The organism is Corynebacterium sp. HMSC059E07, assembly GCF_001814395.1.
GTDB lineage: Bacteria > Actinomycetota > Actinomycetes > Mycobacteriales > Mycobacteriaceae > Corynebacterium > Corynebacterium hesseae.
Genome location: NZ_KV816325.1, coordinates 1 through 56,830 on the forward strand (window position 1 = coordinate 1; position 56,830 = coordinate 56,830).

Below are 56,830 nucleotides of genomic sequence, written 5' to 3' on the forward strand. Positions count from 1 at the left end.
AACACCGGGGTCAGCTTCATCCCACCCTGGGGCACACCAATCACCGCAATGCCGGAATACCAAGAAGCAGTAGCCAGACTCGCCGCCGAACAAGCAGGACAACCACCAGAGGAACCACCCGACAGCAGCTAACACCCACAGCCACCACACGCAGCAACGGCAGGAAGGAAACAGCTGACCACCAGTGACAACACTGCCACCCTCGGACCACGTCAAGGCACGCGGGCACATCGGTGATCCTTAAGTCAGCGCACTCGTCGGCCTAGGACAGGTTGAGACGAAAACCGGTGATCCCTGCCTGAACTTCCCCGGAATAGTGGGTGCACTGGTTCTAATTCAATACCGTGCACATAAAAGGCTTGTTATCGTACTAGTAGCTACAGTGACCGAAGTTTTCACGCATGAAAGGACTACTCGTGACTAACCAAGTAAGCGTGTGGAAGATTGCCACCTCAATCGCAGTCGCGGGCAGCATCCTCCTGCTTATTCTTTACGTGGGCCTAAGCCGCTATTACAACTCACAAGAGCTCGCCATGCTTGTGAACGGCGCCACCGCCAACGGCCAGGACTACTCGGTGACAATCCACAATCAGCTCACCGGCAGCTACTCCTTTAACGCCCAGTAGGCAGGCTGAAAGCGCCATATCAAACCGGGCGCTTTTAGCCTCCAACAGCGCAAGTTCGCCCTGATCAGCACCAATAGCTCCAGACAGTGATGGTGGCCCGACCGGTACCGGAGGTGCTCGATGCGTTAGTCGGCGTCCGTGGACAGCGCCGCCACGAATGCCTCCTGCGGCACGGAAACGGAACCGATGGACTTCATGCGCTTCTTACCGGCCTTCTGCTTCTCCAGCAGCTTGCGCTTACGCGAGATATCGCCGCCGTAGCACTTGGCCAGCACGTCCTTGCGCATCGCGCGGATGTTTTCACGCGCGATGATCTTCGAGCCGATGGCCGCCTGGACCGGCACCTCGAACTGCTGGCGCGGGATGATCTCCTTGAGCTTCTTCGTCATCTTATTGCCGTACCACTGCGCGGAATCACGGTGCACGATCGCGGAGAAGGCATCCACCGGATCACCGTTGAGCAGGATATCCACCTTCACCAAGTCCGCTAGCTGCTCCCCGGCCTCCTCGTAGTTGAGGGAAGCATAGCCCTTGGTGCGGGACTTCAGCATGTCGAAGAAGTCGAAGATGATTTCACCCAGCGGCATGGTGTAGCGCAGCTCCACGCGGTCCTCGGACAGGTAGTCCATGCCACCCATCTGGCCGCGCTTGGACTGGCACAGCTCCATCGTCGGGCCCACAAACTCCTCCGGCACGATGATGGTCATCTTCACAATCGGCTCGTGAACCTCACGCAGCTTGCCCGCCGGCCAGTCGGACGGGTTGTGCACATACGATTCCTCGCCGTCCTCAGCCACCACGCGGTAGGTCACCGACGGGGCGGTGGAAATCAGGTCCAAGCCAAACTCTCGCTCCAAACGGTCACGCGTGATTTCCATGTGCAGCAGGCCCAAGAATCCGCAGCGGAAGCCGAAGCCCAGGGCCACGGAGGTCTCGGGCTCGAAGGTGAGGGAGGCGTCGTTAAGCTGCAGCTTCTCCAGCGCATCGCGCAAGTCCGGGAAGTCCGCCTGGGAAATCGGGAACAAACCGGAATACACCATGGGGTTCGGGTCGGCGTAGCCCTTGAGCGGCTCGCTCGCGCCATTCGACGCCCACGTAATCGTGTCACCCACCTTGGTCTCACGCACATTCTTCACGCCGGTAATGAGGTAGCCCACCTCGCCCGGGCCCAGGCCCTCGCATTTCTGCATGGTCGGTGAAACAATGCCCACCTCCAGAAGCTCGTGGTTGGCACCCGTGGACATCATGGTGACCTTCTGGCGCGGGGTGAGCTTGCCGTCCATCATGCGGATATAGGTCACCACGCCGCGGTAGGTGTCGTAGACCGAGTCGAAGACCATGGCGCGGGCCGGGGCATCGGGCCCGAATTCGGAGGTGGGCGCCGGGACAAGCTCCGCAACCTTGTCCAGCAACTCCGCCACGCCCTCGCCGGTCTTGCCGGAGACGCGCAGCACCTCTTCCGGCTCGCAGCCGATGATGTGGGCGATCTCCAGGGAGTACTTCTCCGGGTCGGCCGCGGGCAGGTCAATCTTGTTAAGGACCGGGATGATCTCCAGGTCATTCTCCATAGCCAGGTAAAGGTTGGCCAGGGTTTGGGCCTCGATGCCTTGGGCGGCGTCGACAAGCAAGATGGCGCCCTCACACGCCTCCAGCGCGCGGGAGACCTCGTAAGTGAAGTCCACGTGGCCGGGAGTATCGATCATCTGCATGACGATCTCCTCCCCCTTCAGGGGACCGGACTGGGGAATCCAGGGCAGGCGCACGTTCTGCGCCTTAATGGTGATGCCGCGCTCGCGCTCGATATCCATGTTGTCGAGGTATTGGTCGCGCATGTCGCGCTCCTCCACCACCTGCGACAACTGCAGGATGCGATCAGCCAGCGTCGACTTGCCGTGGTCGATGTGGGCGATAATGCAAAAGTTTCGGATCTTGGACGGATCCGTAAACGTAGTAGCCGCGAAGTTTGTAGACATGCGTTTAGAATAGACGACATGTCTAGGTTGGCCCGCATTCTCGGCATCGGAGGCCCCGAGCCTGTCGACGCCGGCCTCGAGCGCATCACCGAACGCTTGGGGTTGAACCAAAACGATTCCGTGACGGAACCCCGCAAGGCCGCCGATATCCGCGTCGAGGCCGCCTCCGCCCACCCGCGCAGCGTCTTCTTCACCCCGGACATGGACGGGCAGGCTGACTCCGGGGAGGTCGTGTGGGTGTGGGCGCCTTCCGATGGCAAGCAATCCCCGCCGCGTGAGCGCGCAGTGCTGATTGTCTCCCGCACGCGCACCACGGTCCTGGGCCTGCTCATCTCCTCCAACCCGGGCCACGCGAACAAAGAAGAGTGGCTCGATATCGGCACCGGCGAGTGGGATGAAACCGGCCGGCAATGCTGGGTGCGGATGGATCGAGTGCTGGAGATTTCTGAGGAACAGTGCCGTCGGCAGGGAACGCTCTTCCCGGAGCGGCGCTTCGAGCGCATTGCCAACCGCCTGCGCTCCCGCTATCACTGGGCGTGATTTGGGGATTTAGCCTGAGCCCTGATAAATTTCTTGGGATGCCGGGGCACGCTGGCGGTCAGGACCTTGGGTCCGCCTTCCTCGGTAAAACATTCCTACGACGATAAGAGGTAGAACGATGGCAAACATCAAGTCCAAGCAGAAGCGCATCCTGACCAACGAGAAGTCGCGTCAGCGCAACAAGTCCGTACGCTCCGCCGTGCGTACCGAGATCCGCAAGTTCCGCGAGGCCGTCGCCGCTGGCGACAAGGCTGCCGCTGAGAAGCAGCTGCGCGTTGCTTCCCGCGCACTGGACAAGTCCGTGTCGAAGGGCGTCTTCCACCGCAACACCGCGGCTAACAAGAAGTCCGGCATGGCCACCGCCTTCAACAAGATGGCCTAAATGAAACCGCTCCTGAAGTGGGTAGGGGGAAAGCGCCAGCTGCTACCCGTTATCCACTCCATGCTGCCCGAGAGCTTCGACACTTATGTCGAGCCTTTCTTGGGCGGCGGAGCGGTTCTTTTTTCTTTGGCGCCCGAACGCGCCCGGGTCAATGACCTGAACACCGAGCTCATCACCGTCTACGAGGTGGTCCGCGATGACGTGGACGAGCTCATTGCCCTTTTAAAGGGCTATCCGAATGATTCGGATTTCTTCTACGAGATGCGCGCCCGCGACCGCGAGCCGGAGTTTGCGCACTTGAGTCCCGTGGAGCGGGCTGCACGCACGATTTATTTGAATAAGACCTGCTACAACGGTCTTTATCGGGTGAATAACTCGGGTCAGTTCAACGCCCCGTTTGGCCGCTATGCCAACCCGAAGATCTGTGATGAGCCGAATCTGCGCGCGGTTTCGGAGTACCTGTCCTCCCACGACGTGACGTTCTATAACGGCGATTATGCCGCGGTGGAGGCCAACGAGGGGGATTTTGTTTACTTCGATCCGCCATACGATCCGGTCAACCCCACGAGCAATTTCACCGGCTATCAGTCGGGGGGCTTCGGCCGCGAGGACCAGATTCGGCTGAAGGAAACCTGCGATGCCCTTACTGCGCGCGGGGTGAAGTTCCTGCTGTCGAATTCGGCGACGGACTTCATCAAGGAGCTGTACGCGGACTATCGCATCGAGATCGTGGGGGCTACGCGCGCGGTGAATTCCGTGGCGTCGAAGCGCGGCAAGGTCGATGAGGTGCTCGTGCGCAATTATGCTTAACGACGCCGCCTGGGACCGTGTCTATCCCCACCTCGCCGCCGACATCGCGGACCAGGGCTATGTGGTGTTGCCCGCCGCGAAGCTCAAGGAGCTTTCCGGGCGCGAGCCGCGGTTGATGGCCAAGCACGATTTTTCCGCCGCGCGCCCCGAGGTGCTTCGCCAGCACGGGTTGTCCATGCTGCCGATTCGCCGCGATGCCTACCTGATTGGCCGCTTTGACCTGTACCAGCCTTTCCCGGAGGAGGCCGGGCCGCTGAAGTCGATGCCGGTTCCGGGGCACATCCAGTCCATTGACTTCGAGAACTTGACCTCGGAGGCCGCAGCGTTGACCGCAGCGCACTTAAGCGGCATGCTTGATGATTTCTTGGGCGGTGAGTTGGTACCGACCGTCAGCGGGCGCATGTCGACGCTCACGCTGCCCATGCGGGTCGGCGGACGCGATATCGAGGTGGACCGCGCCCAGATGGAGATCGACGCCGGCTTCGAATCCGCCGAGCACCTCGTGCTCGTGGAGGCGAAGAACCACATCTCCCCCGACTTCAACATCCGTCAGCTCTACTTCCCTTTCCGCCGCTTCTCGCGGGCACTGGATAAAGAAGTGGTGCCGGTGTATCTGGTCTATTCCAATGGCATCTTTCACTTCTACCGCTATGTGTTTAGGCAGCCGGAGGACTTCCGCAGCATCGAGCTGGTGAGCGCGGCGCGCTACGTTTTGGGCGAGTCCGGTGTGACTGATGCGGCGGTGCGCGAGGTTCTGGAGCACACGAAGGTCGAGGGCACGCGCGTTCCCTTCCCCCAGGCGGATTCCTTTGCCCGCGTCATCAGCTTGCTGGAGAACCCCGTGCCGAAGGCGGAGATGCCCGAGGCCTTCGGCTTTACCCCGCGCCAGGCTGATTACTACACCAACGCCGCCCGCTACTTAGGTTTGACCAAGCTCAGCGGCACGCGCGACGAGCGCAACCTCGCCCTCGTTGAGGCGCTGGCCTCGCGGCCGGTGTTCCGGGAGATGGTGCGGTTTGTCGTCGATAAGCACTGCGCTCTGAGCAAGGCCGAGGCGGCCGGGTTCATGCGCGCGGCGAACCTGGGCCTGGGTGAGACGACCCTGCGCCGCCGCTCCGCCACGGTCGCGGCGTGGTCCCAGTGGCTCAAAGAGCTACTCGAGCAGGCCTAGGCGGCCTGGATGCCGGCCCACACCAGCGCGCAGCCGGCCACCACGAAGAAGGCACCGGAACCGATGTCGATCCACGGGCCGGCGGCCAGCAGGCGGCGGCGAATCGCGCGGGTCGAGATGACCGCCGAGAGGACAACGAAAAGCAGGTAGCTCGACAGCGACAGGCTCAACACCAAAGCCACCGAAAGCCACACCGGCGGGTGCGGCGGCAGCAGCGGGGCGATCATAGCGGCGAGAAAGAGCACGATCTTGGGGTTGGACAGGTTGGTGGCCAACCCCGTGCGGAAGACCTTGCCCACCGAGCCCAAGCGGGCGGCGGCCTCCTCCTCATCCACCGGCGGCTGCTTGCGCAGCTCCAGCCCGGAGCGAATGGAAAGCACGCCCATGAAGACGAGGAAGCAACCGCCAATCACCTGAATCAGGGAGAGAACTCCCGGGAAGGCGGTCAGCAAAGCGGCCGCGCCAAACACAGTCAGCGTGCACCAGAACAGCACGCCGACCTGAATGCCCGTCGACGCCGCGATGGCGTGGCGGCGCGAGCGCGTGGCATAGCGTGTCACCAGCACAATGTCGGGGCCGGGTGCCGCCGCGCCGACGAGGTTCATGAGGAGGATGGCCGCAAACGCGGACCAGCTCATGACAGGCGCTCGAGAAGATCCTCACGGCCGAACATGCGAGCCGAGTCGAGGGCATTTGGCTGGCCGGCAGTGGGGTCGGCGCCGGCGTCGAGAAGGGCGTCGATCACCGCGTCTTCCTTCTTGAAAATAGCCCCGGCCAACGGCGACTGGCCGCGATCGTTGAGGAGGTTGACGTCGGCCCCCGCTGCGGCGAGCTGGCGCACCAGCTCCGTATGGCCGTGGTAGGCGGCGAGCATGATGAAGGACTGCCCGTCCTGGTTCACCATGTCGACGTTGACGCCCTGCTTGATGTACTCGAGCAGCGTGGCATCGCCATTGCGGGCAAAGTCAAAAAGCTTGGTGGCAAAGTTCTGGATGTCATCCATGAGGGGTTAGTCTAGCGCGCCAGCTCCGCCACTCGTTTAACGGCCGCCTCGACGGCGAAATCCCCGTCCCCGCCCTGTCCCTTGACCGCGGCATCCAGCTCCGCCATGAGGATCACGGCCTTGGTGATATTCTCCCCCGACCACCGCCGCGCCACCGGCTGCGTCAGCTTAACCGCATAGGGCGCCATCCCGGCCTGAGAAGCCAGCGAGTATTGATCCCCGCGTGCGGAGTAGAGGCGCGCGATATTACCCACCTTGCTGGCCAGCGCCGAGGCGATGGCCACGGGGCTCGCCCCCAACTGCAGCGCGCGGCGGCACGTGGACACCGCCGCCTCCACGCGGCCTGCCACAGCGGCATCCGCGATATCCCAGTTGGCCACCTCGGCCACACCTACGTAGTACGCGTGCACCGCCTCGCGGGTCACCTTGCCGCCTGTGTCGAAGACGAGCTGCGAGATGGCGGAGGCGAGCTCGCGGAGGTCGGAGCCGACGCCGTCGAGAAGCGCCTGCACCACATCCGGTGTAGGCCGCACCCCATGCGAGGCGAACTCACGCGTAGCCCACTGCGCGAGCTCGTTCGGGTAGAGGGAAAAGACCTCATGCACCTCGGCCGTCTTGCGCAGCGCCGCGATGAGCTCCGGCGGCTTCTTCTTTTTCTTCAGCGTCTTCGCCGTCACCGAGTACATCAAAATGAGCGTGATACCGGGCATGGGATTAGCGCAGGCGTCGAGGAGGATCTTCGTAACCTCCTTACCGGCCCTCTCCACGTCGCTGATGACGATGACGCGGTCCTCCCCAAACAGGGAGGGGCTGGTGGCTTCCAGGATTTCGCCCTCGCTGACCTCGGAGGCCTTGAGCTTGGTTACCTCGCCCTGTTGGATGGACAGGCGGGCGCGCTCGGCCAGGAATTCATCATCACCGAGGATGAGGTGCACGGGGGCAGAAGACATGCCTGTCATCTTAGCAACGCCGCAATGACCCACCCGCCAAGTAGGAGCATCGCGACGGGCCCCGCCGCCACGGTGGTCACCGGCATGGAGGAGGCGACGAAGTGGATCCAATCCGCCAGCGGCTCAATAAGGATCACCAGGGGCCTGCCCCACCCCACCTGCGCCAGGACGGCGGCGATGAGCCCCACGACGGTGATAATAGGCACGACCGGGGCCACCAGCACGTTGGCAATGACTGACACCACCGAGACCCGCCCGCTCATCAGCGCAATGAGCGGCATGGTCACGATATCCGCAGCAATGGCCACCGCAAAGGCCCGGGCCACGATGCCCGTGCCCAGCACCCGCAATAGCAGCGGGCTGAGCGCCACGATGCCTGCGGTGGCCGCGACGGAGAGCGCGAAGCCGAAGCTGACCGCTAGGTCGCTGTCCGCCGCGAGCAGAAAGAGCACTCCAAGAGCCAGGGCATGGAGCGGCTCCATCTTCGAGGAGCTGAGCACCGCCGCCAGCCCCGCCAGCCCAGCGACGGTGGCGCGCTGGACGGAGGGCTCCCACCCCACCAGTGCCACGAACAACGCCAACGCGCTTGCCGACGCCCCCACTCTCACCCTCTGCCCCGGCACCACCAACGCCGCCGCGGTGCACACGATGGCAACGTTGGAGCCGGACACAGCACTCAAATGCGATAGACCCGTGTCGATGTAGAGCTGCTTATCCTCGGGGCTTTGCAGGCTGGTATCGCCCAAGACCATGCCGGGGATAAGGCCGTTGTCACACACGGCACGGAAGTTTTCCGCGACCGCCGCCGTCCAGCTATGAGAGTGTGCGGTGAGCTCGCCACTGAAGACGGTCTTGCCTACTCCTACCTGATCCGAGGGGCCGGGGTGACCGTGCACCGTCACCAGCGAGCCACCGAAGGCCTCCGGTTCCTCCTTGAGGAAGACGGGCAGCTGCGCCGGGTAGCCCGGCACGCGCAGGCGCACCATCCACCCGGATGCCGTCTCAACCGGGTCGGCGGCGAGCTTTCCCGTCACCTCCGAGCCGAAGTGGAACGCCGCGGCGCGCACCGAGCGCACATAAGCCAGGGTGGCGAAGATGACCCCGCTCGCCGCACATAGGATACCCTGCCCGCGCCACTGACCGCGCGCTAGAACGAAACACACCAGCCCGCCCAACAACCACGGATGCCCGAAAAGCACGGCGAGCGTGGCCAGCCACGCCACCACCGCGGCGGGCACGAGCCGCAGCTCTCTCACGGCCGGACCTTGTCCTTCAGCTTCGCGAACTTCGCCGGGCCAATGCCTGAAACGTCCATGAGCTGCTCCACGGTGGTGAAGCTGCCGACCTCCTCGCGGTGCGCGATGATCGCCGCCGCCGTGGCCGGGCCAATACCCGGAAGCTCCGTCAGCTCCTCCTCGCTGGCGGAGTTGAGGGAGATAGTGTCTTCGGCCGCAGCGCCTGGGGCAGCGGGTGGAGCGCCGACGGTGATCTGCTCGCCGTCGTTAAGCTTCTGCGCCAGGTTGAGGTTATCGGTGGGCACGCGCGGGCGCGCCACCTCGAGGGCGTCGTTGATGCGCGCACCAGGCGCCAAGGTCACCAGCCCCGGCTGCTCTACCTCACCCACGACCGCAACCACGATATCCGCCGCCGCCTCGCTGCTCGGCGCAGCAACCTCATAGGGGTTCTCCGCACTGCGGCTCGCCCCCAGCCAGGCCAGAAGTGCAACGCCGGCCACGCCTACAACAGCCAGCGCCAACCAGGGCGGGACGCGCACGCGCGGAAAGTCGACGTTGAGCAGTTCTTCTTCCCCGGTCGGGCGGGTGAGGTCGCGGAGGCGATCAGCAATGGCGTTCATGCCCGCGACGCTACGCAGCGTCCACACCCCCGTCGAGGGCTTAAGCCGCAGCCTGTGGATAACTTGTTGAAGACGTCAACAACGTCTTTAGCTCGGCTCCGCCGTCAGCTAAAGACCGCGGAGACGCCGATGGCTCCGGGGCCGACGTGGACTGCGAGGACGTCGGTAAGCGGCACCAGCATGAAAGAGGAATCCGGCAGGGCCAAACGCAGCAAGTCCTCCAGCCGGCGGGCCGAGACCTTGTCCTCGTTGTACTGCACCGCGATGAAGGCCGGCTTGCCCTCGGCGCGGGAGGCCACCAGGTCCACGAGCTTGGTAAAGGCCTTGGTTTGGGTGCGGGTCTTGCCCACCATCTCCAGCTTGCCGCTCTGAATGGCCATGATCGGCTTGGTGGCCAGCAGCGCAGTGGACAGCATCGCCGTGGCCGCAGACATGCGCCCGGAACGGCGAAGCTCCTCCGTTGAGTTGAGATAGACCCAGGTGTGCCCGCGCTCAAGGGTATTGATGGCGGCGGCATAGCACTCGTCGAGTGAGGCGCCTTCCTGGGCAAGCTTGGCCGCCGCCATGGCAGCCGCGCCCATGACCATGCCCGCGCTGCCGGAATCGATAACGCGCACGGTGCCTGGGAAGACGCCAGAAGCAGTCACCGCCGCGGACCACGTCGAGGACAGCTCCTTCGAGAGGTGGATTGCCAGCACGCCATCATCGCCGGAGCGCTCCATCTGACGACCGTATAAAGCGGCCAATTCGAGGGCAGTCAGACCCGAGGTGGACAGCTCCGCGCCGTCCTTGCCGTGGCTTTCCATAACGTGCAAGTCAACGACGCACATGTCGAGCTCCTCGACGATATCCGCCGGCAAACCCGCGGCGGAATCGGTGACGACGCGAATCACTAGACGTCCGCCCCTGCACCACCAACGACAGCACCGCCCATGTTCCAGCCGTCGAAGTACCACTGGGCGCGGCTGACGTTCTCCGGGGTAAATTTCAGCGGTGACAGCGGCCGGGCAGCATCGAACTCGGGCCGCGCGGTCAGCTGCGACCAGTGAGTATTCTTCAATCCGGAGAGGATTCCATACTGGTGGTGCTCAAGGCCTAAAAGGTGGCAGGTCAGCGCGGAGATAGCACCGCCGTGAGCGACGACAAGCACCGCTCCCTCATCCCACTGCGGATGCTTCTGCATGAGCTCATCGATGACCGGACGGGCGCGGTTGGCCACGTCCACACGGCTCTCGCCCTGCGGCGGCGCCCAGGTGGGGTCGTGGCGCCACAGCGCCCGCGCTCCGGGAAACTGCTCGTCCACTTCAGCCGATGTCATCCCCTGCCACTCACCCAGGTGGGTTTCGCGCAAGCGCTTATCGACGGACACCTCAAGCCCCAAACGCCGAGCGATGATCTCCGCGGTGTCGCGCGCACGGATGAGATCTGAGGAGACGATCGCGGTGATGTCTTTGCCCTCAAGCAGGTCAGCAGCCGCGCGCGCCTGCGAGTACCCTACCTCTGATAGCTCGGTGTCCAAGTGCCCCTGCATCCGGCCGGTGGCGTTATAGGTGGTCTGGCCGTGGCGGATGAGGAGGAGGCGGCGGGTCATAATTCGTCGTCTTCCGGCTCTGGCTGGGCCAGGGGAATCTCATCGATCGATTCAACATCGCGCGGGTTGACTTCATCAGACCACTCGCCGGGGCGCTCCGGGGTGTCCAGACCGGGGATGTCGAGAAGCGGGCAGTCGTGGTACAGGCGGTCCAGGCCGTAGAACTCGCGCTGATCGTTGCGCTGAACGTGGACCACGATGGGGCCGTAATCGAGCAGGACCCAACGGTTCTCGCGATTGCCTTCGCGGCGCTTGGGTTCAAAGCCCTTCTTGGTCAGCTCGTCTTCAACTTCCTCGACGATGGACCCCACCTGGCGCTCGGTATCGGCAGAGGCCAAGACGAAGACCTCGGTAATCGCCAGCACGTCGGAAACGTCAATAGCGGCGATGTTGGTGGCCAGCTTTTCATCCGCAGCCAAGGCGGCGGTTTCCGCCATCTGGCGTGCTTCATCAGTAATCGACATGACAATCCCTACACAAGTACGTTTTCTTAAGATCTCTAGTCTTACACGACAAGGCTCATTTTCCTAGTCGAATTCCCCCGCCCGACTACCGGAAAGGCACAGACGTTACAGGGGCTTTTCCGGGTGCGGACCATAGAGGTGGTTCTTGGCAATGTATTGCACCACCCCATCCGGCACGAGGTACCACACCGGCTGGCCCTGCTGCGCGCGGGCACGGCAATCGGTCGAGGAAATGGCCATGGCGGGGATTTCAATCAGCTCGATGTCATCCTGGGAATCCTGCGGCAGCATGTCCTTGCGCAGGTCATAGCCTGGACGGGTCACGCCAACGAAGTGAGCCATCTCCAGCATCTCCTCCCAGTTGCGCCAGCTCATGATGGAGGCCACCGAATCGGCGCCGGTGATGAAGTAAAGCTCGGCGTCTGGGAAGATTCCGCGCAGATCCCGCAGCGTATCGATGGTGTAGGTGGGGCCTTCGCGGTCGATGTCCACGCGGGAAACGGTAAAGCGCGGGTTCGACGCCGTGGCCACCATGGTCATCAGGTAGCGGTGCTCGGCGGCGGTGACCTGCTTGTCGGCCTTTTGCCAAGGCTGGCCAGTGGGGACGAAGACCACCGTGTCGAGGCGGAAACGGTGGGCTACCTCGCTGGCGGCGACGAGGTGACCGTTATGGATGGGGTCGAAGGTGCCACCCATGATGCCGATGCGTTGCGGACTAGTCATGGCTGGTGAGTATACCGGCCACCGTGTCAATGACCTGCACGTCCTGCCCAGTAGGCTCCGCCAAGAAATAGGAGGCGTGGCGCTCGGCCTTGGTGGCCAGTGCGCGGTTTGCGGCGTCGAGGGAGAAATCGCAGACGAAATCCCCGTCTAGGCAGTAGTCGACGTAGCGCTGCGCCGGCAGCCCGGCACGGTTCTTAACCCACGGCACCTGGTGCACGGGGTTGCCAAAAGTGATCACCCCGTGCAAGCGCCCGGTATCGGCCAGGTAGCCCTCCACACTCGTTGCCACGAGCGCTCCCTGGGAGTAGCCAGCTGCTACCCAGCGCGGGTGGCAGCCGGTGGTGGCTTCATAGTTGTCCACCACCTTCGGTGCATTGCGGGCGCCGGTGCGAAGACTGTCAGCAGCCCCTAGCGTTACCGAGTACGCCATCTCCCCGATGGAATGTTCCTGAAGGATCCCGAGCGCTCGCTGCACAAGCTGAAGCGGGCCCAAGTCTTCACCCTCCTGCGCCAAGGGCGGCAGGTTCATCGAGGCCGGGTACGCCTCCGGGTCAAGCGCCAGCACATAAACGCCATCCATTGTGCCGGGGTGGCGCTGCTCTACCTGATGGAACAGGGCGGCAAAGTTGCGTCCCTCAAAGCCGGTGGATTCCGGCGCACGTTCGGAGTAACGCTGCGGGCCTACGTATTCGCCCTGTTCCTCGTTCTGGTCTGAACCGCGCGCGGCGAGCACCACGGTGTCGGGGCACGTGCCGACACCACTCGCCGAGGCCACCGGCGCGCTGAGAAGGGACGCTGCCGTGCCAAGGGCGGCAGCTACACAGGAAACACGAAAAGAAAGAGACTTCATTCTTTCCTGTTTAGCGGAAACGGACGCCATCTACCATGCGGCCGATGGAATCGTAGACTTGGTTATCCCACTGGTGGTAGGTGAAGAAGTACTGGCCATGGGAGCCGCCAGTGGGCTTGGCGGCGTAGAGGGTCTGTGCGGAGAGGTCGCACACGGCGTCGAGCGGCAGGCAGTAGTCCACGCGGCTGACGTTGGCGCGCATCTGCGGGAAGTAGCCCATCGGGCCGCCCGCGCCCTGGGTTGCGCCGACGACGGCCGGGTCCCCTGCGCGGGTCAGCGGGTTACCAAAGGTCACGACGCCTGCGAGCTGACCGCGGTGGGCCAGTTCCACCTCGTGGTTGGCCAGGATCATGGCGCCCTGGGAGTAGCCGGACAGGATGTATTGCGGGTGGCAACCGGTGGCGGCTTCATAGCTGTTGATCGCGCTGGTCACTCCACGATTGCCGGTCTGCACGGAGTACATGAACTGGTTGATGGCGGAGACTGCGGTGTTGATGACCGGGTTGGCGTACTGCGTGGCCAGGCGCACGAGGTCAGCCGCGGTGTTCGGAACCGACTCGTTCGGAACAGAGTATTCCGGGTAGGTCGCCGGATAGTACTGCGGCTCCAGGCCCAGCACGTAGACGTCCTTCATCAGCGAATTTCCGCCGTGAGTGGCCTGGTAGCGTGCCTCGGCGCCCTGCAGCATGGCGCGGATGGATTCGCCCTCCCATCCATTGGATGCGCGGCCGCCCTGGTTCGAATACTGCGTGGGGTAGACCTGACCGTTTTGGCCAGAGCCGCGCGCGGCGACGACGACCACTGCGGGGCACTGTTCGTCAGCGTGCGCGGCGGGTGCAGAGATGGTTTGAGGGACAATGAAGGCGGACACGGCCATGACGGCGGCGGCCACGGAGGAAGCAATGCGGGACAGCATGGGAGAAGGCACCATTCAGTTCTTTGTTATTACCGCGCTTTAGAATACCCAGTGCTCCCCCAGCGCGCAGCACGAACCCCGCGCAAGGCAAAACAATCTACTCGAAAAGTTTTCGAGTAGATTGTTTTGCGCAGGTCAGCCTCGAAAAATTCTTTTCGAGTAGCTTTCGAGTACCTTTCGAGTAGCTTTTCTAGCTGTCCCTAGGGGCGGGTCTGGCCGGTGCCCTGCAGCACCCATTTGGTGGATGTTAGCTCCGGCAGCGCCATCGGGCCGCGCGCATGCAGCTTCTGGGTGGAGATGCCGATTTCGGCGCCCATGCCGTATACCTCACCATCGGTAAACGCGGTGGAGGCGTTGAGCATGACCGCTGCGGCATCTACCTCGTTGGCGAAGGTCAGCAGCACGTCAGCATCCTGGGCCGCAATGGCCTCAGTGTGGCCGGTGGTGTACTCGGCAATGTGCGCGATGGCGCCGTTGACGCCGTCGACCACCTTGGCGCAGATATCCATGGAGAGGAATTCTTCGCGCCACTCCTCGTCGGTGGCCTCCACGGCGTCCTCAACGCCGAAGGCCTCGAGCTCCTTCACGTCGCCGTGGATGGTGACCCCTGCCTCCTGAAGGGAGGTGATGATGCGGAGCTTCGAGGCGTCGTCAAGGGCAGCGTCGATCAGCACGCCTTCCGTGGCATTGCACACCGAGGTGCGGCGGGTCTTGCCGTTGATCACCATGTCGATGGCCTTGTCCAGGTCAGCGGAGGCATCGACATAGAAGTGGCAGTTGCCGGTACCGGTCTCGATGGCGGGGACGGTGGCGTTTTCCACGACGGCGTTGATAAGGCGCGCGCCGCCACGCGGGATGACCAGGTCCACCAGTCCGCGGGCGGTGATGAGGTCCTGCACGGAATCGTGGGTCTCACAAGGCAGAAGCTGCACGCCTTCGCGCGGCAGATCAAACTCCACGAGGGTGTCCTGGAGGAGCTCGACGAGCTTGGCGTTGGAGTTCTTCGCGGACTTGGAACCTCGCAGCAGCGGCACGTTGCCGGACTTGAGGGCCAAGCCGAAGGCATCGACGGTGACGTTCGGGCGGGCCTCGTAGACCATGCCCATCACGCCGAGCGGCACGCGGACCTGCTTCATCTGGATGCCGTTATCCATGGTGCGCCCCTGCAGGATCTCCCCTACCGGGTCCTGGAGGGAGGCTACTTGGCGAAGCCCGTCGGCGATGCCCTCGATGCGGGCGACATCAAGCGACAAGCGGTCGATGAGGGATTCGGACATGCCGTTGGCGCGGCCGGCCTCGATATCGAGCTGGTTCGCCGCGAGGATGTCCTCGGTGTGCGCAATCAGATTCTCAGCGGCGCGGTTGAGGATTTCATTCTTGCGCGGGGTGGGCAGCTGCGCGAACTGTGGCGCCACCGCCTTGGCAGCGCGGGCTTTGGACAGAACTTCTTCACGTTCGGTGTTGCTCATGCCATACCAGCGTACGGAAGGTCTGCCCGCTTGTCAGGGTTTTGTGCAGCTATGGGGCGCTGATCGGTCTTTGGCTAAGCCCCGAGTTCGCGGCGGCGCTCGGCCGCGGCACGCAGGCGCTCGGCGCGCTTTTTCTCTTCCCCTTCGGAAAGCTCATCAAAAAGCTCTTCATCCGAATCGCTGAAGTTCAGTATCGCGCGCACCCCCACCGAAGCAATACCACCGGCGACGAAAGCCAGCCAGAAGTAACTCCAGTCGAAGACGAAAAGGCCCAAGAAGAACACGATGGTCGCCACCGACCAGATAACAGCATCTGCTGTCTGCACCTTGCGGCCGCGGGCGAGCATGTACTCCAGCTCCGCTTCGTGGCGGGTGGCGGGCGCTGAAGCACGTGGGGCAGCAAGCTCCGGCAGATCCGCAAAGAGCTTTGCGACGTCCCCGCGGGTCCGCGCTACAGCAGCCTCGCCGGTGCGCTGCTCGAATTCATCAGGTGCCAACGCGCCGTTGACGAAGTGCTGGCTCAACTGCTCTAGGGCCTCAGAGCGCTCCGCATCGCCGACTCGGATATCGGGGTTCTCCATTAGTAGCCTGCCTTCGGGTCAACCAGAGTAGGCAGCTTGTCCCCCGCCGCGAAAGCCTCGGCCACCTTGATGGTGTGCGCGCCAATTTTTTCCCGCACGGAGCGCATCGTATTGGCAATGTGTGGGGTGATAACCACGCGCTTGTCGTGCCACAGCGGGTGCTCCTCTGGGAGCGGTTCAGGATCCGTGACATCGAGGGCCGCGCCGGCAATCTCCCCAGACTCCAAGGCAGCAACGAGGTCCTCGGTCTTAATGAGCGGGCCGCGGCCGACGTTGACGACAACAGCATGTTCTGGCATCTGCTTGAAGGCTTCCCTATCCACCATGTGGCGGGTCTCCGGGGTCAGCGGAGCGATAAGCACGAAGTAGTCCGCCTTCGGCCACACCTTCTCCACCTGGGAAATCGGGTAGGTCTCCTCCGCACCCTCGACCGGATTGCCGGAGCGATTCACCGCGATGATGCGCGGTCCGAAACCAGACAGCATGCTGATCAGACGCTTGCCAATGCCGCCGGCACCAATAATGGCGACCGTCTTATCGTCATAAAGATAGGAGGTATGGGCTTCCATCTCGGCATAGGAATCGAACGTGCCGTTAACGCGGCGGTGCGCGTGCAGCTGCGCCAACAGCAGCGCGATGGTGGATTCCGCCACCGTGTTGTCATACACACCAGCCGCGTTCGACCACGGCACGCTGCTCCTCTTCATCACTTCAAGCACGTGGTCCACGCCCGCCGAGGGAATCTGCACGAAGCCGATGTTCTCTGGGAGCGGATCCGGGAAATCGCTGCCGTCGCCGGTGTAGATGAGGAAGGAGGCCTCACTAAGTGGAGCGCGCTCGAACCCTGCGGCGTCGAGCACCTCAATGGTTTCCTCCCACGGGTGTGGTTCGATAGCGTACTTCATGCACATCCTCCTAGTTAGTATCCGGCGTCCGGGTCGACGCGGGTAGGCATGTCCTCGCCGCCCTCCCACGCAGCGGCGTTGGCATTGAAGATAGCACCCAGGTGGTACTGGGCCACGTGATCCGAAGCCGCCATGTGCGGCGTCAGCGTGGCGTTGGGCAAATCGTAGAGCGGGTGGCCATCCGGAAGCGGCTCCGGATCCATGACCTCCAAGCCCGCGCCGGCAATCTCGCCCGTGCGCAATGCGTCCACGAGGTCGTCCGTGACCACTGTGCTGCCGCGGCCGACGTTAATAAACACCGCCGAGCGCTTCATCGCGTGGAACACGGCGGCGGTGAAGAACGCTTCCGTCGCTTCCGTCGCCGGCAGGATGCTGACGACGAAATCCGCATCCGCCCAGGCCTCGTCCACGCGCTCGATGGGTAGCGTCACATCCGCGCCGTCAACCGGGCGGCCCGTGCGGTTGACCGCTGTGATGTGCGCACCGAAGGGCGCGAGGTAGGCCATAAGCTGCTTGCCGATTCCTCCCGCGCCTACGATGAGCACACGTGCTGGCCCCTGCTGGTCATAGAGCCAAGCCTGGGATTCATCGAGAGCGCGCGCCACCGACCAGGACTTCGCCAGGGCGAAAGCCTTGTGGTGGTGCGCCTGGGACAACATGAGCCCCAGCGCGGATTCCGCCACGGGCTTGGCAAAAGCTCCCGCAGAGTTACACCACGGGAGGCCATCCTTCCGGATGAGCCCGGCGTCGATGTGGCGGTTAACCCCGGTAAAGCAGTATTGCACCCACTGGATATTCTCCGGGATTTCCGGGGTCTGCGCCGGGTCCGAGGCGGTGTTCACAAAGACCTCGGCGTCCTCCAAGCTCTCGACACGCTCGTGCCCGGCGGCGTCGATATCTGCCACGGTTGCCGCCCACACGTCGGGGCCCATGAAATAACGCATTAAATACGGGAGGCGAAGTTGGACAGGTAGTCGGCATGGACAACCGGGCGGCGCATATCCTCCGGCAGCTCATCGGTGTGCTTGCCCAGCAGGTTGTGCAGCGTGGTGGAGTCATAGCCCACCTCGCCGCGGCCGATGACCTGGCCTTTGGGGCCCATGATGTCCACGATCTCGCCGGCGTTGAACTCGCCCTTAATGTCGGTAATGCCCACGGCCAGCAGGGAGTTTCCACCGCGGACTACGGCCTCCATGGCGCCCTCGTCCAAGCGCAGGGATCCGCCGGTATCCGCGCAGTAGAGAGCCCAGAACTTCCAAGCAGACAGGCGGCGCTCCTCGCGGGTGTGGAAGACGGTGCCTACGGAGGCGTCGTCAAGCGCCTGCCCAATATTATCCGCCGAGGTCAGCAGCACCGGAATGCCGCCGCGCGTGGCCAGGCGGGCAGCCGAGACCTTCGTGGCCATGCCGCCGGTGCCGACCTTGCCGCCATCGCCGGCCACGACCGCCTTGAGGTCCTTACCGGTGCGCACCTCCTCCACGAACTTGGCGTCCGGTTCGGCCGGGTTCTTGTCGTAGAGGCCGTCCACGTCAGAGAAAAGGAAGAGGGCATCCGCGCCGACCAGATTGGCCACGAGCGCAGAAAGGCGGTCGTTATCACCGAAGTGCATCTCGGAGGTGGCCACGGTGTCGTTCTCGTTGACGATGGGCACCGTGCGCATCTGGCGCAGACGGTCAATGGTGCGCTGGGCGTTGCGGGCGCGATCGCGCTTGCCGACGTCCGACGCGGTCAGCAGCACCTGGCCAATGGTGCGGTTATAGCGGGCAAAGGACACACCCCACTCGTAGGCGAGGTGCACCTGGCCCACCGCGGCGGCGGCCTGCTTGGTGGCCAGATCGGTGGGGCGGGTGGTCAGGCCCAGCGGGCCCATTCCGGCGGCCACGGCACCGGAGGAGACGATGATGATGTCGGAGACGTTCATGCGTGCGCAGACGGCGTCGACGATCTTGTCGATCTTCTCGGTGGAGGTCACGAAGTCATCGCGCGTTAGCGACGAGGATCCGATCTTGATGACGATGCGCTTGGCTTTAGAGATCTCCTCGCGCAGCGGCGAGGAGAAACCGCTGGATTTCTCCGATAACGTGGTGGTCTCCGGGTAGTCCACGTCCGGGGTCGGCCCCTCGAAGGGTTCGAGGGGGAGAGGATAGTCGAGCTGGTTGTCGTGTTCGGATGACATACCAGCTCAGTATACCGGGCTAACCCTGCCAGCGATCGCGGTTCGCGGACTCGCGAGTGACTTCCCCGTCCGTGCCAAAGTCGAACTCGTCCACGAGGCCGCGGCGCGCCTGGGAGGCGCGCTTGCGCTCGGCGGCGGAAACGCGGTCGGTGCCCATGAGGCGGCCGTCCTGTCCGCGGCCCGCATCAGTTGCGCGGCCACCGGCCATCGGCTCATACTCGAAGGTGATGTCCCCGATGGTGACCGGGCAGCCTTCCTCCGCGCCCTGGCGGTGCAGCTCTTCCTCGACTCCGGCCTTGGCCAGGCGGTCTGCGAGGTAGCCCACGGCCTCGTCGTTTTCGAAGTCAGTCTGGCGAATCCAGCGGTCGATCTTGTCGCCCTCGACGATGAATCCGCCCTCCACCTCGGGGTCGGGGCGGACGGTGAAGTCGGCGAAGGAGCCCTTCTTTTTCTTGCCCACGGACTTGGGCTGAATGATGGTGTGGTTCTTGTCCACCGCCGCCTTGGGCTGTGACTTGCGGTGTTCTTTCACCATCTCCATCAGCTTGTACTTGAGGGGCTCTAGCCCCTTGCGCGCCACCGCGGAAATGATGAAGACCGGCCAGCCGTATTTCTCCTCGAGGTCTCCCTTGACAAATTCCGCGAGCTCCTCTGCCTCGGGAACATCCGCTTTATTAAGGATGATGACGCGCGGGCGCCCGCGCAGGTCACCGAGCCCGGTGTCCTGCTCCAGGAGCTCCTGGTACTTGGCCAGCTCGGTCTCGAGCGCCTCGATGTCGGAGAGCGGATCGCGGCCCGGCTCGATGGAAGCGGTATCCACCACGTGGGCGAGAACCGCTGTGCGCTCAATGTGGCGTAGGAAGTCGAGGCCTAGGCCCTTGCCCTCGGCGGCTCCCGGGATGAGCCCCGGGACATCCGCCATGGTGAAGGACTCGTAGCCCATGTCCACCACGCCCAGGTTGGGCTGGAGGGTGGTGAAGGGATAGTCACCGATCTTCGGCTTGGCTGCCGAAAGCACAGAAATGAGGGAGGACTTGCCCGCGGAGGGGAAACCGACGAGGCCGACGTCCGCCATGGACTTCAGCTCCAAGATTAGATCGCGCGCCTCGCCCGGCTCTCCCTGCAGCGCAAAGCCCGGGGCCTTGCGGGCTGCCGAGGCTAGCGCTGCGTTTCCCAGTCCGCCGAAACCACCCTCCGCGGCCACGAAACGGGTTCCCGGGACCGTGAGATCCGCGAGCATCTCCCCGTCCTCGGTATAGACCACGGTGCCTTCAGGGACCTCGAGGATGAGGTCCTCGCCGCGCGCGCCGTTGCGCCAGTCACCGGCGCCGTTGCCGCCGCGGCCGGACTTCAGGTGCGGGCGGTAGTGGAAATCCATGAGGGTGTGGATCTGGGGTGAGACCTCCAGCAGGATGTCTCCGCCGTGGCCGCCGTTGCCGCCATCGGGCCCGCCGAGCGGCTTAAATTTTTCGCGGTGGACGGAGGCGCAGCCGTGTCCGCCGTCGCCTGCCTGCAAGTGCAAAACCACTCGGTCAATGAATCGTGCCATTCTCGCTACTCTCCGTACTGGCCGTTGCCAGTCTCCAAATCAACTTTTTAATTGGGGACCAAAGGTAGTCAGCTTACTCGCTGGCTACGCCTCTTCTTTCGACGCCGCTCATTCCACCACACAATCACCAGCACCGCGGCGATAAGGATGAGCGCCAAAATCATCCACCACGATAGCTTAGGTTGCCACCCAGATTCTTCTTCCACCTGAGTATCCACTCTTTCTGCGTGCACGAGTAAGCGGTCTGTATTGATGCCATAAGGCGTACACGTGATGAGGGTGAGTTTGTCTTTATCCGCCTCATAGGTGACAGCATCGTAGTCTTCAGGTTTGACTACTTCGCGGCCGGTGACTTTATAGGTGAGCGTCTCGCCCATGACGTCGATGGTTACGGTCTCCCCGTCCTTCAGGCGCGGAAGATTATCAAACATTGACGCATTAACCATCCCGGTATGGGCCGAAATCACAGTGTTAGTTCCCGGACCGCCGACGGGTAGAGAAGAACCAAACATGTGGCCGGCTCCGCCGTATAGAACTGAAGGTGCCGTTGTGTGGAAGACAGGTAGATCGATACCAATAGAAGGGATGCGCAAACGCGCAATGACTCCGCCCGTCTCTGGAGCATTGAGCGTATCTAGGTAGCGCTCGAAGCCAGGTGAGCCGGGCTGGGGAGGATAAGCGTGGTGTCCTTGCTGCGCCAACCAATCGTTATACTCATGCGCTGCACGAATATACTGCTGGCGCTGCGTTGGCGGGTCTATGTCTCGCACGGACCTGCCATAAGACTCGGCTTGCTGGTGCAGCTGATAATCGTTGTACTGCGTAGCAACTATGGGATACAGCAGGATGAGAATCCCGGCGATGATGAGCCAGAAGGAACGGCGCTTATTCTTCCTTTTCGTCATCATCCTCCCTATTGCGCATGTAGAACCACAGTCCCAAAGCCAATACTGCAAGACCAAGTAGGAGTACAAAGACTAGAGTCTGCATACCAGTATCCGGCAACATTGCAGCCAACAGTCCACTCAAACGTAGTGCTCCGTACGTATCGGAAGCAGCAACCTGAGCTGCAGGTGCTGCATCACTCTGCTGGGCGTACGCATCCGCCGTAACCGCGACGGTTCCCTTATAGCTAAAAGCGGTATCGGCGCTCTGCTTAATCACCACATCGAAGGAGCAGTCCCGCTTCGCCCCAGGTGCGAGGCGTCCCGCTGCATCCACGTTGCACACCGCCGCGGGGATTAGCCCGTTATTGTTGATCGTGAATTCTTCACCAGCACCATTACGAACTGTAAAGCCAGCCAATTCGGGTTCTTTGAACAGGAAGTTGCCCAATGCTAGGGCCCCTTCGTTCTCTACCTCATAGGTAAAGCGCATGGTCTCCGCTGAGTCGGGAAGAATCGCGGTATCCGCAACAGCTCCACTCAGGGCACTAATCGGCGCACCATCAATCTTTTTCTTCACCTTGAGCCCTGGGAAAGAGTTCTTGGCATTAAACGCCCACTTCGCGCCATCCGTCGACAAGTCGGTCGGCGTGCTCACCGGCATTACGTCGAAGGACCACGTACCACCGGTAAGCCGGCCCTCGCTGTCGCTCGTTGTTTCGGCCGTCGGGTTACCCAAGCGCTCACCTGAACTTTCCACGGAAACAACAGCACCCGCTTGACCATCAGCCGTTTGCTCACGAATCGTGCAGTTTCGGTCGATCTCAATCCCCTTCAGCGTGTGGGATTCACCCGATTTAAGCTCGAAAGATGTATCGCCACAGCTGGAAGCAAAACCAAAGGTTCTTCCTTTTCCTGCGGAGCCCGTAGATGTCTTGGTAAAGGTGACGTCAACGCGATCACGAAGGTGCATCGCTTCTGCTCCCAGCGTCATTACAGGCTCACCAGAACGGGACTGCAGTTTCGGATCAATACGGAAATCATAACTGTACTTCTTCATCGCATCGGTCACTTCGTCAGCGGTGAGCGAAGCAAGCTTCTTCGTCGGGTTCTTGGCATCGGGCTGACCACCAACCCACTTACCAAACTCCACATATGGGGTGCGCTGAGACCTCGTGGCCTCGAGTTGTACTCGTGGCTGTAGAGCCGAGGATTTACTGAGATCCAAGGTGCAGTCGTATCCAACCGGTAGCTCCACAATGCTGCCGCCTGAAGGCTCAGAGCTATCGGCGACCGTATAGGTCGCGTTAGTATTCACTGCATCAAAGTCGAAGGACTTTTTGGTGCCCGAAGGATCTTTACACGTCAGATCATATACGTATTTGGATTGATCCGCGCCACCCAAATAGCCATCCTGCATCGGGACGATGCGGACCGGTACGGTACGTCGCTTATACGTGTTAACAAAGTCGACGGATTCAACCGAAGATTCGGCAGATCCAACACGCTTAGAAACTTCGCGCGAATCGGCATTCCATATCAATTCCGGCGGGGTTGAAGAAGGCTCATCTTCAGTTGCGGTACACCACGCACCAGACGGGACTTCCACCTCCGCTGCTTTAAACGTCCTTTTCGGGTCGGCAAATTTTTCGTTGTCTCCCGCTGCGAGAGTTGTGGGCAGACCAATATTTGAAGTGGAATATCCCACGCCTTGGCACTGGTAGTTGAATTTAAAATTCACTCCGGGTTTGGCATTTCGCAAAACCTTCATGTCATCGTCCGAAGCCACAATTTTCTTGCTCATTCCAAGCTTGGATTTGACGAAGGTGTAGTAGTTAGTCAGCGTCAACACATTGTTGGACGTTCCATCTGCATTATCTGCCTTGATAGGAATCTGCTGGGAGGTAGTGGTGCCTTCCTTCACTTCGGAATCAATGAAAGGCTCAGCGTCGTTGCGCTGCAGACGCCACTCCACCTTCTGAGGGTTGAGGTGTGTCTCGAGCGTGGGCTTGCCCTCGCCTTGTGTCTTCTTCAAATCAAGCTGACCAAACTTATCGCCTGTGATGGAACAGTTTGCACCGACCGGAACATTGACAAACTCGGTGTGCCCGGGACCAGTGATCTGCTTGACATCAATCGGCGGAAGCTCTCCAGACTCTGCATCTGACCCCTCAGGATCCGAACAAACCATAGAGAAATTGTGCGTGTAATAGACGCTATCCCCAGTGACATCGGGCTGTGCCTTTTCAATGTCGATTGGAGTATTCGCAATCTTAGTGAGGTCGAGCTTGGCCATCTGCCGCTTATAGGTGTTAATTAGTTGCACCGGCGTGTCACCGTTGATAGCAAACTTAAGTGTCTTCTCAGCACGTTGGCCATCCGCTTCCACCTCCTGCGTGAAGGTAATTCCTTCTGCAGCGGTAGTATCGCCCTCAGTCACGCGACAGGTGGATCCGTCCGGAATGTCATCGAACACCAGCTTTTGGGTTTGCGGGTTGTCGGATTGCGGGGAACTTACTTTTCCTGCGTGAGACACCAGCACGCCCCCATCCGGCGGGGTACAGACGACACTGACGTCGAATTCACGCTGGTACTTAACGTTCTTGCGCACCGGGGAGATGTAATCACCGGTTTCTGAATCAAACGCGACGGTTTTGGTGATTTCCATCTTTTTCTCAGCGTAGCCATACGTGTGCGAAATGTTGACCACGGTCTGTTCACCTACCGTGAATACGCCAGAATCAACCCCTTCGCCAGTATCGAAAGATTTATTGACGTCGTCTGCTTTCAACGTGGAGTTTCGTGTGATCTCGAATCCATCTCCACGCTTCCCGTCATCAACATCGACCTCCTTGATCTGGCACGTGCTGGATTCTGGAATAGAGGAGCTAGGCACCTGGAGGGAAGATTCACCGGGTTCAAGAGTGAAACTCTCCTGCTCACCCAAATCAAGCTGAGTACCGTCGGAAGCGCGACACTCTAAGGTGTACTTCACCGGCTTGGTAAACTTTGCTACACCTGCAGTTCGCTGCTTGATGGTTACACCATCACCGGCAGCTTTGAAGGTATTAATAAGATCCACTTTTTCTTCAGGTTGTCCAACCTCGAGACTGAGAGAACCTACATTGGACGACCAGTCGAGACCGCGAACTGTGTCAGGATCCTTTTCAGAAAAGCGGCACGTGTTGCCATAGGGAACACGCATAGCTCCACCGGCCCCATCATTTACCAAAGATGCCAATTTTTCATCAGCTACATCCGCGATGAGGCGCTTGGTTTCCGATCCGCCAAGGCGAAGATCACCGCGAAGATCGACGTTGGTATATTGCCCCTCGGCTGTCTCAACGTTACGGACACCGCAGTCAAATGAAACTTCGTAATCAGCTGGCAGAAGGTTGGAAATGCCGAGTTCAGACCTCACCAGCTTATGGAGGTCAACGGTGGCTAGCCGGCTCACATAGTGATTGGATACGGTCACGGCATTGTGCTTCTCGTCGGTCGTATCATCAACCGTTAGTACCGGCTTGGATTTGGCTTCCTCATTAGTCAAGGACGTGACTTGGTCAGAGGTATCAGACGCCGAAACCTGGGTCCTATCTACAACCTGATTAGGGAACTCTGGTTGCTGCGACTCCCAAATTCGACACTCTGCACCAACGCGCGCACCTTTGATGTACTGGGCATTTTCACTTCCACTAGCGAGCTTCAGAGTTCCTTCTACCTTGCCAGCAGGATCATTCGGAGTCTCACAAACGTAGGAAACATCGTAAGTTCCTTCATTGGGAACCTTCGCGGCCGCGGGGCCAACAAGATTCTTTTGAACCTTTACGTCACGGCGCTGGAAAGAATACTGGGCATCAATAGACACAGTGGAAACGCTGTTGTTTTGCCCCGAGTCAGGAAACTTCAGAGGATAAGCTTCTGCCTGGTTCTTCTCCACGACAGCACCATCGAGCTTCAACGTGCGACCATCAAAAACAATGGTCTCGGTTTCAGTTCCCGACAAACCGGACAGCGGCTTGAGCAAGCAATCACGCCCGAGTGGCACGCCCGTAAACTGGGCCGTTCCATCAAGCTGGTTCGCGCCCGTGGACGTAGTTTTCATAGTGACAACCTGGTCATAATTTGCACTGTCACAAGTAAGTTCAAAGCGGTAGTCACGTGGGCTTCCGAGATGGCCCACCGCTTCACCATGAATGTGCTTGGACACGTTCACCGTGCCGGTACGGGCATCGAAAGCATTACCTGCCACTGCGCTGCTGACGCCCGTCGCGTTGGTGCTTCCCTCGGCTAATTTGACCGTCGCAGTGGGAGTAGCTCCAGTTCCAGATGTCACGTTGGAACCTGTCCAGGTCAATTTCAACTGCGTTCCTGGGCTAGCCTGCGCGTTCTTCTCCGTCAAAGTACACATGGCACCCGCAGGCAAACCTGTAACGGTATAACCAGCACCGTCCGCAAGCGCGCGTGAATCCGCAAGTTTCACGTCTGGATAAGCTGCCTTAAACCCTTGTGGCTCCGTGCAGGAATAGCCAATGTCGTACGTAAGCAGCTGAATATCTTTGTAATTCTTTGCAGTACCGCTCACCGACTTACGCAAGTTAAGTGATGAAGGCTTGAACTTAGGAGTCCACGTAACCTTACAGTTCATGGGGACCGAGGTCTTGTTCTCCATCACGAGAGTGGAAGTGCCAGTAGCCGTATCTTTTTCCAACGAGACACCCTTGCCCGCGGGGACACTCCTCTCTTTCACCGTGATGTTCTTCGTCGCATCGGTTGGATCAGTACATTGCCATGCGGGCTCGTAACGGTTGAAAGCAAGATTCTTCTGCGCACCTTGAGCAGCGGAGCGGAAAAGCATCACGTCCTTGGCATTAGTGCCGTTGGCATCATAGGCATCCATTTGGCGCAACGCTTGGGTGTAAGTTCCTTCACCCTGCCATGGAACAGGCGTCTCGGTACCGTTGAGTCGGGTTGCCATGGAGAAATCAAACGTTGTTGCTTGGCCCGTTGCCGCCTTCTCCATCGTGGTATCGACAGGCAGAACGTTTCCCGTCATTCGACCCATATTCAGCGCAAGAGCAAAGGCCTGAAATCCATCACGCGTGAACAGTCCTACATCGAGAGACGTAACGCCGTCACCACCAAGAATGTAAGTTCCTGCGGGATACTTATACGACGTGTTCTCCTTACAATAAACATCCTTGAAGGTGTTATCGCCCTCGTTGTAGTAGCTTTCCTTACCTGGTCCCAGAATGCTTCTCGAGTCTCTAGCGGGATCGCACGCAGGAAGATACCCAGGCGGCGTAATTCGGCGGTACAGATTCAGTTCTTGGTTCAATTCCGGCGCATCAAAAGACATATTTTCGCCGAATAGGCCAGACTCGGTTGCCTCCGCATCGATCGCGGTCATGCGATAGCCGGTGACGTTTTTACCGGTAGCCTTGTCTTTGACTTTGATGTCTCGGAACTGCACCTTAGCCATTTGGCCAGTAGAAACAACGCTGATTACATTCCTGAAGGTAATAGCCGGTGTACTGCTGTCACCGGTGAATTGTCCGAAGTACTGGACACCATTGATTTCATTACCAAACACACGGTTATTGATCGGACCAGCTTCCAGACCAAAACGCTTCATCTCCGTCGACCACTTGGTCGTACCGCCGCCAGCTCGTTCGGAGGACGTAAGGAGGTTGACTGTGAAGCTCATCTCATAGCGGCCCATATCCTTCGTGACGCGGGTAGGCGTGGGAGACAAAACTTGCATTAAACCTGCCATGTCAATCCAACACAACTGTTGGGCGTACGGTGCTACGTCACCTGTTCCCCTCCTGAAAGAACACTGGTTAAACGCGTTCTCATTCTTACCCCAGTTCCTCGAGGTTTGTGCTTGTGCCTCGGGGGTGGTGTGTCCTTCCCAAGGGCTGTTGGGCATAGCAAGGCCGGCAACCGCGATCACGGCCGCCACGATGACGGTGCCAAGGCGCTTCATCGCTGTGGTCAGTGTGGTCATCTGCACGGAGGCTCCTAAAGATTGTGGGTTGTTCGGAAATAGGCGAGAACCTATCACGGCTTCTGGCCCGCTTCAGATTCTGAAACATCGCCCGTTTCTTGTTCCTTCTCACGACGTCGCGAAAGGATTATAAAGGCCAACGCTATGAGCGTTAGACCTGCAAGTACGATCCCCATGACGCTGGCGCCAGTACTGGCCAAGGAGTCGAGCGCCCGGCTTAGCGGTCCTTGGTTTTGCGGAACGGTTGGTCGCTCTTCATCCGGTTCGGAGAGACGCGTGCTCGATGTTTCAGCGGCTTCGCCTTCGCCCGCAGGTTTTTCCGAGGAACCCCCGGAGCTTCCTGCAGCGCCTATTCCCAAGGCTGCGATGAGGGCGGCAATGGGCCGCCACAGGCGCGAACTGCTCGAGCCTCCTGGTTGGCTATTGCCATCGAGTACTACTTCAACCGTATTTGATTTTTCCGGCGTAAGGCCGATAGTGCAGTCAAGAGCGACCGGAGCACCATCAAGAGGTTGTTGATCGGCGACGAGACTATAGTGTGCGTTGACTGCTTGAATCTCTCCGGGCTTGGGAACGCAATAGCCATCCGGTGAGAAGAGCGCAGTGTTGTGGATCATTGAGTCGGAGGCCGAATTCTCCTTGACGGATGTCACGATATCGAAGTGGACCTTGGTTTCTGGATTTCCATCCCGTGAGGCGGCAAGCTTGGCCAAACCAGTCTTCTTGAGAGAGAAGGTTACCCGGTTACCTGACTCCCCCACCACGTAGTCCTCTTTCTCAAGAAGTCGCACATCGCCATCCGCATTAGTCACGCGTACGTTTTTAATGCCTTTGAAACTGAGAAGAGTGGCCAATGCGTCGATCACAACATATTGGTGCAATTCACCATTTACATCGCAAGGTGGAACCGACGTAGTGATTTGAAAGGTCAGCTCGTCTCCTAGGGCCGCCTTGTCAGAGCTTGCCTTCTTCTCAATAACCGTGGGCTGGTTCTTCGCCCGAACGAGGGCAGGCTCCTTCCCGATATAAACAAGAATCGGTGTAGCGACATCGCGATGCACATTTCCTGTGCGAAGGTTGACCTCCGAGACTTGGTAAACCCCTGGTTGAAGGCCATAGAAGCTAGCTTTGCCTTCTTCATTAGTGTCCGCAAAGTGGGCTTGGCCGGTGCTGTATCCGGGATCGTCGCCAAGCAGGCGCGGATTATCTTTAGCTAGCGCGCCGAGATCCGTAGATTCATTAGCCTGGAGATCAATCAACTGAACGGCTTTAAAACGGGCTTGCGTATCCACCGGCTCCCCTGCCGCACCAGCACCAAGAGTTTTGGCGATTACAAGACTCGCTACTTGTTGAGCTGGCACAGGCGCTGCGTTAAGCAAAGTCACGCAGACAATCATGAAGGCAGCAAGCACGGAGGCAAAGCGTCCATAGATGTGAGCGCGTGACTTCATGAGCATAGGTACTTTCACTAACTATAAATTTCTTGATCCTGCTTGCGCTTCTTGCGGCGCCGAGCCAGTAGCCACAGCAGGTAGGCAATAATAAAGACAACAACGGCGATAGCGATGGTCATCCACGACTGCCACGGGGGCTTGAACCCCTGGTCATAGTTGGCAGGCACGTCCGTGCGCTCACCATGGACCAGTAGCCGATGGGAGTTGATGCCATACGGAGTACAGGTAACAAGGGTGAGAAGGTCTCGCCCTTCTTCGACCTGGAGGTGTTCGATTTCTTCTGGAAGAACAGTTTCAATCCCAGTGACTTTGTAGGCAAGGACCTCACCCATGACCTCAATGGTGAAAACTTCACCCTTTTTGATGTGGGTAAGGTTGTCGAACATCGTCAGGGTCGCGAGCCCCGTATGTCCTGTGAGCACAGAATGAGTTCCCACTCCACCCACAGGCAAGGCTGTGCCGTATAGGTGGCCCACACCGTGGGCGAGCACGTTTGTCGACGTCCCGTGGTACACCGGCAAATCAATGCCGACGCTCGGGACTCGGACACGGGCCATCGGGCCTACGGTGCGCAGGATATCTAGGTAATCCTTGTAAGCGGGAGAATTAACATCAACACCGTTGACCCAGGGATCGGGGGCTCCTACCTCCGGCAGTTGGGCGTTGTACTCCGCGGCTCGCGCGAACTCAACGGCACGCTCATCCTCAGACAAACGCGAAACGGAACGCGAATATTCTTCTGCAATCTGGTGCTGCTCAATGTTCTTGTAGTAGGTCAGCACGACCGGAGACAAGAACACCAGCAGAGCCAGTATGAGATAAACGATGGAGCGCGGATTACGACGTCGCCTTCTGCGTTGGGTCATGCAGTGCCCCGCCTTCCCGTAAACCCTTAATTAAGCAGTACGGGAATCCTTGTAGGAGGTGTAAATGCCGCGAGCCAGCAGTGCGAGACCAACAAGGAAGACCAAGATGATTCCCCAGGCACCGGTAGCCGGCAGCTGCCCCAGTACGGAGTTGCGCTGGTTATCTACCTCGACAGCCAAAGTCTTAGCAGCCAGGTCCACAGTGACATGCTGCGGAACCTCGTTACGGACGAAGTTCTTCGGTGCCTTGGTCTCCAGTACGCAGTAGTCCTTGGTAGTCACACCGGTGGCAGCAGCAAAGGACTGCACCGGAATGGTATAGCCCTTTGCCTCAGACTTAAGGCTTGGAGCGGTGCCCGTGGAACCGGAGGTCACAATCGTGGTTGCTGGAGTTCCTTCAGCGGTGGTAGCCATGTTCAGCGGCTTGCCAAGCAGCTGCCAGTTCTCCCCCTCCTTCTTGCACTGGTAGAGCTCAAATTCAGCACCATCGAGGGAATCATCCTCCTTGGCATTGCCAGAAGTCTTGGTGATGGTCAAGGTACCGAACGTGGTCGTGGTCGGATTATCCTCTACATCCGGGGTAGCCGGGTCATCACCGTTGGTATCTACTACAGCGCCGTTGGGAAGAAGGATCTTCGCGGTGTTGGTGATTACGCCACCTTCTGGCGCCTTTGTGATGGTAGCTGGGAACTCAACAAGAACCTTCAGGCCCGGCGCACCCTTACGGGCTTTCTGCAGCTTGGCCAAGCCATCCTTGGTGAATTCCACCTGCAAGGTATTGGTAGCAGTATCCAAGGTGGTGTTGTAATCGCTTGCTGCAAGCGTTGCACCATTGGTGGCTCCGTCGAGCGAGACCTTGACTTTTTGCGTGTCGACCTTTAGAGCCGCATTAAGCGGGTCTTGGATGATGAAACGGGTCAATGCGGCAGCGGGTACCGGAGCGTTGACGGTATAGGTCAGCTGCGTTCCGATGGTCGCACCAGCATCCTTCACCTGCTTGGAGGGAACTATCTTCTGGTTTTTCGGCTCAACAGTCTGCTCATAGACCCACTTACCATCGACATCGTGCGGCAACGTGACGAGGAAGGGCGGAGCGGTAGTGTAACCAGCGCGGTTGGTCTCGGTAACTTTGTAGGCGCCCACCTTCAACTCATCAAAGGTGGCCACACCGTTACTATCAGTCTTCTTGGTGACAGCCGTAAAGCCGCCATCGATCGGCGCATCCGCTGCCGTGTAGCCGGAGAGCTGCTTCCAGCCCTCCTGCTTGGTCAGATCTACATCGACGCGCTGGACCTTGAACTCAGAGTCAGCCAGCGGGGTGCTGGTATCGCCCGGGTCGCCGAGATACTTGGTAATGGTTAGCTTGACGGGTTTAGTCGCATCGATGACAGACGCAGCACTGCGAGTTACAGGCGCCGGGGCAGCCTCCACACCAGCCTGGGGAGTTGTAGTGGTTTGCGCAAGCGCAGGAGCCGCAAAGCCTGCTCCTGCGACGGAAATGGCACCAGCCGCAACGAACGCAGCGAGACGAGTAGAAGCCTTATTCATAAAGGTTCCAATCTCCCAATGTAGGGAATAGGCGAGCACCATTCCGGCACTCGAGAGAAGTAATTCACTGGAAGAATACTAGGAAGCTGAGAGGGTTGCAAACCTTATCCTGCCGATATGTGCCTACCCTTAATTTATACATAGCTACAATTCGACTAAGAAAGACTCGCCGCTAGCCCCTTCCAGAAGGAATCCTTTGCCTAGCTTTGACATAGCCACAGCTTTAGCCCTCTTACAGTCGAAGTAGCAGTTGGATCCAAGCGAACAAAACGCAAAAAGGACCCTTCCTCTTTGATAAGAGGAAGGGTCCACAGCACTTCTACAAGTGCGGATTAAGCAGTTGCTTCTGCAGCAGCCTCTTCGGCCGGAACAATGTTGACCAGACGACGTCCACGCTTGACGCCGAACTCAACAGAGCCTGCCGCGAGAGCGAACAGGGTATCGTCGCCGCCGCGACCAACGTTCTCACCCGGGTGGAACTTGGTGCCGCGCTGACGCACGATGATCTCGCCGGCCTTAACCTGCTGACCACCGAAGCGCTTAACGCCGAGGCGCTTGGACTCGGAATCGCGACCGTTGCTGGAGCTGGAAGCACCCTTCTTGTGTGCCATGTGGTTTCCCCTCCTTCAGGGATGAATTAGAGCCGGTTAAGGCTTACTTGATACCGGTAATCTTCAGCGTGGTCACCGGCTGACGGTGACCAAGGCGACGCTTGTAACCAGTCTTGTTCTTGTACTTGAGGATGTCGATCTTCGGGCCCTTGCCCTGCTCGACAATTTCAGCGGAGACGGAGACCTTCTCCAGGTCTGCAGCCTTCGACTTGACGGTTGCGCCATCGACGAGCAGAACCGGGGTGAGAGCAACGGAGGAACCCGGCTCACCCTCGATCTTCTCGACCTTGACGAGGTCACCTTCAGCAACCTTGTACTGCTTTCCGCCGGTCTTGACGATCGCGTACATAGAGGGCTACCCCTTATCTAAACTCGGCTCGCTAGCAGCTGGGTGGTGCCGCTAACGAATGGACATTGGACATTGGCGTTTAGAACCACATCCGCGAGAGACGTGCGGGAACCGCAGCGCGTCCCATCGAGCGCATTCATGGTCTAAACAGCGACTGTCAAAGACTACCCCGTGAGGAGGCGAAAAGGCAAAACGCCTTTTCTAGCGCGACCTGCGCCGCGCTACTCGACGCCTCCCGCGCCCGCCCTTTCGCGCCTTCGACGCTGTGGTCTGTGCGGAAGACTCTCGCCGCTGCGCCTCGCTCCCCTGTCCGCGATCATTCGACGCCGGGGTGGACTGGCTCTGTGCCATCTTGCGCATCACTCGGCGGCGGCCGCGGCTGCGGGTCGCGCGCACGCTCGTGTTCTCGCCCGGCTCCGCACCCTTGCGCTCAGCCTTGGCCTCCTTCTTAGAGGTGGCTAGTTGAGCGTCCTTTGCTGGGGTCTCGTCCTGCGCGAAGTCTTCACGCTTCGGGCGAATATCCGAGCGGGAGTTTCCGCGCGTGCGGCGCTTGCGGCGCGGTGACTTCTCAAAGGCTTCGACGGCCTCGTCATAGGTCTGCTCCTGGCGCTGCGTGGATGCCTTTTCCGCAGCGGCGTGCTCATCGCGTTTGCCGTGCTTCGCACGCGAATCCTCGCTTACCTCCTCGCGCTGTGGCTCCCGGAAGGTCCGCGTTGCCCGGCGCGGCTTGCGCGAGCGCTTCGCCTTCGACTTCGGCTTCGAGCGCTTCGCGTCCAAGCTTTCCGCTACGGCATAGCCAATGGAAGCACTATCCGGGGTATCCGGCTCGTCCTCGTCGACGACGACCACGTTGGCCACGAGCTCCTCCAAGGAGGACTCGTCGTCGCGCGTTGTGTCCTGTTCTGCGCCGTTTCCATGCTCGGCGGCGTCCTCATCGTCGCGGTGCATGCGCACGGCAGCCGGGTGCTGCTTCGGATCGCGCTGCGGTGCGCGGCGCTCCTTGCGGCTACGGCGCTGCGGCTTCGAGTTCTCCTCCTCGGCATCCTCATCAACCGGGTACTCGTGAATGATGATGCCCCGGCCATGGCAGGCCTCGCACTCGGTGGAGAAAGTCTCGATGAGGCCGGTGCCCACGCGCTTGCGCGTCATCTGCACCAAGCCCAGTGAGGTCACCTCAGAAACCTGGTGGCGCGTCCGGTCACGTCCCAGCGCTTCCTTGAGGCGGCGCAGCACAAGGTCCTGGTTTTCCGGCAGCACCATATCGATGAAGTCCACGACGATCATGCCGCCGATATCGCGCAGGCGCATTTGGCGCACGATCTCCTCGGCCGCCTCGAGGTTATTGCGGGTCACCGTCTCCTCGAGGTTGCCGCCGGAACCGGTGAACTTGCCCGTGTTGACGTCAATGACCGTCATGGCCTCAGTGCGGTCGATGACGAGGGTGCCGCCAGACGGCAGCCACACCTTGCGGCCCAAGGCCTTCTGCAGCTGCTCATCAATGCGGTAGGCGCTGAAGGCATCCTCGCCATCGTGGTCGCGGGCGTCGTAGCGCACAACGCGGTCCGCCAAGTCGTGCGCCATGGAGTCCACGTAGGCGCTGACCGTGTTGTAGGAACGCTTGCCGTCCACAACCAAGGTACTGAAGTCCTCGTTGAAAAGGTCGCGCACCACCTTGATGAGCAGGTCCGGCTCTTCGTACAGGGTGACCGGCTTGGCGCCCTTCGTTGCCTTCTCGTGCGCGGCGCGGGCGCTAATGTCCTCCCACAGGGAGTGCAGGCGGTTGACGTCGGACGCGATGTCCTCCTCCGACACGTTCTCCGCTGCGGTACGAATGATGGCGCCGCCATCCCCCGGGATGACGCGCTCCAAAATCCCCTTAAGGCGCTTGCGCTCCGGCGCCGGCAGCTTGCGAGAAATCCCCGCGCTGCGCCCGCCCGGCACATACACCAGGAAGCGGCCGGCCAAAGAAATCTGGGTGGTCAGGCGCGCGCCCTTGTGGCCGATGGGATCCTTGGCAACCTGAACCAGGACCTGATCACCGGACTTCAAGGCGTTTTCCACCTTGCGGCCGCGTCCGCCAATACCCAATGCGCGCCAGTCGATGTCGCCCGCGTACAGCACACCGTTTCGGCCCTGTCCAATATCGACGAAGGCTGCCTCCATCGAGGGCAGCACGTTTTGCACGCGGCCCAAGTAGATATTGCCAATTTGGGAGGGGCGCGTCTCCGTCGTGACGAAGTGCTCGACCAGGAGATCATCCTCCAGCACACCGACCTGGGCGATGATGCCCGCACCGTCGGTGCGCTGCTTATCGCGCACCACCATGGTGCGCTCTACAGATTCGCGGCGCGCAAGAAACTCCGCTTGGGAGACGATGTGCTGGCGCTCGCGGCCCTTCTCCCGCAGCTCCGCACGGCGGCGGCGCTGCGCCTCGATGCGGGTTGAGCCCTTGATGGCCTTCGGCTCTTCAATGTGCTCGACTTCCTCGCGGGCTGGCCCGCGGCTTTCCGCCCCGCGGCCACGGGAAGTTCCGCGGCTGCCGCGACGGCGACCACACGGTTGGTTCGACGGCGCCGAATCTTCCTCGGTTTCTTCCACGCGCTTTTCTGGCTTCTGGCGCTTGGCCAGCGGAGTGATCTTCGGCGCCATGAAGACCGGCGCGAAGTCGTACACGTCCGGGTCTTCCTCAGCCATCGGGGTGATCAGCGGGGTGAGGTCCTCGTCCTCGTCGCTATCACCGGCCTCGGCGAGCGCCTCGTGCAGCATTTCGGCATCGACCTTGTCGACGATCTGCGAAATCTCGTTGTCAACGTTCTTGCGCACGCGCTCGCGCAGCTTTTCTTCTTCCTCGCTCAGTTGTTCCGGCTGCTCCAGTTGCGCAGCAGGCTCTTCCGGTACGGGTTCCTCTGCCTGCTCCTTCGGCTCAGCCTTCTTGCCTGCCTTGCTCACGCGCTTCGCCGCACGCTTGGCGCGCTTCTTCTTCACGGTCTTCTCCGGCTTTTCTTCAGCCAGGGCTTCAGTAGTTTCTTCGACAGGTTCTTCGGGGGTCTGCGCAGCATCGGCCGTGGCTGCAGCCGGGTTGGCGTCCTCGGTGGCGGCCTGCTCGGGAGCTTCGGTGGCGGGCACGAGGACGTCGATAAGCTGGCCCACCTCTTCCGGCGTCAGTGTGGACTGTGCGGACTTCTTGATTCCCATCTCCGCGAACTGGGCCACCAATTCCTTGGAAGCCACGCCCACCTGCTTGGCCAAGGCATAAAGGCGGGTCTTGGGCGCGAGTGCCTCGCGGTCAATCCCCGCTACAGCCGCAGCCAACGTCGATTCAATACGTTCTTCTTTTGTTTTCTTCTTGGATGCCATCAGTGGCTTATCTCCTGACGTTGTGCTCACCCCGGGCGCAGGTTGCCGCCACACGGTAGTGAGTCTTTGAAAAATTCTCATCATCTTTATTAAGTTGTCAGCGCCTTCTATTCTGGCACAGAGCTCGATTAAGGCTCACATGTTAGTATCGCCGCTATGTCCAACGGCGCGCCCACAAACACACCTGCAGAGCGGAAAATACCTGTCCACGCGCCACGCACTGTGGCGCAGGCGCGCGCCCGCAACGAGATCGCGCTGCGGAATATCGTGACCGTAGCCGTGCCCGCGGGCATCGCTTCAGGCCTTCGCGTCGTTGACTTCCCCTATCCCTACGCGGTCCCGGTCTACGCGGTGCTCATCATGGTGATGCTCTACGGAGCCTTCCGCATCATTCGCAGCAAACCAAAGTTTGTACAAGCCGCGCAGGAAGAGTTTCGGGCGGGCGACTACCCCACCCTTGCCTACTTGTTGCCGGTGCTCGCCATCTTTTCGCCGCTTATCACCGAAGGGATTAAGTCCACCGGGATTCTCGGCGATATATCGCTCAACCCCATCCTCGTCGCAGCGGGCCACACGGCCTTTGCCATACCGGCGTTCATCATCGGTGGCCGCGCCTTCGGCACCACCTCTTTCCGCGTGGGCAAGCGCCGCATCAAAGCCATCACAGAAAAGGACAGTTTGGATGGCGTCACAGAGAAAAGCATTGCCGCCGTTGAGGAACACCCAGAGACCCTCAGCGGATTGGTGGCGGCGGGCGCCGTTACCGGTAACACGATTTCCATCCCAGCATTGAGCAAGCTACTCGGCTACGAGGAGGGGCTCGAGGAGGAAATGCGCGAGCTCGAAAAGTCCGGCGTAGTGAAAATGTCTGGTTTTATTTATGGCAAGAACCAGCGGACCTTTAACATCACTCTGACCGAAGTTGGCGTGCGCAGCATGGACGCTGCACGCACGCGCTAGCGCGGAAGAGTGTCATCTCCCGGGAAGAGTTTCGGACCAATCCACAGCATGAAATAGACCAGACCAACGAGGACTGGAATTTCAACAAGGGGACCAATCGTTCCGGCAAGGGCTTGGGCAGACATCGCTCCGAAGGTGCCGATGGATACTGCAATGGCAAGTTCAAAGTTGTTTCCTGCTGCAGTGAACGCCACACTGGCAGACTGCGCGTAATTCATACCAACGGCCTTTGCCACGCCCAGCGACAATACAAACATGCCCACGAAATAGATAACCAGCGGCACAGCCACGCGCGCTACCGTTACTGGCTGTTCCACAATGTGCTCGCCCTGCAGGGAGAAGAGCAACACAATTGTGTACAGCAGACCAATCATGGCCAGGGGCGATACGGCTGGGAGGAAGCGGTTCTCAAACCATTCCCGTCCTTTTACCTTTTCGCCCCACACGCGAGACAGCGCACCCAACAGGAACGGTATGCCCAAGAAGACGAGTACGGCCTTGACGATGGCCCAGAAGGAAAAGTCAGCGCTCGTCGTGTCCAAGCCCAGCCATCCGGGGAGGACGCGAAGGTAGAACCAGCCCAGAACACCAAACATAGCGACCTGGAAGATGGAGTTCAGGGCGACAAGCACAGCCGTTGCCTCGCGGTCAGCGCACGAGAGGTCCGACCACACAAGCACCATGGCAATACAGCGCGCAAGGCCCACAATGATGAGGCCGGTTCGCAGCTCCGGCTGGTCCGCCAAGAACAGCCACGCCAGGGTAAACATAAACGCCGGCCCCACCAGCCAGTTGAGGACGAGCGATACCGCCATGAGGCGGCCATCCGTGGCGATTTCCTTGGTCTTCTCGTAGCGGACCTTGGCCAAGGGTGGGTACATCATGACGAGGAGACCAATGGCGATCGGGATGGAAATCCCGCCGACCTCAACGGCACCTAGGGCGTGTCCAATTCCGGGGAGGAAGTGGCCAATGAGCAGTCCGGCGGCCATCGCCAAAATGATCCACACGGGTAAAAATCGGTCCAGAAAAGACAACGTCGGGCGCTGCGACACGGCCATGTCTCTCCCTCCTTCAACGTTGAACAAAGCATGATACGAACATGCAATGTACAGTACGCATTGATATGCGTCAATATAACGTAGGGTGCAAGGATAACCCCTATACTGATCGCATGGCTTCCTCTTCCACGCCCGAGACCAGCGCGCCCGGCACTAAGTGTTGCTCCTTAAGCACGGGCCCGCTCAGCGACGCCGAGGCGACGCATTTTTCGCAGCAATTCAAAGTGCTGGCAGACCCAGCCCGCCTGCGTCTTTTGTCCATCCTGTGCGATGAAGGCTGTGGGCCCATGAGCGTCACGGAACTCACCGAGCTCACTGCGCTGAGTCAGCCCACGGTCTCCCACCACCTAGCGCGCCTGCGGGAGGCCGGCTTGCTATCCAGACAGCAACGCGGCCGAACCGTCACCCATCAGGTGCACAAAGACGCCTTTATGGCATTGCGCACATTGCTCTCGTTCGACTAAGCCGCGCCCGGGCTACCTGCGCTCGAGCACACAGGACGGGTTCGGGTTAAGGGTCAGAAACGACAAAAGCCCGAGCGCTATGCTCGGGCCTTATTGCGCGCTAGGCGCGGTGAACTTCTTTAGAGGTTCGGGAACCAGATGGAGATCTCGCGCTCTGCGGACTCCGGGGAGTCGGAACCATGAACAACGTTCTCGCCAACGGTCAGGGCGAAGTCACCGCGGATGGTGCCCGGGGTGGCCTTCTCTACTGGGTGGGTGCCACCGGCCAACTGGCGCCATGCGGCAATCGCGGACTCGCCCTCGACGATGCCCGCCACCAGCGGTGCGGAGGTGATGAAGTCGACCAGCTCGCCGAAGAAAGGCTTGTCCTCGTGCTCGGCGTAGTGCTTCTTTGCGGTCTCCTCGTCGGCGACGCGCAGATCCATGGCGACGAGCTTCAGGCCCTTGCGTTCGATGCGGGAGATGATCTCGCCCACGTGGCCGTTCTTGACGCCATCCGGCTTGATGAGAATGAGTGTACGTTCAGTCATAGGGCACATAGTACAGAACAGGTGCTCCCTCGTCCTGACAGTGGGCCAAATTTTAAGCGCTACGTGAGGCGGCGCACGATTTCCTCCGCGCGCTCATGGCTCGTGCCACGAAACCACAACTGCACTTGGCGCACCGCCGTGCCGTATTGACCGCTCTCCAGCAGGCTTTTTAGCTCCTCGCGGTGCCACTCTTCCAGATCCGCAAACTCCACCGGCCGCTCGTCACGCTGCTGCTTGAGCATGCCGACGACGAGGAAAACGAAGGCCGGGATCAACAGTGCGAGCGGGAACGCGAAGCCTCCGAAATACAGCTTGGCCACGAGCGCGGCGATGCACAGCAGTGCGGAAAGACCGTAGAGCAGAAAGAGCATGACCGTTAGTCTAGCGCGTTGAGTGTCGACTGCAGCCAGACTCGAGAGCTCATGAGCAGGCGCTTTGCCGCCGCAGTATGGGGAGCCCACAGCTCGAAGGCATGCACGCCGCCTTCTACGACCTCACACTGTGTAGGCACACCAGCAGTTTTCAGGCGCTCGGCGTAATCCATAATCTCGCCGTAGAAAAGCTCGCTGCTGCCCGCATACAGCCACGCCGGCGGTAGCCCAGACAGATCCGCGCGGCGGCCGGGCACGGCATAAGGCGCGTCCGGATTACCGTCGACGTAGAAGCGCCAAGCCTGCGCGTTGGAATCTGCGTCCCAGATGGGGTTGCGGTCAGCGGATGCTGTGCGGTCATCGAGCATCGGGCAGAACAACCACTGTCCCGCTGGCTGAACCCCGCCTTCATCGTGGAGGCGCTGGCAGAGTGCTGCGGCCAGCCCTCCCCCGGCGCTCTGTCCGCCGATAACCACGCGCTCGGGACTGAACCCCAGCTCTTCCGCATGCGTGAGGAGCCAGTGGTGGGCCGAGTGGACGTCGTCAAGCGCAGCCGGATAAGGGTTCTCCTGGGCGAAGCGGTAATGAGGAGCCACGACCGTAACACCCACTTCCGCAGCGGTCTCCTTGAGATGCTTGACGTCTTGGCGCGGATGCCCCATGAGCAGCCCGCCCCCGTGGATCCACAGCACCGCGCCGCGCGGGTGCTCGGGCTCATAGATAGTGGCGTGGATGTCACCATTGTTCACGCGACGAGTGCGCACGCCCTGGATATAGGGCGCGGGCCAGAGCGCTGGCACGATGCGCCCGGCACGGCGGATGAGCGGATTAGTCGCATCGAATAGCGACATGACCGCCGCTCCCGCGCGCAGCTCCGGACGGATGTACACCGCAGCGACCTACTTCTCAGTCAGGTGCTGCGTGGTGAGGTAGCCGCGCTCCATGCGGGCGACGATCACCGAACGCATATAGGCCGCGAGTGCCCAGAGCAGGGCAAAGATGATGAAGATGGTTGCCACGGACCAGTGGACCATAAAACCGAGCACAATACCGATGACGTGGAGGACAATCTGCACCCCGACGATCCACGGCTTATTCATGAAGGGGAAGGACGCCAAGAGCAGCACCATAAAACCAATGACCACACCATAGTTGAACGGGGTCCACAGGGTGCCGTCATAAAGCTTGTACAGCATCGGCAGTGCGAGGACCAGGGTGATCAGCTCCATGGTGAGGGAGCTCGCCACCACCATGCCGCCGAACTGTTTGAGAGGATCCTTCGCCGGTGCCTGGCCCAAGCCCAGCGGGCCGATCTCATCCTCAGGGACGGGTTTGCGGGGGCTCATGCGGGTTCCTTTCCAAAGAGTGCGCGGGCGTCACCGGCAGTGACGACCGAGCCAGTAATCACGATGCCGGATCCGGACTGCACGTCGGCATCCTCCGCCAATTCAACGGCCTGGGTATAGGCACTGGGCAAGTCGGGTTCAACGTACACGCGCTCTTCGCCGAAGATATCGCGGGCCAGCTCCGCCAGCTCATAGGCATCGCGGGCGCGCGGGGAGGTGTTCTGCGTGATCACGACCTCCGTGAGGACCGACTCGAGGGCAGTGAGGATTCCGGTTGCATCCTTGTCCGTGAAGATGGACACCACGCCGATGAGTCGCGCGAAATCGAAGTCGCGGTCGAGGGCTGCGGCAAGGGCCTTCGCGCCGTGCGGGTTGTGGCAGGCGTCGAGGAAGGTCGTGGGGCTGGTGCGCACGCGCTCCAAACGGCCGGGGGAAATGGCCTTGGCAAAGCCGGTGCGCACTGAAGCAATGTCGAGCGGGTGGCCTGCCGACGCCCCGAAGAAAGCCTCCACCGCGGCCAAAGCCACGGCCGCGTTCTTGGCTTGGTGCTCGCCGTGCAGAGGCAGGAAGATGTCTTCGTACATCCCACCCAGGCCCTGGATGCTCAGCTGCTGGCCGCCCACTGCGATGCGCGATTCCAGTGCAGCGAATTCGGAGCCCGCGCGGGCCACGCCGGCCCCCACGTCCACAGTGCGCTGCAGCAGCACGCGCATGGCTTCCGGGTCTTGCTCCGCCAGGATGGCGATGTTCTCCCCCGGCGTGAGCACGTCCTCGGCATCGTGCTCGCGGGCCTTGATGATGCCGGCCTTCTCACCAGCAATCTCCGTAATAGTATCCCCGAGGTAGTCCGTGTGGTCGAGGCCAACCGGCATGACCACGGCTACCTCCGCGTTGACCACGTTCGTGGCATCCCACGTGCCGCCGAGGCCGACCTCAACCACGGCGACGTCGATAGGCGCATCGGCGAAGGCCGCGTAGGAAATACCCACGAGCACCTCGAAGGTGGACATGGGGATGTCGGAGCGGGAATCCACCATTTCCACATAGGGCTTGATTTCGCGCCAGATGCGCACGAAGTCGCGCGGGTGGATGGGGTGGCCGTCGATGCCGATGCGCTCGGTGACTAGCTGCAGGTGCGGGCTGGTGACGAGGCCTACCCGCCGATGGAAGGAGCGCAGCAGCGAATCGATCATGCGGGCGGTCGAGGACTTGCCGTTGGTGCCAGCGACCTGAATGACGTGGAAAGAACGCTCCGGATTGCCCAAGAGATCCATGAGCATCTCGATGCGCTCGAGGCTGGGCTCAATGATGGTCTCCGGGGCGCGCGCGTTGAGCTCCGCGGTCACCTGAGCCAGCTCCGCGAGCTCCTCCGGCGTGGCCTGCTCGGGCGCTGCCTCCTCGTAGTCATCCTCGCCGCCGAGGTTGAGTGTTAGGCCGGAGTCGGTGATTTCTACCGGCCCACCATCGGTGCCCTCCGCGATGGCATCGACGACCTCAAATTCCTCGCGGTCTTTCTCCTCCGCCACTACTTGAGCCCCTCCAGACGTGCGGTGATGCGCTCGACTTCTTCCTGGGCCACCTGCTGGCGAACGCGGATCTTCTCCACGACTGCCTCCGGTGCCTTGGACAGGAAGGCCTCGTTGCCCAGCTTCTTGCCGGTCTGGTCCAGCTCCTTCTGGGCCTTGGCCAAATCCTTCTCCAAGCGCTTGCGCTCAGCTTCCACGTCAACGGCGCCGGAGGTATCCAGTGTGACCTCGACGGTGGCCTGGGACAGGCGCACCTCGATGGAAGCGGAGGCGGTGAAGTCCTCGCCTGGCTCCGTGGTGTTGGCCAGGTTGCGGATGAGTCCCTCCTGCTCCTGCAGGTCGGCCGCGGCGAAGTCGAGGCGGCCCGGGACCTTCTGGGAAGGCTTGACGCCCTGATCGGAGCGGAAGCGGCGCAGCTCCGTGATGAGCTTGTCGGCGTCCTGAATGCGGCGGGCAGCCACCTCATCCTTCTCCGCGCCACCGTTGGTGTGCTCCTGGGCAGGCCACTGCGCGGTGACGATGGTCTCCCCACCAGTCAGAGCCTTCCACAGGACTTCGGTGACGAAAGGCATGGTCGGGTGCAGCAGGCGCAGGACCAGGTCGAGCACGCGGCCTAGAACGATCTGGGTTGTGCGTCCGGTGGCCTGCTCGTCGGCGCTCGCCGCATCGAAGTCGCGCGGGATCTGTGTCTTAGCAATCTCCAAGTACCAGTCACACAGTTCATCCCATACGAAGTGGTAGAGCAGCTCGTTGGCCTTGGCAAACTGGTAGTCATCCAGGTAGGAATCCACCTTGGCGCGGACCTCTTCGGAACGGTCGAGGATCCAGCGGTCGGCGTCGGTAAGCGCGTCACGTGCCGGCAGCTCAGCCACACCCGCGCCGTTCATGAGCGCGAACTTGGTGGCGTTGAAGAGCTTGGTGGCGAAGTTGCGGCCGGCAGCAGCGGCATCGACAGCCAGCGGCAGGTCCACGCCCGGGTTCGCGCCGCGGGCCAGGGTGAAGCGCAGTGCGTCCGCGCCATAGTCGCGCACCCAATCCATCGGGTCGATGCCGTTGCCCAGGGACTTCGACATCTTGCGGCCCTGCTCATCGCGCACCAGGCCGTGCAGGTAGATATCCGTGAACGGCACCTGCGGGCGGCCGTCCTTGCCCTCACCGAGCAGCTCCGGGGTGTGGGCGCCGGCGAAGGTGCCGAACATCATCATGCGGGCCACCCAGAAGAAGAGAATGTCATAGGCGGTGACCAGCACGTTCGTGGGGAAGAACTTCTCCAGATCGGCGGTCTTTTCCGGCCAGCCCATCGTGGAGAAAGGCCACAGCGCCGACGAGAACCAGGTGTCCAGAACGTCCGGGTCCTGGACGTAGCCTTCTGGGGCTTCCTCGTCGGGGCCGACGCAGACGATATCTCGCTGGCCGTCCTCGCCCTCCGGGCCGTACCAGATCGGGATGCGGTGGCCCCACCACAGCTGGCGGGAGATGCACCAATCGTGCATGTCATCGACCCACTCGAAGTAGCGCGGCTCCAGGGACTTCGGGTGGATGGTGGTATCGCCCTCGCGGACGGCGTCACCGGACATCTTCGCCATCTTCTCCACGGCCACGAACCACTGCAGGCTCAGGCGCGGCTCAATCGGCTCGCCGGAGCGCTCCGAGTGGCCCACGGAGTGGACGTAGGGGCGGATCTCCTTGACAATGCGGCCCTGCTCGCGCAGCGCCTCGCGGATCTCCACGCGGGCTTCTTCGCGGGTCAGGCCATCGAACTTCGTGCCGGTGTTCGCGATGTGGCCGGTGGTGTCCATGATGGTGGGCATGTCCAGGTCGTGGCGCAGGCCCATCGCGTAGTCATTCGGATCGTGCGCCGGGGTGATCTTCACGGCACCGGTACCGAATTCCATGTCCACGTAATCATCGGCGATGATCTTCAGGCTCAAATCATCGCGGAAGGGGTGCGGCAGCTCCTTACCCACCAGGTGGGCGTAACGCTCGTCATCGGGGTGGACGGCGATGGCGACGTCACCCAGCATCGTCTCCACACGGGTGGTGGCAACGATGAGGTGCGGTTCGTCGTCGTTCAGCGAGCCATAACGAATGGACACGAGCTCGCCCTCGACGTCCTTGTACACGACCTCGATATCGGACACCGCGGTCTCCAGCACCGGGGACCAGTTGACCAGACGGTTAGCCTGGTAGATCATGCCCTCGTCGTAGAGGGTCTTGAAGATGGTCTGCACGGCGCGGGAGAGGCCATCATCCAGGGTGAAGCGCTCGCGGGACCAGTCCACCGAGTCACCGATGGCGCGCATCTGGTTCTGGATGGTGCCACCGAATTCTTCCTTCCACTCCCAGACCTTGTTGATAAATTCCTCGCGCTCATAGTCCCAGCGCTTCTTGCCCTCCTGCTCACGCAGGCGGGCCTCCACCTTGGTCTGGGTAGCGATACCGGCGTGGTCAGCGCCCGGCAGCCACAGGGTGGCATAGCCCTGCATGCGCTTGCGGCGAATGATGGAGTCGATCAGAGTGTGGTCCAGGGCGTGGCCCATGTGCAGCTGGCCGGTGACGTTCGGCGGCGGCAGCACGATGGAATAAGGCTCCGCCTCCGAGGAAGCATCCGGGGTGAAGTAACCGGCGCTTACCCAGCCTTCGTAGAGGTCTTTCTCTACTGCCTGCGGCTCCCAGGACTTGGGAAGCTGGTCCGCGCGGTTGGTGCCAACGAGTTGCTCTTTATTCTGATCAGTCACCTGGCCAACTCTACCCTGTGCGTCAACTGGCACCAGCGCCGTGTCTAGAGTAAGGGCATGTCTCACAACCCTGGCCGCCGCGCCCGTCTCCGCACCCGCCATTTCGCCCGCTCTAAAGAAAACTCTCAGGCCTTCGCGTGCCTGACGAGCTATGACTGCATGACCGCCGAAATCTTCGATGAAGCCGGGGTAGATCTCCTGCTCGTCGGCGATTCCCTGGCCAATGTGGTCCTGGGCCGCGAAACCACGCTCTCGCTCACCTTGGATGAGATGATCCCCCTTGCCCGCGCGGTGGTTGCATCGACCTCCCGTGCCTTCGTGGTGGTGGACCTTCCCTTTGGCTCCTATGAGGACGGCCCCTCCCAGGCACTCGAGACCGCGGTGCGCGTCATGAAGGAAACCGGCGCGCAGGCCGTGAAGCTGGAGGGCGGTGCGGAGCGCGCACCGATTGTTGCCGCGCTTGTCGCCGCCGGCATCCCGGTCTGCGCCCACATTGGCTTTACGCCCCAGCAGGTCCACGCCTTGGGCGGCTTCGTGGTCCAAGGCCGGGGTGCCGGTGCGGAGAAGCTTCACGACGACGCCCGCGCCCTCGCCGAGGCCGGCGCTTTCGCCGTGGTGCTGGAGATGGTCCCGGCTGCCCTTGCTGAGCAGGTGACCAAGGAGCTGCCTATCCCCACCATTGGCATCGGCGCCGGCGCGCAGACCGACGGTCAGATTCTGGTGTGGACCGATGCCTTCGGCCTGGGCGGTCCCAAGGCGCCGCGTTTTGTGCGCCGCTACGCGAATCTGCGCGGCGCGCTGCTGGAGGGCGCGAAGGAATACGTGTCCGATGTAAACGAACGCTCCTTCCCCAACGCCGAGGAGTCCTTCGAGGACTAAGGTTTTGGCCATGAAGATCCTCACAACTAAATCTGAACTCCGTGCCTTCCGCGCGGCAGCGTCCGGCTCCGTGGGCTTGGTGCCCACGATGGGCGCGCTTCACGACGGCCACGCTTCCCTCATTCGCCGCGCCCGCGAAGACAACGACACCGTGGTGTGCTCGGTCTTTGTCAATCCCCTCCAGTTCACGGACCTGGGCGATTGCGAAGACTACCGCGCCTACCCGCGCACCCTCGACGCGGATGCCGCGCTGCTGGACTCATTGGGAGTCGATGCGGTCTTCGCCCCCAGCGTGGAGGAGATGTACCCGGGCGGTACCCCGCGGGTGTGGGTGCGCACGGGTGAGATGGGCTCGGTCTTGGAAGGCGCCTCGCGCCCCGGCCACTTCGACGGCGTGGCCACCGTGGTGAGCAAGCTGTTTCACCTTGTCACACCAGACCGCGCTTATTTTGGGCAAAAGGATGCGCAGCAAGTAGCCATCATCCGCCGCCTAGTGGCGGATCTCGATGTGCCGCTGGACATCATCAGCGTGCCCATCGTGCGCGCAACGGACGGCGTCGCCGAATCCAGCCGCAATGCGCGCCTCAGTGCCGCCGAGCGTGAGCAGGCGGTCGCCCTATCCCAGGCGCTCTTCGCGCTGCAGGATGGCGCCTCACGTGAAGAAGCCGAGGCCCAGCTCACCTCCTCCCCCGGTGTGACGGTGGATTACCTCACCGTGGTGGACCCGGCCACCCTCGAGCCCGTAGATGTACAACACCGGCCCGCCTTGGCGCTGGTTGCAGCGCAGGTGGGGCCGGTGCGGCTCATCGATAACTTGGTGCTGGAAGCTTAGCCCTTCAGCAGGTGGGCTACGGCCTCACGCTCCTCACGCAGCTCCTGCACGGAAGCCTCGATGCGCTCCTTCTGGAAATCGCTGAGCTCCAGACCTTGGACGATTTCCCACTTTCCGTCGCGGGAGACGGTGGGGAAACCTGCGACGAGGCCCTCGTCCACGCCATAGGAGCCATCCGAAACGATGGCGGCGGTGCGCCAATCCTCGGTGCCATGGATCCAATCGTGCATGTGATCTACCGCGGCAGATGCTGCGGAGGCTGCCGAGGAGCGGCCACGCACAGCGATGATCTCGGCGCCGCGCTTGGCCACCTTCGGAATCATCTCCTCCTTGTACCAGGTCTCATCTACCTCGGCGTTGGAGTAGGTCAGGTCCGGGAACTGGGAGGCGGAGTGGTTGCCCCAAACGGCAACCTTGGTCAGCTCCGCGGTGGGCACGCCCGTCTTGAGGGACACCTGGCTCAGCGTGCGGTTGTGGTCCAGACGCATGAGCGCGCTGAACTGGCTCGGGTCCAGGTCCGGAGCACTGTTCGCGGCGATGTAGGCGTTGGTGTTGGCCGGGTTACCCACGACGAGGACGCAGACGTCGCGCGCAGCGACGTCATTCAGCGCCTTGCCCTGCACGGTGAAGATGGCGCCGTTGGCCTCCAGCAGGTCAGCGCGCTCCATACCCTTGGTGCGCGGACGGGAGCCCACGAGGAAAGCGGCCTTGGTGTCCTTGAAGGCCACCTCCGGATCATCGGTGACGGTAATGCCGCGAAGGAGCGGGAAGGCGGAGTCATTAAGTTCCATGGCCACGCCCTCAGCGGCACCAACGGCGTCCGGGATTTCCAGCAATGCGAGTTCAACTGGAGTGTCCTTGCCATAGACATCGCCGGCAGCGATGCGCCACAGCAGGGAGTACGCGATGTTGCCGGCTGCGCCGGTCACGGTGATCTTGACGGGTTGAGAAGCAGTCATGTGTGAATCCTTTCGGCTGGGTACTCACTTCCCCACCCTAGTCCCGTTTTTCGCCCCCATGGGGTGTGATTTTACCCCCGAAAGATGCGAGTTCTTTGCACTTGAACTCCATGGCCGTCTTTTTTCGGCATAGTGGACAACTGTACGCATATTCATCGACTAGACGGGACTTTCCATGAGCACTGAGACTGCAACGGTCGACTCCGGCTCTGTTGAGCACGTGATCGATGTTGCGATAGCGCAGTTTTCTGAGCACGGTTATGCCGATACCAAGCTCGAAACCGTGTCGAAGCTGTCTGGAATGTCCAAGCGCATGATCCATTACTACTTCGGGGATAAAAAGGGCCTCTACCAGCAGGCATTGGCTGCAGCTGCCCAGCGGCTCAACCCTCCGGAGGGCAGCTTGGAAATCAATTCCGCGGTCCCGGTAGAGGGCGTGCGCACTTTGGTGGACTGGATGTTCCGCCAGCACGTGGACAACCCGGAGGCCATCCGGATGCTGACGATGGAGTCCTCTCACAGTGTGCTGGAGTCCTCGCACGCGCTTGTCGACGTTTCAGCGATCTCCCTCCACCTCGACAGGCTGCTTATGCTGGGCCAAGATTCCGGCGCCTTCCGCCCGGGCATTTCTGCGAACGATATCTTCACTCTGATTTCGGCGCTGACGATGTACCGGGTGACAAATCACGCGATGATGAGCAATCTGCTCGACATCGATATGCACACCCACAACAACACCGAGGGTCTGCACCGCATGGCCGTCGATGCCGTGCTGGCCTTCCTCACGGCGAACATCCCCGACATTGGCTTTGAGTCCTACCTCAAGCAGAACGAGACCGAGCTGGAAGCCGAATCCGCGCCCTTGGACGTCTACTCCACCGAGGACGAAGGCGACGTGTCCCGGGACCTCTACGAGTAGAACCCTCTTCCCAGCACCAGGCGGGCAATGAAACCACAGTAAAGGAACCATTTACCCGCCGGCCCGTGCATAATCCCAGGTCACGATCTCGCGCCATAGCTAAATGGTCCCACTCATCTGGTTCCTTTGCCCCCCAGCACGAAGATGGCATCTGACAGACGGCGTTTTTAGGCCTGAAAACGCCTTTTAGACAGCGCAAGAGGCATCTTCAGCCGTGAAGATGCCTCTTATAAGATGCCGTTTAGGCGGATTCCTTCGCCTCATCCGAGTACACGAACTCCGGCTCGCCGCCGTCAGTCACGCAGTCCTGCGTGATGTGGACGCTGGCAATGTCCTCGCGGTCCGGGAGGTCATACATGATGGGAACGAGCAGCTCCTCCATGATGGCGCGCAGGCCACGGGCACCGGTCTTGCGCTCGAGTGCTAGCTCGGCGATTGCCTCCAGCGCCGCATCCTCAAAGTGCAGCTCCGCACCATCCATGCTGAACAGGCGCTGGTACTGCTTGACCAGGGAGTTCTTCGGTTCCACCAGTACCTTAACCAGCGATTCGCGGTCCAGGTTATCCACCGTGGCCACAACTGGCAGGCGGCCGATGAATTCCGGGATGAGGCCGAACTTCACCAAGTCCTCTGGGCGCACCTGGGAGAAGAAGTCGACGGATTCCTTCTCATCCTTGGTCTCCAGCTTGGCGCCGAAGCCCACGCCCTTCTTGCCCACGCGCTCCGAAATCACCTTGTCCAAGCCCGCGAAAGCACCGGCCACGATGAAGAGGATGTTCGTCGTGTCCAGCTGGATGAACTCCTGATTCGGGTGCTTGCGCCCGCCCTGCGGCGGAATGGCCGCCACGGTTCCCTCGAGGATCTTCAGCAGCGCCTGCTGCACGCCCTCACCGGACACATCGCGGGTAATCGAGGGGTTCTCCGACTTGCGGGAGATCTTGTCCACCTCATCGACGTAAATGATGCCGTGCTGCGCGCGCTCCACATCAAAGTCCGCAGCCTGCAGCAGCTTGAGCAGGATGTTCTCAACATCCTCGCCCACGTAACCGGCCTCGGTCAGGCTCGTGGCATCCGCGATGGCAAAGGGGACGTCGAGCAAACGCGCCAGGGTCTGCGCCAGGTAGGTCTTGCCGGAGCCCGTCGGGCCCAGCATCAGGATGTTGGATTTGGCAATCTCCACTTCTTCATCCTGCGTCTTCTTCCGACGACCTTCCAAGCCCGCGGCTTCCTCAGCCTTAATGCGCTTGTAGTGGTTGTACACAGCCACCGACAACACGCGCTTGGCCTGGTCTTGGCCGATGACATACTTATCCAGAAAAGCCGAAATCTCCGAAGGACGCGGAAGGCGCATTTCCTTCTCTTCGTTCGCCTCAGCCTGAGCCGCGCCGAGCTCCTCCTCGATGATTTCGTTGCAGAGCTCGATGCACTCGTCACAGATGTAGACGCCGCCGCCGGCGATAAGCTTCTTCACCTGCTTCTGGCTCTTTCCACAGAAGGAACACTTGAGCAGGTCAGCGCTTTCTTGCATACGTGCCATGAAGGCCTTTCAACTCTTTTCTCTGGGGTTGGGTGGAGCGATTTTACCGCAGTCTATTCCACTCTAGTAAACCGCCCAGACCCGAGCGCTATTCCTCGCGCGGCGGCGCGCCACTGAATTTAAAACGGCAGTTAATGGACATAGACAGAGCGGTTCACTAACTTACATCGAAACCTCTCCATCAGCAGAAAGACTTTCATGGATATCCGCGAACTCATCGACCGCTCCCCCATGGGCGCGCGCCAGTGGCTCATCATCGCCATCGCCCTCTTCCTCAACGCTCTCGACGGCTACGACATGGTGGCCATGGCCTTCGGCGCCGGACCTGTCAGCGAAGAGTTCGCCTTGTCCGATTCCTCCCTAGGCTGGCTCCTCTCCGCCGCGCTCATCGGTATCGGCCTCGGCTCTTTCTTTCTCGCGCCGCTAGCTGACCGCCTCGGGCGCACCACGCTGATTACCGTCTCACTCATCATCGACCTCGTCGGCCTCATTCTCACCACCCTCGCGCCAACGTTCAGCCTTCTCCTCATCTTCCGCCTCATCACCGGCATTGGCGTCGGCGGCGTCCTCGTCTGCGTCACCGTCCTCGTCAGCGAGTATTCCAACCTGCGCTTCCGCGGACTGGCCGTCGCCATCTACGCCTCCGGCTACGGCCTTGGCGCCTCCTTCTGCGGTGTTATCGCATCAACCTTCGATAGCTGGCAGCCCATCTTCTGGGTCGGCGCAGCACTCACCGTCGTGGCCCTTCTCCTCACGGTTGCTGTCGTCCCCGAGTCCGCCGACTTCCTCGCCGCCCGCGGCCGCATGGACGCCGTGCGCACCATCACCGCCAAACTCGGCCTCAAGGGCGAGGTCAGCGTCCGTCCCCGCACCAGCCACAAGGCGTCCTACACGGACCTCATCTCCCCACAGTTCCTGCGCACCTCCATCAAGCTCTGGCTGGCGTTCAGCTTCATCATGTTTGCTTACAACTTCACCTCACAGTGGACCCCGAAGCTGCTTACCGCCGAGGGCCTGACCGCCCAGCAAGGCATCATCGGCGGCATCATGCTCTCCTTCGGCGGGGCTATCGGCGCCATCCTCTTCGGCCTATTTACCACGCGCATCGACGCCCGCCCGCTGCTCATCGCCTTCTGTCTTGTCTCCTCTGTCGTCCTCGTCGGCTTCATCAACTCCACCGCCGTGCCCACCCTCATGTTTGCCCTCGGTGTCGGCGTAGGCCTTAGCCTCAACGCCTGCATCTCCGGCCTCTATACCGTCACCCCAGAGGCCTACCCTTCCGCACTGCGCACCACGGGAACGGGCGCCGCCATCGGCATCGCCCGCGTCGGCGCCACCCTCGCGCCTATCCTGGCCGGCTACCTCCTCGAAACAGGCTGGACCCCGACGGGCCTCTACACCCTCGCTGGTGTTACCGCGGTGCTGGCCGCGCTCTCCCTCATCGGCGTGCGTGCCTACACGGCGACCACAAAGCACAGCACGCCACAACCGGTAGCGGCCTAGGCTGGGACTCAGAGCCACCCTCAACCGCTAAGGAGCTTCACATGTTCGATCTTCAGGACCAGGTTGCCATCGTCACCGGCGGTGCCGCCGGCATCGGCCGCGGTATCGTCAGCGCCCTGCGCGAGGCCGGCGCGACCGTCATCATCGCTGACCTCAACGAAGAAGCCGCACACAAAACCGCCGAAGAACTCGGCGCGGACGCCCTGCTTGTCGACGTCACCTCGCGCGACTCCGTCCGCACCCTTTATAGGGACGTCGTCAAGCGCTATGGCCGCATCGACATTGTCTGTTCCAACGCCGGTGTCTTTCCCAACTGCCCGCTCGAGGACATGAGCGACGAGCAGTGGGACACCATGTTCGCCATCAACACGCACGGTACCTTCACCGTGGTGCAGGAAGCGCTGCCTTACATGAAGAAGGCGGGCTACGGGCGCATCGTCATCACGACGTCTATCACCGGCTCGCACACCGGCTACCCGGGCTGGGCGCACTACGGCGCGTCGAAGGCCGCACAACAGGGCTTCATGCGCTCTGCGGCACTGGAGGTGGCGCGCGATGGCATCACCATCAATGGAGTGCTGCCAGGCAATATCCTCACCGAAGGCCTTGAAGGCCAGGGCCAGGAGTACCTCGACCAGATGGCGCGCTCCGTCCCCATGCACCGCTTAGGTTCCCCGCGCGATATCGGCAACGCGGCGGCCTTCCTCGCTTCCCGCGAGGCAGGCTACATCACCGGCCAGACCCTCATTATCGACGGCGGCCAGATCCTTCCCGAGTCCCCCGAAGCCATCCTGCCGCCCTACGAGGCCTAAGCGCGACTAAAGCCCCGCTTCCTTTCGGATAGCGGGGCTTTAATTCTGCTCAGTTAAGCGTTGAGCTTGCGGTAATCAAAGACGGTATCGATGAGACCGTATTCGACGGCTTCCTGCGCGGTAAGGATCTTGTCGCGGTCGGTATCGATGCGCACCTGCTCTGCGGTGCGGCCGGTGTGCTCGGCCAAGGTCTCCTCCATGAGGCGGCGCATGCGCTCGATCTCGTTGGCCTCGATCTCAAGGTCAGAGACCTGGCCCTGCGTGCCCTGCGTACGCGGCTGGTGAATCAGCACGCGAGAGTTCGGCAGAGCGGCGCGCTTGCCCGGGGCACCGGCGGCCAGCAGAACAGCCGCAGCGGAAGCAGCCTGGCCCAGGCAGACGGTCTGCACGTCCGGACGCACATAGCGCATGGTGTCGTAGATGGCCATCAGCGCGGTGAAGGAGCCACCCGGGGAGTTGATATACATCGTGATGTCGCGGTCCGGATCCTGGGACTCCAGGACCAGCAGCTGCGCCATGATGTCGTTGGCGGAGGTGTCATCGACCTGGGTGCCCAGGAAGATGATGCGCTCTTCGAAGAGCTTGGAATACGGGTTGGTGGTCTTGGATCCCTGTGCGTTCTGCTCAATGAACTCCGGCAGAACGTAGCGGGAAGAAGGCATCTGAAGATTAGACATGGTGATAAAGCTCCTTGTTCCCTAGTTGGTGATAGGACCGTTAACGGACTCAATGACGTGGTCGACGATGCCGTATTCCTTGGCCTGCTGGGCGGTGAACCAGCGGTCGCGGTCCGAATCCTTGGTGATTTGCTCGAAGGTCTGGCCAGTGTGCTCAGCAATCAGCTCAGCCATCTCACGCTTGGTCTGCGCGAACTGCTCAGCCTGGATGGCGATATCTGCAGCGGTACCACCCACACCAGCGGAAGGCTGGTGCATCATGATGCGGGCGTGCGGCAGCGCGTAGCGCTTGCCCTTGGTGCCACCAGACAGGAGGAACTGGCCCATCGAAGCAGCCAGGCCCATGCCATAGGTAGCCACATCGCACGGCGAGTACTTCATCGTGTCGTAGATTGCCATGCCCGCGGTAACGGAGCCACCCGGCGAGTTGATATAAAGCGAAATATCGCGCGTGGGGTCCTCTGCAGACAGCAGGAGGATCTGGGCGCACAGTTTGTTGGCAATCTCATCATCCACCTGGGTTCCCAGGAAGATAATGCGCTCGCGCAGCAGGCGCTCATACACGCTATCGCTCAGATTCATACCCGTAGACGACGAGTTCATTGAAATCTTCTCAGACATGAATGGTTCTCCTTCAAGTGAAGAATGCTTTAACTGGCCCCACCTTACCGGCATTCCTCTCAAACTTGGCCTCTGTTCGCTATGAGCGTTGGGGCGCAGCACCAAAGGCGCATACGGAAGCTGGGTTAACATTTGCTCATGTCTGTTTCCGAGCTATCCACCAGTACCCAGAACTATTTGAAAGCAATCTGGGGGCTAAAGGAATGGTCGTCCGAGCCCGTTACCGCCACACTTATAGCGAAACAGTTGGGACTCAAGCTCTCCTCGGTTTCCGATGCAGTGCGCAAAATGTCGAAGCAAGGGCTCGTGTCACACACGCCCTATGGCTCTGTGGAGTTAACCGAACTTGGCAGGCAGTACGCATTGGTCATGGTGCGCCGCCACCGATTGCTTGAGTCTTTTTTGGTTCAAGCATTGGACTACACGTGGGACGAAGTCCATAATGAAGCCGAAAATCTCGAACACGCGGTGTCCGACATGCTCATAGAACGTGTAGATAAGTTCCTTAATTACCCCACTAGGGATCCGCACGGCGATCCTATCCCTACGGTTGATGGACAGATCACAATCCCCAGTGCGCACCGTCTCACCGACAGCGGTGCGCAACCGCAAGTGACCGTGGAACGCATTTCTGATTCCGACCCACAACTGCTGAAGTTCCTTGAAGAGCGCGGCATTGTCACAGGGGCTGTTCTTAGCACGCGCGAGGGAGCGCCCTTTTCAGATTCTCTCGAAATACAGGTGGCCGGCAGCACTCAGTGGGTAGTGCTTGGACGCCCAGCTACCGACGCAGTGTTTGTAGCACACCACAGCCGTTAGACCTTCCCCTTTGCATTAATCCTACTCTCACCTGCCCTTTTCAAAACTACGTTGGGCCGTAGTTGCAACTACGCCATTGCGTAGTTAGTCTTTTCGAATATCACCTATCCCACTTATGGCTAAGGCCAGGATGAGCAGGATTGCTATGTCAGACTCACCAGATTTGGTGTATTTTTCTAGCGTTTCAGAAAACACAAAAAGATTCGTCGAACGCTTAGATAGACCCGCGGTGCGCATTCCACTGCGCCCCAAGAAAACCGGGATGATCCAGGTTTCACACCCGTACGTACTCATCGTTCCCACCTACGGCGGAGGCTCGCTCAAACGCGCAGTCCCCAAACAGGTCATCGACTTCCTCAATGACCCAATCAACCGCTCCTTTATCCGGGGCGTTATTACCTCAGGGAATACCAACTTCGGAAGTGCTTACTGCGTCGCCGGACGCATCATTTCCGCCAAGTGCCACGTACCGGAGCTGTATCACTTCGAGCTTCTCGGCACCCAGAAGGACATCGCCGCCGTAAAGCAGGGCCTTCAAAAGTTTTGGGAGCAGCAAAAGCAGCTAACGATGACACCCCATTAATCCCCCACAAGATGAAGAACACATCCGCATCACACAGATTGGACAACACAATGTGGCCTCTTGATGCCACCCCCACACAGACTATTGGCGCTACGCCCCGCACTGCTTCAGCAGACAATGCCGGCGGTGTCGGCAAGCGCAAAAGCTACCACGCACTCAACGCGCAGCTGAACTTGTTCGACGCTTCTGGAAAAATCCAGTTTGACAAGGACATTCAGGCAGCACAAGACTATGTCACGCACCATGTCGCTCCCCGCATGCATCAGTTCGATTCCACCAAGCAACGCTTGGAATGGTTGGTTGATAACGAGTACTACGAGCGGGATTTCCTTGAGCTTTATGATGACGCCTTTCTGTGCGCCATGTACGACAGAGCACATCAAGCTAAGCACCAGTTCCGCACCTTCCTCGGCGCATTTAAGTTCTTTACTTCATATGCACTGAAAACCTTTGATGGCTCCCGATTCCTAGAAGGCTACGAAGAACGTGTCGCCACCACAGCTTTATACCTTGCACAGGGCGACGAAGAGCTCGCAGAAAAGCTGGTGGATGACATCATGACCGGACGCTTCCAGCCCGCCACCCCTACTTTTCTCAACGCAGGCAAAGCCCAGCGCGGCGAAATGGTCTCCTGCTTCCTCCTGCGAATCGAAGACAATCTGGAGAGCATTGGCCGCAGCGTGAACTCTGCACTGCAACTATCAAAGCGCGGTGGTGGAGTGGCCTTGTTGCTGAGCAATCTGCGCGAATCCGGAGCCCCGATCAAAAAGATTGAGAACCAGGCTTCCGGAGTAGTCCCAGTCATGAAAATTCTCGAAGATAGCTTCAGCTATGCCAACCAATTGGGCGCCCGGCAGGGCGCTGGAGCCGTCTACCTGCATGCGCACCATCCAGATATTCTTCGCTTCCTGGATACCAAGCGGGAAAATGCCGATGAGAAAGTCCGCATCAAGACTCTTTCGCTGGGGGTTGTTATTCCAGATATAACCTTCCGGCTGGCCAAAGAGAACAAGGATATGCATCTTTTTAGCCCGTATGACATCGCTCGCGAGTACGGCGTAGCCATGTCTGACATGTCCATCACCGAGTACTACGACGAGTTGGTTGCCAATCCGCGAATTTCTCACACGACCATTAAAGCCCGCGAGTTTTTCACCACGCTGGCTGAGCTTCAGTTTGAATCTGGATACCCCTACATACTCTTTGAGGATACGGTCAACCGCGCTAATCCCCTCAAAGGACATATCAATATGTCCAATCTGTGTAGTGAGATCCTCCAGGTCAATACGCCATCCACCTACGGCGCCTCAGGTAACTACACCACCGTTGGCCAGGACATTTCCTGCAATCTAGGGTCGCTCAACATCGCTAAAGCTTTTGAATCACCGGACTTTGGGGAAACTGTTGAAACCGCGGTGCGCGCTCTCACGAAGGTCTCAGACCTAACAAATATCGAAGCTGTTCCTTCCATCGCTCACGGTAATGCATCCATGCATGCCATCGGGTTGGGTCAAATGAATCTCCACGGTTTCCTGGCTTCCAAGCGTATTCCTTATGGCTGCGCCGAAGCACTGGACTTTACAAATATCTATTTCCTGACCGTGACCTATCATGCGCTCCGTGCATCCCATGCACTCGCGGTTGAGAAAGGTCAACGATTCACTGGCTTTGAAGAATCCACCTATGCCACTGGCGCCTACTTCGACAAGTACATCGACCAAGACTGGGCGCCGGCCACTGACCACGTAAAACAGCTATTCCATGAGGCTGGCGTGCAGATTCCTCAACGCGAGGATTGGCTACGCCTCAAGAACCAAGTGATGCAAGACGGCATCTACAACGCCTACTTGCAGGCAGTTCCACCCACTGGATCAATTTCCTACATCAATGACTCCACCGCGTCCATACACCCGATTGCCTCCAAGATTGAAATACGCAAGGAAGGCCGCTTGGGGCGCGTGTACTACCCCGCACCGGAAATGACCAACGACAACTTGGAGTATTTCGATGACTCCTACACCGTGGGGTACGAAAAAATCATCGACACCTACGCTATGGCCACCCAACACGTGGACCAAGG

Annotated in this window: 52 protein-coding genes (1 of these 52 cut by a window edge); 15 read left to right on the plus strand and 37 right to left on the minus strand. The window is 60.5% G+C overall.

The features are described from left to right. Positions 1-416: 416 nt before the first annotated feature. Positions 417-626: a hypothetical protein gene (locus HMPREF2967_RS07925; protein ID WP_070685946.1), complete on the plus strand. Its 210-nt coding sequence runs from the start codon at positions 417-419 to the stop codon at positions 624-626. 125 nt (positions 627-751) lie between these two features. Here the strand turns inward: HMPREF2967_RS07925 and lepA are convergent, their stop codons facing one another. Next, positions 752-2,599 (minus strand): translation elongation factor 4, encoded by a 1,848-nt coding sequence (gene lepA / locus HMPREF2967_RS07930; RefSeq protein ID WP_070519533.1) that lies wholly within the window; start codon positions 2,597-2,599, stop codon positions 752-754. 18 nt (positions 2,600-2,617) lie between these two features. Here lepA and HMPREF2967_RS07935 point away from each other — a divergent pair, with 18 nt between their 5' ends. The 4 genes from HMPREF2967_RS07935 to HMPREF2967_RS07950 all read left to right on the plus strand — a co-directional run bounded on the left by HMPREF2967_RS07935 (position 2,618) and on the right by HMPREF2967_RS07950 (position 5,502). After that, on the plus strand, positions 2,618-3,139 hold the full coding sequence (locus tag HMPREF2967_RS07935) for a type II toxin-antitoxin system PemK/MazF family toxin (RefSeq protein ID WP_070519531.1): 522 nt from the start codon (positions 2,618-2,620) through the stop codon (positions 3,137-3,139). 118 nt (positions 3,140-3,257) lie between these two features. Next, the gene (gene rpsT / locus HMPREF2967_RS07940; RefSeq protein WP_010190855.1) at positions 3,258-3,521 is read left to right on the plus strand and encodes a 30S ribosomal protein S20; all 264 of its coding nucleotides are present in this window, start codon (positions 3,258-3,260) and stop codon (positions 3,519-3,521) included. Further along, positions 3,522-4,331, plus strand: coding sequence for a DNA adenine methylase (locus HMPREF2967_RS07945; protein WP_070685948.1), 810 nt, complete (start codon positions 3,522-3,524; stop codon positions 4,329-4,331). Beyond that, positions 4,324-5,502, plus strand: coding sequence for a type II restriction enzyme (locus HMPREF2967_RS07950; protein ID WP_232770767.1), 1,179 nt, complete (start codon positions 4,324-4,326; stop codon positions 5,500-5,502). Before HMPREF2967_RS07945 ends, HMPREF2967_RS07950 begins: the two co-directional genes overlap by 8 nt. On the opposite strand, the gene HMPREF2967_RS07955 is transcribed toward HMPREF2967_RS07950, so the two are convergent. The 25 genes from HMPREF2967_RS07955 to HMPREF2967_RS08075 all read right to left on the minus strand — a co-directional run bounded on the left by HMPREF2967_RS07955 (position 5,499) and on the right by HMPREF2967_RS08075 (position 35,613). Further along, a complete protein-coding gene (locus tag HMPREF2967_RS07955; protein WP_070519522.1) occupies positions 5,499-6,140 on the minus strand; it encodes a LysE family translocator in 642 nt (213 codons plus the stop codon). The genes HMPREF2967_RS07950 and HMPREF2967_RS07955 overlap by 4 nt on opposite strands. Next, a complete protein-coding gene (locus tag HMPREF2967_RS07960; RefSeq protein WP_070565192.1) occupies positions 6,137-6,505 on the minus strand; it encodes an ankyrin repeat domain-containing protein in 369 nt (122 codons plus the stop codon). Before HMPREF2967_RS07960 ends, HMPREF2967_RS07955 begins: the two co-directional genes overlap by 4 nt. 11 nt (positions 6,506-6,516) lie before the next feature. Continuing rightward, on the minus strand, positions 6,517-7,464 hold the full coding sequence (holA, locus tag HMPREF2967_RS07965) for a DNA polymerase III subunit delta (protein ID WP_070685952.1): 948 nt from the start codon (positions 7,462-7,464) through the stop codon (positions 6,517-6,519). Next, positions 7,461-8,711 carry a ComEC/Rec2 family competence protein gene (locus HMPREF2967_RS07970; protein ID WP_070685954.1) on the minus strand — a complete coding sequence of 417 codons (1,251 nt, stop codon included), beginning with the start codon at positions 8,709-8,711 and terminating at the stop codon, positions 7,461-7,463. The genes holA and HMPREF2967_RS07970 overlap by 4 nt, the downstream gene beginning before the upstream one ends. After that, a complete protein-coding gene (locus tag HMPREF2967_RS07975; RefSeq protein ID WP_070684278.1) occupies positions 8,708-9,310 on the minus strand; it encodes a ComEA family DNA-binding protein in 603 nt (200 codons plus the stop codon). Before HMPREF2967_RS07975 ends, HMPREF2967_RS07970 begins: the two co-directional genes overlap by 4 nt. Before the next feature lie 104 nt (positions 9,311-9,414). Continuing rightward, a complete protein-coding gene (locus HMPREF2967_RS07980; protein ID WP_070685956.1) occupies positions 9,415-10,203 on the minus strand; it encodes a DegV family protein in 789 nt (262 codons plus the stop codon). Next, the gene (locus tag HMPREF2967_RS07985; protein ID WP_070685958.1) at positions 10,203-10,901 is read right to left on the minus strand and encodes a histidine phosphatase family protein; all 699 of its coding nucleotides are present in this window, start codon (positions 10,899-10,901) and stop codon (positions 10,203-10,205) included. The genes HMPREF2967_RS07980 and HMPREF2967_RS07985 overlap by 1 nt, the downstream gene beginning before the upstream one ends. Then, a complete protein-coding gene (gene rsfS, locus HMPREF2967_RS07990) occupies positions 10,898-11,365 on the minus strand; it encodes a ribosome silencing factor (protein WP_070447864.1) in 468 nt (155 codons plus the stop codon). Before rsfS ends, HMPREF2967_RS07985 begins: the two co-directional genes overlap by 4 nt. Positions 11,366-11,470: 105 nt before the next feature. After that, positions 11,471-12,088, minus strand: coding sequence for a nicotinate-nucleotide adenylyltransferase (gene nadD / locus HMPREF2967_RS07995; RefSeq protein WP_070530460.1), 618 nt, complete (start codon positions 12,086-12,088; stop codon positions 11,471-11,473). Beyond that, a complete protein-coding gene (locus HMPREF2967_RS08000) occupies positions 12,081-12,938 on the minus strand; it encodes a cutinase family protein (RefSeq protein ID WP_070685960.1) in 858 nt (285 codons plus the stop codon). The genes nadD and HMPREF2967_RS08000 overlap by 8 nt, the downstream gene beginning before the upstream one ends. Before the next feature lie 10 nt (positions 12,939-12,948). After that, entirely contained in the window at positions 12,949-13,869 is a 921-nt protein-coding gene (locus HMPREF2967_RS08005; protein ID WP_070565174.1) for a cutinase family protein, read from the minus strand. A 185-nt stretch (positions 13,870-14,054) separates the two neighbouring features. Beyond that, positions 14,055-15,323 (minus strand): glutamate-5-semialdehyde dehydrogenase, encoded by a 1,269-nt coding sequence (locus tag HMPREF2967_RS08010; protein ID WP_070565171.1) that lies wholly within the window; start codon positions 15,321-15,323, stop codon positions 14,055-14,057. Between the two features lie 74 nt (positions 15,324-15,397). Further along, positions 15,398-15,904: a DUF1707 SHOCT-like domain-containing protein gene (locus HMPREF2967_RS08015; protein WP_070565168.1), complete on the minus strand. Its 507-nt coding sequence runs from the start codon at positions 15,902-15,904 to the stop codon at positions 15,398-15,400. Continuing rightward, complete coding sequence (locus HMPREF2967_RS08020; protein WP_070565165.1) at positions 15,904-16,809, minus strand: D-isomer specific 2-hydroxyacid dehydrogenase family protein; 906 nt, start codon at positions 16,807-16,809, stop codon at positions 15,904-15,906. Before HMPREF2967_RS08020 ends, HMPREF2967_RS08015 begins: the two co-directional genes overlap by 1 nt. 14 nt (positions 16,810-16,823) lie before the next feature. Next, a complete protein-coding gene (locus tag HMPREF2967_RS08025) occupies positions 16,824-17,753 on the minus strand; it encodes a D-isomer specific 2-hydroxyacid dehydrogenase family protein (protein ID WP_070565162.1) in 930 nt (309 codons plus the stop codon). Then, positions 17,753-18,985 carry a glutamate 5-kinase gene (gene proB, locus HMPREF2967_RS08030; RefSeq protein WP_070564657.1) on the minus strand — a complete coding sequence of 411 codons (1,233 nt, stop codon included), beginning with the start codon at positions 18,983-18,985 and terminating at the stop codon, positions 17,753-17,755. Before proB ends, HMPREF2967_RS08025 begins: the two co-directional genes overlap by 1 nt. Before the next feature lie 19 nt (positions 18,986-19,004). Next, positions 19,005-20,534, minus strand: coding sequence for a GTPase ObgE (obgE, locus tag HMPREF2967_RS08035; RefSeq protein WP_070685962.1), 1,530 nt, complete (start codon positions 20,532-20,534; stop codon positions 19,005-19,007). A 68-nt stretch (positions 20,535-20,602) separates the two neighbouring features. Continuing rightward, positions 20,603-21,439, minus strand: coding sequence for a class C sortase (locus HMPREF2967_RS08040; RefSeq protein ID WP_232770780.1), 837 nt, complete (start codon positions 21,437-21,439; stop codon positions 20,603-20,605). Then, positions 21,420-27,428 carry a DUF5979 domain-containing protein gene (locus HMPREF2967_RS08045; RefSeq protein WP_083312604.1) on the minus strand — a complete coding sequence of 2,003 codons (6,009 nt, stop codon included), beginning with the start codon at positions 27,426-27,428 and terminating at the stop codon, positions 21,420-21,422. Before HMPREF2967_RS08045 ends, HMPREF2967_RS08040 begins: the two co-directional genes overlap by 20 nt. 53 nt (positions 27,429-27,481) lie before the next feature. Beyond that, positions 27,482-28,879, minus strand: coding sequence for an isopeptide-forming domain-containing fimbrial protein (locus tag HMPREF2967_RS08050; protein ID WP_198531037.1), 1,398 nt, complete (start codon positions 28,877-28,879; stop codon positions 27,482-27,484). Between the two features lie 17 nt (positions 28,880-28,896). Next, positions 28,897-29,748 carry a class C sortase gene (locus HMPREF2967_RS08055; protein WP_070685968.1) on the minus strand — a complete coding sequence of 284 codons (852 nt, stop codon included), beginning with the start codon at positions 29,746-29,748 and terminating at the stop codon, positions 28,897-28,899. A gap of 30 nt (positions 29,749-29,778) precedes the next feature. Continuing rightward, positions 29,779-31,296: a SpaH/EbpB family LPXTG-anchored major pilin gene (locus HMPREF2967_RS08060; protein WP_070685970.1), complete on the minus strand. Its 1,518-nt coding sequence runs from the start codon at positions 31,294-31,296 to the stop codon at positions 29,779-29,781. 332 nt (positions 31,297-31,628) lie between these two features. Next, complete coding sequence (gene rpmA, locus HMPREF2967_RS08065) at positions 31,629-31,907, minus strand: 50S ribosomal protein L27 (RefSeq protein ID WP_010190882.1); 279 nt, start codon at positions 31,905-31,907, stop codon at positions 31,629-31,631. Between the two features lie 43 nt (positions 31,908-31,950). Further along, positions 31,951-32,256: a 50S ribosomal protein L21 gene (gene rplU / locus HMPREF2967_RS08070; RefSeq protein WP_010190885.1), complete on the minus strand. Its 306-nt coding sequence runs from the start codon at positions 32,254-32,256 to the stop codon at positions 31,951-31,953. Positions 32,257-32,457: 201 nt separating this feature from the next. After that, a complete protein-coding gene (locus tag HMPREF2967_RS08075) occupies positions 32,458-35,613 on the minus strand; it encodes a translation initiation factor IF-2 N-terminal domain-containing protein (RefSeq protein WP_070685972.1) in 3,156 nt (1,051 codons plus the stop codon). Positions 35,614-35,769: 156 nt separating this feature from the next. On the opposite strand from HMPREF2967_RS08075, the gene HMPREF2967_RS08080 reads away from it, so the two are divergent. Further along, entirely contained in the window at positions 35,770-36,573 is an 804-nt protein-coding gene (locus HMPREF2967_RS08080) for a hypothetical protein (RefSeq protein WP_232770782.1), read from the plus strand. Here HMPREF2967_RS08080 and arsB read toward each other — a convergent pair. After that, positions 36,570-37,634, minus strand: coding sequence for an ACR3 family arsenite efflux transporter (gene arsB, locus HMPREF2967_RS08085; protein ID WP_070565135.1), 1,065 nt, complete (start codon positions 37,632-37,634; stop codon positions 36,570-36,572). The two genes, HMPREF2967_RS08080 and arsB, sit on opposite strands and share 4 nt — an antisense overlap. A gap of 113 nt (positions 37,635-37,747) precedes the next feature. Here arsB and HMPREF2967_RS08090 point away from each other — a divergent pair, with 113 nt between their 5' ends. Next, entirely contained in the window at positions 37,748-38,098 is a 351-nt protein-coding gene (locus HMPREF2967_RS08090; RefSeq protein WP_070685974.1) for an ArsR/SmtB family transcription factor, read from the plus strand. A 119-nt stretch (positions 38,099-38,217) separates the two neighbouring features. On the opposite strand, the gene ndk is transcribed toward HMPREF2967_RS08090, so the two are convergent. Genes ndk through HMPREF2967_RS08120 form a run of 6 tightly spaced genes read right to left on the minus strand, consistent with a single transcriptional unit; the run spans position 38,218 to position 44,609 of the window. Further along, entirely contained in the window at positions 38,218-38,628 is a 411-nt protein-coding gene (gene ndk / locus HMPREF2967_RS08095) for a nucleoside-diphosphate kinase (RefSeq protein WP_039676402.1), read from the minus strand. A gap of 59 nt (positions 38,629-38,687) precedes the next feature. Beyond that, positions 38,688-38,999: a hypothetical protein gene (locus HMPREF2967_RS08100; protein ID WP_070685976.1), complete on the minus strand. Its 312-nt coding sequence runs from the start codon at positions 38,997-38,999 to the stop codon at positions 38,688-38,690. 5 nt (positions 39,000-39,004) lie between these two features. After that, a complete protein-coding gene (locus HMPREF2967_RS08105; protein WP_232770784.1) occupies positions 39,005-39,889 on the minus strand; it encodes an alpha/beta hydrolase in 885 nt (294 codons plus the stop codon). A gap of 9 nt (positions 39,890-39,898) precedes the next feature. Beyond that, positions 39,899-40,345 (minus strand): DUF4233 domain-containing protein, encoded by a 447-nt coding sequence (locus HMPREF2967_RS08110; protein WP_070685978.1) that lies wholly within the window; start codon positions 40,343-40,345, stop codon positions 39,899-39,901. After that, on the minus strand, positions 40,342-41,871 hold the full coding sequence (locus tag HMPREF2967_RS08115; RefSeq protein ID WP_070685980.1) for a bifunctional tetrahydrofolate synthase/dihydrofolate synthase: 1,530 nt from the start codon (positions 41,869-41,871) through the stop codon (positions 40,342-40,344). The genes HMPREF2967_RS08110 and HMPREF2967_RS08115 overlap by 4 nt, the downstream gene beginning before the upstream one ends. Next, positions 41,871-44,609, minus strand: a complete 2,739-nt coding sequence (locus tag HMPREF2967_RS08120; protein WP_070685982.1) for a valine--tRNA ligase — start codon at positions 44,607-44,609, stop codon at positions 41,871-41,873. The genes HMPREF2967_RS08115 and HMPREF2967_RS08120 overlap by 1 nt, the downstream gene beginning before the upstream one ends. Before the next feature lie 57 nt (positions 44,610-44,666). On the opposite strand from HMPREF2967_RS08120, the gene panB reads away from it, so the two are divergent. Together panB and panC are read left to right on the plus strand one after the other, a co-directional pair. After that, on the plus strand, positions 44,667-45,488 hold the full coding sequence (gene panB / locus HMPREF2967_RS08125; RefSeq protein ID WP_070565123.1) for a 3-methyl-2-oxobutanoate hydroxymethyltransferase: 822 nt from the start codon (positions 44,667-44,669) through the stop codon (positions 45,486-45,488). 10 nt (positions 45,489-45,498) lie between these two features. Then, positions 45,499-46,320, plus strand: coding sequence for a pantoate--beta-alanine ligase (gene panC / locus HMPREF2967_RS08130; protein WP_070685984.1), 822 nt, complete (start codon positions 45,499-45,501; stop codon positions 46,318-46,320). On the opposite strand, the gene HMPREF2967_RS08135 is transcribed toward panC, so the two are convergent. After that, positions 46,317-47,279: a malate dehydrogenase gene (locus HMPREF2967_RS08135; protein WP_070685985.1), complete on the minus strand. Its 963-nt coding sequence runs from the start codon at positions 47,277-47,279 to the stop codon at positions 46,317-46,319. The genes panC and HMPREF2967_RS08135 overlap by 4 nt on opposite strands. A gap of 175 nt (positions 47,280-47,454) precedes the next feature. Here HMPREF2967_RS08135 and HMPREF2967_RS08140 point away from each other — a divergent pair, with 175 nt between their 5' ends. Then, entirely contained in the window at positions 47,455-48,198 is a 744-nt protein-coding gene (locus tag HMPREF2967_RS08140) for a TetR/AcrR family transcriptional regulator (protein ID WP_070519465.1), read from the plus strand. A gap of 241 nt (positions 48,199-48,439) precedes the next feature. On the opposite strand, the gene clpX is transcribed toward HMPREF2967_RS08140, so the two are convergent. After that, positions 48,440-49,735 (minus strand): ATP-dependent Clp protease ATP-binding subunit ClpX, encoded by a 1,296-nt coding sequence (gene clpX, locus HMPREF2967_RS08145; RefSeq protein WP_070519462.1) that lies wholly within the window; start codon positions 49,733-49,735, stop codon positions 48,440-48,442. A 198-nt stretch (positions 49,736-49,933) separates the two neighbouring features. Here clpX and HMPREF2967_RS08150 point away from each other — a divergent pair, with 198 nt between their 5' ends. Beyond that, the gene (locus HMPREF2967_RS08150) at positions 49,934-51,238 is read left to right on the plus strand and encodes an MFS transporter (RefSeq protein ID WP_070519460.1); all 1,305 of its coding nucleotides are present in this window, start codon (positions 49,934-49,936) and stop codon (positions 51,236-51,238) included. A gap of 41 nt (positions 51,239-51,279) precedes the next feature. Beyond that, positions 51,280-52,050: a 3-oxoacyl-ACP reductase FabG gene (gene fabG / locus HMPREF2967_RS08155; RefSeq protein WP_070519458.1), complete on the plus strand. Its 771-nt coding sequence runs from the start codon at positions 51,280-51,282 to the stop codon at positions 52,048-52,050. A gap of 53 nt (positions 52,051-52,103) precedes the next feature. Here fabG and HMPREF2967_RS08160 read toward each other — a convergent pair whose 3' ends face one another. Beyond that, entirely contained in the window at positions 52,104-52,727 is a 624-nt protein-coding gene (locus HMPREF2967_RS08160; RefSeq protein WP_070447792.1) for an ATP-dependent Clp protease proteolytic subunit, read from the minus strand. A 21-nt stretch (positions 52,728-52,748) separates the two neighbouring features. After that, a complete protein-coding gene (locus HMPREF2967_RS08165; RefSeq protein WP_010190917.1) occupies positions 52,749-53,348 on the minus strand; it encodes an ATP-dependent Clp protease proteolytic subunit in 600 nt (199 codons plus the stop codon). 138 nt (positions 53,349-53,486) lie between these two features. On the opposite strand from HMPREF2967_RS08165, the gene HMPREF2967_RS08170 reads away from it, so the two are divergent. The 3 genes from HMPREF2967_RS08170 to nrdE all read left to right on the plus strand — a co-directional run. Further along, positions 53,487-54,167 carry a metal-dependent transcriptional regulator gene (locus tag HMPREF2967_RS08170; protein ID WP_010190918.1) on the plus strand — a complete coding sequence of 227 codons (681 nt, stop codon included), beginning with the start codon at positions 53,487-53,489 and terminating at the stop codon, positions 54,165-54,167. A 115-nt stretch (positions 54,168-54,282) separates the two neighbouring features. Further along, positions 54,283-54,750 (plus strand): class Ib ribonucleoside-diphosphate reductase assembly flavoprotein NrdI, encoded by a 468-nt coding sequence (nrdI, locus tag HMPREF2967_RS08175; protein WP_005324049.1) that lies wholly within the window; start codon positions 54,283-54,285, stop codon positions 54,748-54,750. Between the two features lie 50 nt (positions 54,751-54,800). Continuing rightward, positions 54,801-56,830, plus strand: partial view of a class 1b ribonucleoside-diphosphate reductase subunit alpha gene (nrdE, locus tag HMPREF2967_RS08180; protein ID WP_070685987.1) — the 5' portion only. It continues 166 nt past the right edge of the window; 2,030 of the gene's 2,196 nt are visible here — the first part of the coding sequence; it begins with the start codon at positions 54,801-54,803; the stop codon falls past the right edge of the window.

What these genes read in the sequence shown, in the direction of transcription:
- HMPREF2967_RS07985 (WP_070685958.1), bottom strand. Translation starts at nt 10,901, where the DNA reads ATGACCCGCCGCCTCCTCCTCATCCGCCACGGCCAGACCACCTATAAC.
- nrdI (WP_005324049.1), top strand. Translation starts at nt 54,283, where the DNA reads ATGGCTAAGGCCAGGATGAGCAGGATTGCTATGTCAGACTCACCAGAT.
- HMPREF2967_RS08005 (WP_070565174.1), bottom strand. Translation starts at nt 13,869, where the DNA reads ATGGTGCCTTCTCCCATGCTGTCCCGCATTGCTTCCTCCGTGGCCGCC.
- rpmA (WP_010190882.1), bottom strand. Translation starts at nt 31,907, where the DNA reads ATGGCACACAAGAAGGGTGCTTCCAGCTCCAGCAACGGTCGCGATTCC.
- fabG (WP_070519458.1), top strand. Translation starts at nt 51,280, where the DNA reads ATGTTCGATCTTCAGGACCAGGTTGCCATCGTCACCGGCGGTGCCGCC.
- HMPREF2967_RS08100 (WP_070685976.1), bottom strand. Translation starts at nt 38,999, where the DNA reads ATGCTCTTTCTGCTCTACGGTCTTTCCGCACTGCTGTGCATCGCCGCG.
- proB (WP_070564657.1), bottom strand. Translation starts at nt 18,985, where the DNA reads ATGTCATCCGAACACGACAACCAGCTCGACTATCCTCTCCCCCTCGAA.
- HMPREF2967_RS08010 (WP_070565171.1), bottom strand. Translation starts at nt 15,323, where the DNA reads ATGAGCAACACCGAACGTGAAGAAGTTCTGTCCAAAGCCCGCGCTGCC.
- HMPREF2967_RS08165 (WP_010190917.1), bottom strand. Translation starts at nt 53,348, where the DNA reads ATGTCTGAGAAGATTTCAATGAACTCGTCGTCTACGGGTATGAATCTG.
- HMPREF2967_RS08135 (WP_070685985.1), bottom strand. Translation starts at nt 47,279, where the DNA reads ATGACTGCTTCTCAACCCGTCAAGATCACCGTGACCGGCGCAGCCGGC.
- HMPREF2967_RS08015 (WP_070565168.1), bottom strand. Translation starts at nt 15,904, where the DNA reads ATGGAGAACCCCGATATCCGAGTCGGCGATGCGGAGCGCTCTGAGGCC.
- HMPREF2967_RS08075 (WP_070685972.1), bottom strand. Translation starts at nt 35,613, where the DNA reads ATGGCATCCAAGAAGAAAACAAAAGAAGAACGTATTGAATCGACGTTG.
- panC (WP_070685984.1), top strand. Translation starts at nt 45,499, where the DNA reads ATGAAGATCCTCACAACTAAATCTGAACTCCGTGCCTTCCGCGCGGCA.
- HMPREF2967_RS08110 (WP_070685978.1), bottom strand. Translation starts at nt 40,345, where the DNA reads ATGAGCCCCCGCAAACCCGTCCCTGAGGATGAGATCGGCCCGCTGGGC.
- HMPREF2967_RS07955 (WP_070519522.1), bottom strand. Translation starts at nt 6,140, where the DNA reads ATGAGCTGGTCCGCGTTTGCGGCCATCCTCCTCATGAACCTCGTCGGC.
- HMPREF2967_RS08000 (WP_070685960.1), bottom strand. Translation starts at nt 12,938, where the DNA reads ATGAAGTCTCTTTCTTTTCGTGTTTCCTGTGTAGCTGCCGCCCTTGGC.
- arsB (WP_070565135.1), bottom strand. Translation starts at nt 37,634, where the DNA reads ATGGCCGTGTCGCAGCGCCCGACGTTGTCTTTTCTGGACCGATTTTTA.
- HMPREF2967_RS08150 (WP_070519460.1), top strand. Translation starts at nt 49,934, where the DNA reads ATGGATATCCGCGAACTCATCGACCGCTCCCCCATGGGCGCGCGCCAG.
- rsfS (WP_070447864.1), bottom strand. Translation starts at nt 11,365, where the DNA reads ATGTCGATTACTGATGAAGCACGCCAGATGGCGGAAACCGCCGCCTTG.
- HMPREF2967_RS08170 (WP_010190918.1), top strand. Translation starts at nt 53,487, where the DNA reads ATGTCTGTTTCCGAGCTATCCACCAGTACCCAGAACTATTTGAAAGCA.
- holA (WP_070685952.1), bottom strand. Translation starts at nt 7,464, where the DNA reads ATGACAGGCATGTCTTCTGCCCCCGTGCACCTCATCCTCGGTGATGAT.
- HMPREF2967_RS07935 (WP_070519531.1), top strand. Translation starts at nt 2,618, where the DNA reads ATGTCTAGGTTGGCCCGCATTCTCGGCATCGGAGGCCCCGAGCCTGTC.
- lepA (WP_070519533.1), bottom strand. Translation starts at nt 2,599, where the DNA reads ATGTCTACAAACTTCGCGGCTACTACGTTTACGGATCCGTCCAAGATC.
- nadD (WP_070530460.1), bottom strand. Translation starts at nt 12,088, where the DNA reads ATGACTAGTCCGCAACGCATCGGCATCATGGGTGGCACCTTCGACCCC.
- HMPREF2967_RS07945 (WP_070685948.1), top strand. Translation starts at nt 3,522, where the DNA reads ATGAAACCGCTCCTGAAGTGGGTAGGGGGAAAGCGCCAGCTGCTACCC.
- HMPREF2967_RS08090 (WP_070685974.1), top strand. Translation starts at nt 37,748, where the DNA reads ATGGCTTCCTCTTCCACGCCCGAGACCAGCGCGCCCGGCACTAAGTGT.
- HMPREF2967_RS08025 (WP_070565162.1), bottom strand. Translation starts at nt 17,753, where the DNA reads ATGCGTTATTTCATGGGCCCCGACGTGTGGGCGGCAACCGTGGCAGAT.
- obgE (WP_070685962.1), bottom strand. Translation starts at nt 20,534, where the DNA reads ATGGCACGATTCATTGACCGAGTGGTTTTGCACTTGCAGGCAGGCGAC.
- clpX (WP_070519462.1), bottom strand. Translation starts at nt 49,735, where the DNA reads ATGGCACGTATGCAAGAAAGCGCTGACCTGCTCAAGTGTTCCTTCTGT.
- HMPREF2967_RS08055 (WP_070685968.1), bottom strand. Translation starts at nt 29,748, where the DNA reads ATGACCCAACGCAGAAGGCGACGTCGTAATCCGCGCTCCATCGTTTAT.
- panB (WP_070565123.1), top strand. Translation starts at nt 44,667, where the DNA reads ATGTCTCACAACCCTGGCCGCCGCGCCCGTCTCCGCACCCGCCATTTC.
- HMPREF2967_RS07975 (WP_070684278.1), bottom strand. Translation starts at nt 9,310, where the DNA reads ATGAACGCCATTGCTGATCGCCTCCGCGACCTCACCCGCCCGACCGGG.
- ndk (WP_039676402.1), bottom strand. Translation starts at nt 38,628, where the DNA reads ATGACTGAACGTACACTCATTCTCATCAAGCCGGATGGCGTCAAGAAC.
- HMPREF2967_RS07960 (WP_070565192.1), bottom strand. Translation starts at nt 6,505, where the DNA reads ATGGATGACATCCAGAACTTTGCCACCAAGCTTTTTGACTTTGCCCGC.
- rpsT (WP_010190855.1), top strand. Translation starts at nt 3,258, where the DNA reads ATGGCAAACATCAAGTCCAAGCAGAAGCGCATCCTGACCAACGAGAAG.
- HMPREF2967_RS08080 (WP_232770782.1), top strand. Translation starts at nt 35,770, where the DNA reads ATGTCCAACGGCGCGCCCACAAACACACCTGCAGAGCGGAAAATACCT.
- HMPREF2967_RS07950 (WP_232770767.1), top strand. Translation starts at nt 4,324, where the DNA reads ATGCTTAACGACGCCGCCTGGGACCGTGTCTATCCCCACCTCGCCGCC.
- HMPREF2967_RS08020 (WP_070565165.1), bottom strand. Translation starts at nt 16,809, where the DNA reads ATGAAGTACGCTATCGAACCACACCCGTGGGAGGAAACCATTGAGGTG.
- HMPREF2967_RS08045 (WP_083312604.1), bottom strand. Translation starts at nt 27,428, where the DNA reads ATGACCACACTGACCACAGCGATGAAGCGCCTTGGCACCGTCATCGTG.
- HMPREF2967_RS08160 (WP_070447792.1), bottom strand. Translation starts at nt 52,727, where the DNA reads ATGTCTAATCTTCAGATGCCTTCTTCCCGCTACGTTCTGCCGGAGTTC.
- HMPREF2967_RS08060 (WP_070685970.1), bottom strand. Translation starts at nt 31,296, where the DNA reads ATGAATAAGGCTTCTACTCGTCTCGCTGCGTTCGTTGCGGCTGGTGCC.
- HMPREF2967_RS08140 (WP_070519465.1), top strand. Translation starts at nt 47,455, where the DNA reads ATGAGCACTGAGACTGCAACGGTCGACTCCGGCTCTGTTGAGCACGTG.
- rplU (WP_010190885.1), bottom strand. Translation starts at nt 32,256, where the DNA reads ATGTACGCGATCGTCAAGACCGGCGGAAAGCAGTACAAGGTTGCTGAA.
- HMPREF2967_RS08040 (WP_232770780.1), bottom strand. Translation starts at nt 21,439, where the DNA reads ATGACGAAAAGGAAGAATAAGCGCCGTTCCTTCTGGCTCATCATCGCC.
- HMPREF2967_RS08050 (WP_198531037.1), bottom strand. Translation starts at nt 28,879, where the DNA reads ATGAAGTCACGCGCTCACATCTATGGACGCTTTGCCTCCGTGCTTGCT.